Origin of the sequence: Pseudomonas sp. LPB4.O, assembly GCF_038383825.1 — a bacterium.
In the GTDB taxonomy this organism is placed as follows: Bacteria; Pseudomonadota; Gammaproteobacteria; order Pseudomonadales; family Pseudomonadaceae; genus Aquipseudomonas; species Aquipseudomonas putida.
Map to the genome: position 1 here is coordinate 796,357 of NZ_CP151298.1, position 56,680 is coordinate 853,036.

General features: G+C 58.0%; 51 protein-coding genes, 1 tRNA gene and 1 pseudogene (2 of these 53 running past the window's edge). 32 read left to right on the plus strand and 21 right to left on the minus strand.

Annotated features, from left to right (window positions below):
• The 5 genes in view from MRBLPB4O_RS03610 to MRBLPB4O_RS03630 are tightly spaced (at most 39 nt apart) and all read left to right on the plus strand, a layout consistent with a single transcriptional unit that may run on beyond the window.
• Positions 1 to 972: the 3' portion of a monovalent cation:proton antiporter-2 (CPA2) family protein gene (locus MRBLPB4O_RS03610; RefSeq protein WP_341797543.1), read on the plus strand. Its footprint begins 225 nt before the window's first position; the window shows 972 of its 1,197 coding nt (coding positions 226-1,197); its start codon lies beyond the left edge, outside the window; it ends in the stop codon at positions 970 to 972.
• Between the two features lie 39 nt (positions 973 to 1,011).
• Positions 1,012 to 2,109 (plus strand): AI-2E family transporter, encoded by a 1,098-nt coding sequence (locus tag MRBLPB4O_RS03615; RefSeq protein WP_341797544.1) that lies wholly within the window; start codon positions 1,012 to 1,014, stop codon positions 2,107 to 2,109.
• Between the two features lie 3 nt (positions 2,110 to 2,112).
• On the plus strand, positions 2,113 to 3,627 hold the full coding sequence (locus MRBLPB4O_RS03620) for an efflux transporter outer membrane subunit (RefSeq protein ID WP_341797545.1): 1,515 nt from the start codon (positions 2,113 to 2,115) through the stop codon (positions 3,625 to 3,627).
• Positions 3,624 to 4,712, plus strand: coding sequence for an HlyD family secretion protein (locus tag MRBLPB4O_RS03625; RefSeq protein WP_341797546.1), 1,089 nt, complete (start codon positions 3,624 to 3,626; stop codon positions 4,710 to 4,712). The genes MRBLPB4O_RS03620 and MRBLPB4O_RS03625 overlap by 4 nt, the downstream gene beginning before the upstream one ends.
• Positions 4,702 to 5,724 (plus strand): DUF2955 domain-containing protein, encoded by a 1,023-nt coding sequence (locus MRBLPB4O_RS03630; RefSeq protein ID WP_341797547.1) that lies wholly within the window; start codon positions 4,702 to 4,704, stop codon positions 5,722 to 5,724. The genes MRBLPB4O_RS03625 and MRBLPB4O_RS03630 overlap by 11 nt, the downstream gene beginning before the upstream one ends.
• A gap of 27 nt (positions 5,725 to 5,751) precedes the next feature.
• Here the strand turns inward: MRBLPB4O_RS03630 and sulP are convergent, their stop codons facing one another.
• On the minus strand, positions 5,752 to 7,464 hold the full coding sequence (sulP, locus tag MRBLPB4O_RS03635; RefSeq protein WP_341797548.1) for a sulfate permease: 1,713 nt from the start codon (positions 7,462 to 7,464) through the stop codon (positions 5,752 to 5,754).
• 564 nt (positions 7,465 to 8,028) lie between these two features.
• Between sulP and MRBLPB4O_RS03640 the strand changes: the two genes are divergently transcribed.
• The 3 genes and pseudogenes from MRBLPB4O_RS03640 (at position 8,029) to MRBLPB4O_RS03650 (ending at position 12,363) form a co-directional block, all read left to right on the plus strand.
• Positions 8,029 to 11,910, plus strand: a complete 3,882-nt coding sequence (locus tag MRBLPB4O_RS03640) for a hypothetical protein (protein WP_025754675.1) — start codon at positions 8,029 to 8,031, stop codon at positions 11,908 to 11,910.
• A gap of 116 nt (positions 11,911 to 12,026) precedes the next feature.
• Positions 12,027 to 12,158 (plus strand): annotated as a pseudogene (locus MRBLPB4O_RS03645) (integrase); the annotation flags it as partial.
• Positions 12,159 to 12,177: 19 nt separating this feature from the next.
• Positions 12,178 to 12,363 (plus strand): sigma factor-like helix-turn-helix DNA-binding protein, encoded by a 186-nt coding sequence (locus MRBLPB4O_RS03650; protein ID WP_081735853.1) that lies wholly within the window; start codon positions 12,178 to 12,180, stop codon positions 12,361 to 12,363.
• 186 nt (positions 12,364 to 12,549) lie between these two features.
• Here the strand turns inward: MRBLPB4O_RS03650 and MRBLPB4O_RS03655 are convergent, their stop codons facing one another.
• Positions 12,550 to 13,023, minus strand: coding sequence for a DMT family transporter (locus tag MRBLPB4O_RS03655; protein ID WP_025754673.1), 474 nt, complete (start codon positions 13,021 to 13,023; stop codon positions 12,550 to 12,552).
• Positions 13,024 to 13,034: 11 nt separating this feature from the next.
• Positions 13,035 to 14,435 (minus strand): amidohydrolase family protein, encoded by a 1,401-nt coding sequence (locus MRBLPB4O_RS03660; protein ID WP_025754672.1) that lies wholly within the window; start codon positions 14,433 to 14,435, stop codon positions 13,035 to 13,037.
• A 140-nt stretch (positions 14,436 to 14,575) separates the two neighbouring features.
• Between MRBLPB4O_RS03660 and MRBLPB4O_RS03665 the strand changes: the two genes are divergently transcribed.
• A complete protein-coding gene (locus MRBLPB4O_RS03665) occupies positions 14,576 to 15,484 on the plus strand; it encodes a LysR family transcriptional regulator (protein WP_025754671.1) in 909 nt (302 codons plus the stop codon).
• A 628-nt stretch (positions 15,485 to 16,112) separates the two neighbouring features.
• On the opposite strand, the gene MRBLPB4O_RS03670 is transcribed toward MRBLPB4O_RS03665, so the two are convergent.
• Positions 16,113 to 17,018, minus strand: coding sequence for a LysR family transcriptional regulator (locus tag MRBLPB4O_RS03670; protein WP_025754670.1), 906 nt, complete (start codon positions 17,016 to 17,018; stop codon positions 16,113 to 16,115).
• A gap of 114 nt (positions 17,019 to 17,132) precedes the next feature.
• On the opposite strand from MRBLPB4O_RS03670, the gene MRBLPB4O_RS03675 reads away from it, so the two are divergent.
• From MRBLPB4O_RS03675 to MRBLPB4O_RS03750, 16 genes are all read left to right on the plus strand, one after another.
• A complete protein-coding gene (locus tag MRBLPB4O_RS03675) occupies positions 17,133 to 18,746 on the plus strand; it encodes an ATP-dependent acyl-CoA ligase (protein WP_025754669.1) in 1,614 nt (537 codons plus the stop codon).
• A gap of 90 nt (positions 18,747 to 18,836) precedes the next feature.
• Positions 18,837 to 20,201: an MFS transporter gene (locus tag MRBLPB4O_RS03680; RefSeq protein WP_025754668.1), complete on the plus strand. Its 1,365-nt coding sequence runs from the start codon at positions 18,837 to 18,839 to the stop codon at positions 20,199 to 20,201.
• Entirely contained in the window at positions 20,198 to 21,379 is a 1,182-nt protein-coding gene (locus tag MRBLPB4O_RS03685) for a thiolase family protein (protein WP_025754667.1), read from the plus strand. The genes MRBLPB4O_RS03680 and MRBLPB4O_RS03685 overlap by 4 nt, the downstream gene beginning before the upstream one ends.
• Positions 21,367 to 21,681, plus strand: a complete 315-nt coding sequence (locus MRBLPB4O_RS03690; protein ID WP_025754666.1) for a zinc ribbon domain-containing protein — start codon at positions 21,367 to 21,369, stop codon at positions 21,679 to 21,681. The genes MRBLPB4O_RS03685 and MRBLPB4O_RS03690 overlap by 13 nt, the downstream gene beginning before the upstream one ends.
• A 132-nt stretch (positions 21,682 to 21,813) precedes the next feature.
• Complete coding sequence (locus MRBLPB4O_RS03695; protein ID WP_033695628.1) at positions 21,814 to 23,157, plus strand: OprD family outer membrane porin; 1,344 nt, start codon at positions 21,814 to 21,816, stop codon at positions 23,155 to 23,157.
• 91 nt (positions 23,158 to 23,248) lie between these two features.
• Complete coding sequence (locus MRBLPB4O_RS03700) at positions 23,249 to 24,484, plus strand: dienelactone hydrolase family protein (RefSeq protein WP_025754664.1); 1,236 nt, start codon at positions 23,249 to 23,251, stop codon at positions 24,482 to 24,484.
• Complete coding sequence (locus MRBLPB4O_RS03705; RefSeq protein ID WP_025754663.1) at positions 24,481 to 25,200, plus strand: SDR family NAD(P)-dependent oxidoreductase; 720 nt, start codon at positions 24,481 to 24,483, stop codon at positions 25,198 to 25,200. Before MRBLPB4O_RS03700 ends, MRBLPB4O_RS03705 begins: the two co-directional genes overlap by 4 nt.
• Positions 25,201 to 25,548: 348 nt before the next feature.
• The gene (locus tag MRBLPB4O_RS03710) at positions 25,549 to 27,009 is read left to right on the plus strand and encodes a 2-hydroxymuconic semialdehyde dehydrogenase (RefSeq protein ID WP_025754662.1); all 1,461 of its coding nucleotides are present in this window, start codon (positions 25,549 to 25,551) and stop codon (positions 27,007 to 27,009) included.
• Between the two features lie 15 nt (positions 27,010 to 27,024).
• Positions 27,025 to 27,834, plus strand: a complete 810-nt coding sequence (locus MRBLPB4O_RS03715; RefSeq protein ID WP_025754661.1) for a fumarylacetoacetate hydrolase family protein — start codon at positions 27,025 to 27,027, stop codon at positions 27,832 to 27,834.
• Between the two features lie 11 nt (positions 27,835 to 27,845).
• Complete coding sequence (locus tag MRBLPB4O_RS03720) at positions 27,846 to 28,778, plus strand: acetaldehyde dehydrogenase (acetylating) (protein WP_025754660.1); 933 nt, start codon at positions 27,846 to 27,848, stop codon at positions 28,776 to 28,778.
• Complete coding sequence (mhpE, locus tag MRBLPB4O_RS03725; RefSeq protein ID WP_025754659.1) at positions 28,775 to 29,803, plus strand: 4-hydroxy-2-oxovalerate aldolase; 1,029 nt, start codon at positions 28,775 to 28,777, stop codon at positions 29,801 to 29,803. Before MRBLPB4O_RS03720 ends, mhpE begins: the two co-directional genes overlap by 4 nt.
• Positions 29,800 to 30,594, plus strand: a complete 795-nt coding sequence (locus MRBLPB4O_RS03730) for a fumarylacetoacetate hydrolase family protein (RefSeq protein ID WP_025754658.1) — start codon at positions 29,800 to 29,802, stop codon at positions 30,592 to 30,594. Before mhpE ends, MRBLPB4O_RS03730 begins: the two co-directional genes overlap by 4 nt.
• Positions 30,587 to 31,012 carry a RidA family protein gene (locus tag MRBLPB4O_RS03735; RefSeq protein ID WP_025754657.1) on the plus strand — a complete coding sequence of 142 codons (426 nt, stop codon included), beginning with the start codon at positions 30,587 to 30,589 and terminating at the stop codon, positions 31,010 to 31,012. The genes MRBLPB4O_RS03730 and MRBLPB4O_RS03735 overlap by 8 nt, the downstream gene beginning before the upstream one ends.
• 20 nt (positions 31,013 to 31,032) lie before the next feature.
• Positions 31,033 to 31,605, plus strand: a complete 573-nt coding sequence (locus tag MRBLPB4O_RS03740) for a 3-hydroxyanthranilate 3,4-dioxygenase (protein ID WP_025754656.1) — start codon at positions 31,033 to 31,035, stop codon at positions 31,603 to 31,605.
• Positions 31,602 to 32,588 (plus strand): amidohydrolase family protein, encoded by a 987-nt coding sequence (locus tag MRBLPB4O_RS03745; protein ID WP_025754655.1) that lies wholly within the window; start codon positions 31,602 to 31,604, stop codon positions 32,586 to 32,588. Before MRBLPB4O_RS03740 ends, MRBLPB4O_RS03745 begins: the two co-directional genes overlap by 4 nt.
• Positions 32,589 to 32,649: 61 nt before the next feature.
• Positions 32,650 to 33,606, plus strand: a complete 957-nt coding sequence (locus MRBLPB4O_RS03750; RefSeq protein ID WP_025754654.1) for a LysR family transcriptional regulator — start codon at positions 32,650 to 32,652, stop codon at positions 33,604 to 33,606.
• A 108-nt stretch (positions 33,607 to 33,714) separates the two neighbouring features.
• Here MRBLPB4O_RS03750 and MRBLPB4O_RS03755 read toward each other — a convergent pair whose 3' ends face one another.
• Complete coding sequence (locus tag MRBLPB4O_RS03755) at positions 33,715 to 34,314, minus strand: cytochrome b (protein ID WP_025754653.1); 600 nt, start codon at positions 34,312 to 34,314, stop codon at positions 33,715 to 33,717.
• Positions 34,314 to 35,390 carry a catalase family peroxidase gene (locus tag MRBLPB4O_RS03760; protein WP_025754652.1) on the minus strand — a complete coding sequence of 359 codons (1,077 nt, stop codon included), beginning with the start codon at positions 35,388 to 35,390 and terminating at the stop codon, positions 34,314 to 34,316. Before MRBLPB4O_RS03760 ends, MRBLPB4O_RS03755 begins: the two co-directional genes overlap by 1 nt.
• A gap of 80 nt (positions 35,391 to 35,470) precedes the next feature.
• Between MRBLPB4O_RS03760 and MRBLPB4O_RS03765 the strand changes: the two genes are divergently transcribed.
• Positions 35,471 to 35,881, plus strand: coding sequence for a helix-turn-helix domain-containing protein (locus MRBLPB4O_RS03765; protein ID WP_050587800.1), 411 nt, complete (start codon positions 35,471 to 35,473; stop codon positions 35,879 to 35,881).
• A gap of 105 nt (positions 35,882 to 35,986) precedes the next feature.
• Here the strand turns inward: MRBLPB4O_RS03765 and MRBLPB4O_RS03770 are convergent, their stop codons facing one another.
• Positions 35,987 to 36,781 carry a helix-turn-helix transcriptional regulator gene (locus MRBLPB4O_RS03770; RefSeq protein ID WP_027614750.1) on the minus strand — a complete coding sequence of 265 codons (795 nt, stop codon included), beginning with the start codon at positions 36,779 to 36,781 and terminating at the stop codon, positions 35,987 to 35,989.
• An 88-nt stretch (positions 36,782 to 36,869) separates the two neighbouring features.
• On the opposite strand from MRBLPB4O_RS03770, the gene MRBLPB4O_RS03775 reads away from it, so the two are divergent.
• Both MRBLPB4O_RS03775 and MRBLPB4O_RS03780 read left to right on the plus strand, forming a co-directional pair.
• Entirely contained in the window at positions 36,870 to 38,078 is a 1,209-nt protein-coding gene (locus MRBLPB4O_RS03775; protein WP_025755032.1) for an MFS transporter, read from the plus strand.
• Positions 38,079 to 38,367: 289 nt separating this feature from the next.
• On the plus strand, positions 38,368 to 39,153 hold the full coding sequence (locus tag MRBLPB4O_RS03780) for a hypothetical protein (RefSeq protein WP_174244663.1): 786 nt from the start codon (positions 38,368 to 38,370) through the stop codon (positions 39,151 to 39,153).
• 208 nt (positions 39,154 to 39,361) lie between these two features.
• Here MRBLPB4O_RS03780 and MRBLPB4O_RS03785 read toward each other — a convergent pair whose 3' ends face one another.
• Both MRBLPB4O_RS03785 and MRBLPB4O_RS03790 read right to left on the minus strand, forming a co-directional pair.
• Positions 39,362 to 39,751 carry a DUF2384 domain-containing protein gene (locus MRBLPB4O_RS03785; RefSeq protein WP_081735854.1) on the minus strand — a complete coding sequence of 130 codons (390 nt, stop codon included), beginning with the start codon at positions 39,749 to 39,751 and terminating at the stop codon, positions 39,362 to 39,364.
• 432 nt (positions 39,752 to 40,183) lie between these two features.
• Positions 40,184 to 40,471, minus strand: a complete 288-nt coding sequence (locus MRBLPB4O_RS03790) for a helix-turn-helix transcriptional regulator (protein WP_025755034.1) — start codon at positions 40,469 to 40,471, stop codon at positions 40,184 to 40,186.
• An 88-nt stretch (positions 40,472 to 40,559) separates the two neighbouring features.
• Between MRBLPB4O_RS03790 and MRBLPB4O_RS03795 the strand changes: the two genes are divergently transcribed.
• On the plus strand, positions 40,560 to 41,069 hold the full coding sequence (locus MRBLPB4O_RS03795) for a hypothetical protein (RefSeq protein WP_341797549.1): 510 nt from the start codon (positions 40,560 to 40,562) through the stop codon (positions 41,067 to 41,069).
• A 32-nt stretch (positions 41,070 to 41,101) separates the two neighbouring features.
• Here MRBLPB4O_RS03795 and MRBLPB4O_RS03800 read toward each other — a convergent pair whose 3' ends face one another.
• The 12 genes from MRBLPB4O_RS03800 to MRBLPB4O_RS03855 form a co-directional block, all read right to left on the minus strand.
• Complete coding sequence (locus MRBLPB4O_RS03800; protein ID WP_155951177.1) at positions 41,102 to 41,530, minus strand: hypothetical protein; 429 nt, start codon at positions 41,528 to 41,530, stop codon at positions 41,102 to 41,104.
• Positions 41,517 to 43,538 (minus strand): hypothetical protein, encoded by a 2,022-nt coding sequence (locus MRBLPB4O_RS03805; RefSeq protein WP_155951176.1) that lies wholly within the window; start codon positions 43,536 to 43,538, stop codon positions 41,517 to 41,519. The genes MRBLPB4O_RS03800 and MRBLPB4O_RS03805 overlap by 14 nt, the downstream gene beginning before the upstream one ends.
• Entirely contained in the window at positions 43,535 to 45,241 is a 1,707-nt protein-coding gene (locus tag MRBLPB4O_RS03810) for a site-specific integrase (protein WP_155951175.1), read from the minus strand. The genes MRBLPB4O_RS03805 and MRBLPB4O_RS03810 overlap by 4 nt, the downstream gene beginning before the upstream one ends.
• 19 nt (positions 45,242 to 45,260) lie before the next feature.
• Positions 45,261 to 46,520 carry a site-specific integrase gene (locus tag MRBLPB4O_RS03815; protein ID WP_341797550.1) on the minus strand — a complete coding sequence of 420 codons (1,260 nt, stop codon included), beginning with the start codon at positions 46,518 to 46,520 and terminating at the stop codon, positions 45,261 to 45,263.
• A 120-nt stretch (positions 46,521 to 46,640) separates the two neighbouring features.
• Entirely contained in the window at positions 46,641 to 47,741 is a 1,101-nt protein-coding gene (gene ychF / locus MRBLPB4O_RS03820) for a redox-regulated ATPase YchF (RefSeq protein WP_043204081.1), read from the minus strand.
• Between the two features lie 24 nt (positions 47,742 to 47,765).
• A complete protein-coding gene (gene pth / locus MRBLPB4O_RS03825; RefSeq protein WP_016501511.1) occupies positions 47,766 to 48,350 on the minus strand; it encodes an aminoacyl-tRNA hydrolase in 585 nt (194 codons plus the stop codon).
• A gap of 79 nt (positions 48,351 to 48,429) precedes the next feature.
• Complete coding sequence (locus MRBLPB4O_RS03830) at positions 48,430 to 49,023, minus strand: 50S ribosomal protein L25/general stress protein Ctc (RefSeq protein WP_063423720.1); 594 nt, start codon at positions 49,021 to 49,023, stop codon at positions 48,430 to 48,432.
• Positions 49,024 to 49,141: 118 nt separating this feature from the next.
• The gene (locus MRBLPB4O_RS03835) at positions 49,142 to 50,083 is read right to left on the minus strand and encodes a ribose-phosphate pyrophosphokinase (protein ID WP_003247410.1); all 942 of its coding nucleotides are present in this window, start codon (positions 50,081 to 50,083) and stop codon (positions 49,142 to 49,144) included.
• 47 nt (positions 50,084 to 50,130) lie between these two features.
• Positions 50,131 to 50,205: transfer RNA gene (locus tag MRBLPB4O_RS03840), tRNA-Gln, on the minus strand.
• A gap of 20 nt (positions 50,206 to 50,225) precedes the next feature.
• The gene (ispE, locus tag MRBLPB4O_RS03845; protein ID WP_341797551.1) at positions 50,226 to 51,086 is read right to left on the minus strand and encodes a 4-(cytidine 5'-diphospho)-2-C-methyl-D-erythritol kinase; all 861 of its coding nucleotides are present in this window, start codon (positions 51,084 to 51,086) and stop codon (positions 50,226 to 50,228) included.
• A 4-nt stretch (positions 51,087 to 51,090) separates the two neighbouring features.
• Positions 51,091 to 51,708, minus strand: a complete 618-nt coding sequence (gene lolB / locus MRBLPB4O_RS03850) for a lipoprotein insertase outer membrane protein LolB (RefSeq protein WP_341797552.1) — start codon at positions 51,706 to 51,708, stop codon at positions 51,091 to 51,093.
• A 4-nt stretch (positions 51,709 to 51,712) separates the two neighbouring features.
• On the minus strand, positions 51,713 to 53,434 hold the full coding sequence (locus MRBLPB4O_RS03855) for a tetratricopeptide repeat protein (protein WP_341797553.1): 1,722 nt from the start codon (positions 53,432 to 53,434) through the stop codon (positions 51,713 to 51,715).
• A gap of 835 nt (positions 53,435 to 54,269) precedes the next feature.
• On the opposite strand from MRBLPB4O_RS03855, the gene hemA reads away from it, so the two are divergent.
• The 3 genes in view from hemA to prmC are tightly spaced (each overlapping or abutting the next) and all read left to right on the plus strand, a layout consistent with a single transcriptional unit that may run on beyond the window.
• Complete coding sequence (gene hemA / locus MRBLPB4O_RS03860; protein WP_016501506.1) at positions 54,270 to 55,547, plus strand: glutamyl-tRNA reductase; 1,278 nt, start codon at positions 54,270 to 54,272, stop codon at positions 55,545 to 55,547.
• Positions 55,544 to 56,626, plus strand: a complete 1,083-nt coding sequence (gene prfA, locus MRBLPB4O_RS03865) for a peptide chain release factor 1 (protein WP_016501505.1) — start codon at positions 55,544 to 55,546, stop codon at positions 56,624 to 56,626. The genes hemA and prfA overlap by 4 nt, the downstream gene beginning before the upstream one ends.
• Positions 56,626 to 56,680, plus strand: the 5' portion of a protein-coding gene (gene prmC, locus MRBLPB4O_RS03870; RefSeq protein ID WP_341797554.1) for a peptide chain release factor N(5)-glutamine methyltransferase. Its footprint extends 776 nt past the window's final position; only the first 55 of its 831 coding nucleotides appear in the window; the start codon lies at positions 56,626 to 56,628; its stop codon lies beyond the right edge, outside the window. Before prfA ends, prmC begins: the two co-directional genes overlap by 1 nt.

Genomic DNA, 56,680 nt, shown 5'->3' on the forward strand with positions numbered 1-56,680 from the left:
CTGTCGCCCCGGCGGTTGTGGACCATGCGCCGGGCGCTGTTCGGTGTAGGTACCCTGCAAGTGGGGCTGACCGCCGTGGTGCTTGGGCTGCTGGCCTATTGGCTGTTCGACCAGTCCAGGCCGGCCGCCATCGTGCTGGGCGTAGGCCTGGCGCTGTCTTCCACTGCCTTTGGTTTGCAGGTACTGGCCGAGCGCAAGGACCTGGGCAAACCGCACGGCCGCCTGGCTGTGGCCATCCTGCTGTTTCAGGACATCGCCGCCATTCCCTTGATTGCCGTGGTGCCGCTGCTCGGTGGCAATGTCAGCACCGCCGACGAAGGGGCTTGGCCGCTGCTGGCTGTGGCTGTGGGCATTGGTGTGCTGATTATCTTTGGTCGCTATCTGTTGACCCCGGTGTTCAAGTGGACGGTGGGTTCGGGCCTGCCCGAGCTGTCCACCGCCACGGCCTTGCTGGTGGTGCTTGGCACCGCCTGGTTGATGGAACACGTGGGCGTGTCGATGGCGCTAGGGGCATTTCTGGCCGGCGTGCTGATGGCCGAGTCGCCGTTTCGCCACGAGCTGGAAACCCAGATCGAACCGATCAAGGGCTTGCTGCTGGGGCTGTTTTTCGTGGGCGTGGGGATGAGTGCCGACCTGCACCTGCTGTTCGGCATGCCGCTGGCGGTGTTGGGGCTGACGCTACTGCTGGTGAGCATCAAGCTGCCGTTGCTGTATGGCCTGGGGCGCATGGCCGGTGGCCTGAACCCGTCCCAGGCGTTGTGCCTGGGCGTGGTGCTGGCCTCCGGGGGCGAGTTTGCCTTCGTGGTGTTCAAGCTGGCGCGGGACCACCAGGTGTTATCGCCCCAGGTGCATGACTTGCTGGTACTGGCCATCACCCTGTCGATGGCCGTGGTGCCGTTGGTGATGATGGCCTTGGCGCGGCGGCTGCGCGACGTCCCCCCCGCGCAGGCAACCCCGGAAACGGACCCCTGAATCGAAACACACGGCGAACGGAATGTTCGGAGGTGCAGCATGCAACCGGGTATCAAGCTGGACAGCGCGCTGTCGCGTGGCTTGCTCGATGTGTTGATCAAGGCTGGCCTGGTGGCCGCCTTGGTGATATTCGCCTTCCAGGTGTTCCAGCCGTTCCTTGAGCTGATGCTGTGGGGGGTGATCCTGGCGGTTACCTTGTACCCGTTGCATTGCCGCCTCCAGCGCCGTACCGGGTTCAGGCAAGGGTATGCGGCAACGCTGGTCGTGCTGCTGGTACTGCTCGTGCTGCTGGTGCCGATATACCTGGTGGTAATGTCGATCGGCGAATCGGTGGACAGCCTGGTGGCATTGCTCAAGAGCGGTGCCTGGAGCGTGCCTGCACCTGCCGAGTCCGTGCAGGCTTGGCCATTGATCGGGCCAAAGGTATACGCGCTGTGGTTGGCGGCTTCCGAAAACATGGCCAGTGTGCTGAACCAGTGGATGCCCCAGCTCAAGGGCGCCGGGCGCACCCTGTTGGGGGCGGCAGCCAGCGCTGGTGCGGCCTTCCTGCTGTTTATCGGCGCGATCATTGTCTCCGGGGTGATCATGGCCTTTGGTGACCGCGGCCAGGTCGCGGCGCAGCGCATCGCCATGCGGGTATCGGGCGAAGAGCGGGGCAAGCCACTGGCCAGGCTGTGCACCGCGACCATTCGCGCGGTGGCGCAGGGCGTGATCGGCATCGCCTTCATCCAGATGCTGCTGATCGGCGTCGGTTTTGTGGTCAAAGGGGTGCCCGGGGCCGGCATGCTGGCCATCGTCATCCTCATGCTGGGGATTGCCCAGGCACCCGCTACCCTGGTCACGGTGCCGGTGATCATCTACGTGTTCAACGTCGAAGGCTTCACTGTGGCGACCATCATCTTCGCCATCTACACCTTTGTCGCCGGGCTGGCCGACAACGTGCTCAAGCCGCTGCTGCTGGGGCGCGGTGTGGACGTACCCATGCCGGTGGTGCTGATCGGGGCACTGGGCGGCATGGTGGTCAAAGGCATCATCGGCTTGTTCATCGGCCCGGTGATCCTTGGCGTAACTTACGTGTTGTTCTGGCAATGGGTTGCGCTGCAGGTGCCGGAGCAACCGGCACCACCTGCTGCCTGAGCCATGCCCAACCGCCGCTGTGGCCTGGGCCTGCTGATGGTGCTGGCCGGCTGCACCCAGGTCGGCCCGGATTTCGAAAAGCCCCAGGCGCCGTGGCTGGACGGCTGGAGCACGCCATTGCTGGAACAGGCAGGGCGTAGCGCCGCAACACCCGACCTGCGCCAGTGGTGGGCGGTGTTTGCCGACCCGATGCTGGACGCGCTGATTGCCGAGGCCGACGCCAACAACACCAACCTGCGCCTGGCTGGCCTGCGCATCGCTGAAGCCCGCGCCCAGTTGGCCATCGTGCAGACCGGGCGTTATCCACAGCTGCAGCAGCTGAGTGCGCAGAGCCTGTACCTGAAGCAGAACCAGTCCGGCACTGCCACTGCGCGCGACTCGGTGTTCTGGCAATCCAGTGTCGGCTTCGACATTGGCTGGGAAATCGACTTCTGGGGCCGCTTCAGTCGCGCCATCGAAAGCGCCGATGCTCTGTACTTCGCCTCTGAGGCCAACTATGCCGACGCCATGCTGCTGCTGCGTGCCCAAGTGGCCGACACCTACTTTGCCCTGCGTACTGCCGAGGCGCGGCTGGATATCGCGCAAGAGAACGGCAAGCGCCAGGCGCGCAGCCTGGAGATCACCGAACGGTTGTTCCGCCATGGCGAAAATGACGAACTCGACTGGCAGCAAGCGCGTACTCAATATCTGGCAACCCTGGCCACCATCCCCGAATTCGAGAACCAGCTCAACGCCCTGCGTAATGTGTTGTGCACGTTGCTGGGCCGCCCACCCGGGCCGCTGCCGCAGCTGGATGGCGGCCATGGCCAGCTGCCGTTGCCAGACCGCGCCGTGCTGCAGGACGTACCTGCCAGCCTGCTGCAGCGTCGCCCGGATATCCGCGCCGCCGAGCAGGCAGTGGCGGCGCAGTCGGCGTTGGTCGGCGTGGCCGAGGCGGATCTTTATCCACAGCTGAGCCTGCTGGGCAGCATCGGCTGGAGCTTTGTCTCGGCCAGCCACCTGCCCAATACCTTCGACATCGCCGCCGGGCCCAGCCTGATCTGGAACCCGTTCGACTATGGCCGGCGCAAGAACGCTGTGCGCGTAGAAGATGCCCGCTTGCAGCAACTGATCGAGTTGTACCACCTGAGCGTGCGCGAAGCCGCCCGTGAGGCCGACGATGCCGCCAGCGGGCTGGTGCGCTCGCTGCAGAGTGCAACCATTCGCGACCAGGCCTCCCAGGCTGCGCAACGCTCGCTGAACCTGGCCAGCTCGCAGTACCGCGAAGGCTTCGCCGACTTCCAGCGCGTGCTCGACGCCCAGCAACTGCTATTGCAACAACAGGACGGCTACCTGGTCAGCCGCGGTAATGCCGTAAGCAGCCTGGTGACCTTGTACAAGGCCTTGGGCGGTGGCTGGGACACCAGCCGCGCACCAATCGACCCAGCCACGCGTCAGCAGATGCAACAACGTACCGACTGGGGCGACCTGCTCGACCCGCCAGCCCCCACCGCACATGCAGAAGGTGAAAGCCAATGAGCGACGCCACGCCCCCGCCAGCCCCTGATCGCGGCATGCGCTGGGTACTGCTGCTGATCGCCGTGAGCCTGCTCTGGTACCTGCTGGCCGACCGCTTCACGCCTTACACCCAGCAGGCGCGCCTGCAGGCCTACGTGGTGCCGGTGGCCGCCGAGGTGGCAGGGCAGATCAAGCGGGTGGCAGTAGGCAACAACCAGGACGTGCGCCAGGGCGATGTGCTGTTCGAACTCGACCAGCAGCAGTACCGCATTGCCTTAGCCCGCGCCAAAGCAGACCTCGATACGGTGCGCCGGCAGATCGGCGCCAGTACCGCCGGCATCGATTCGGCCCAAGCAGCGCTGGTGGCCGCTCAGGCCAACGAGCGCAAGGCGCGGCAGGATGCCGAGCGGCTCAAGCGCCTGATCGATGAGGACCCAGGCACGGTATCGGTGCGCCGCCTGGAAGGCGCCCAGGCCACCCGCGACCAGGCCATCAGCCAAGTGGCAGCGGCCCGTGCCGAAGTGGAGCGCGCCCGTGAGCAGCAGGGCGGGGCGCAAGATGACAACGCCCAGTTGCGCAGTGCCGCAGCTAACGTGGAAAAGGCTCGCCTGGACCTTGCCCGTACCGTGGTGCGCGCCGACGCCAACGGCCTGATCACCGATTTGCGTACCGACGTTGGCCACTATGTCGGGGCTGGCAGCCCGATGATGACCCTGATCACAATCCATGACGTGTGGATAAGTGCCGACATGACCGAGAACAACCTCGGCCGCCTGCGCCCCGACACCCCGGTGCTGGTAGTGCTTGATGCGCTGCCCGGCACCGTGCTGAAGGGGCGTATCCGCAGCATCGGCTACGGCGTGAGCGTGGGCCAGAGCACCCCGCCGGGCACATTGCCCACCGTGCAGAACAGCCGCGAGTGGCTGCGTTCGGCCCAGCGCTTTCCGATGATTGTCGAGCTGGAGCGTGATCAGCTGCCGGACAAGCGCGGGCTGCGGGTAGGCGGGCAGGCGGAGGTCATGGCGCTGCCCAGCGAAGGTAACCCGCTGAACCTGCTGGGCCGGCTGTTCATGTGGTTGATGAGCTGGTTGTCCTATGCCTATTGAGTTGCGCCGCCTGCGCGCCCTGCGCCTGGCCTGGGGTGTGGCGCTGTGCCTGGCGGTGAGTTTTGGCATTGGCTTGCCGGTGCCGATCCTGGCACCGGTGTTCGCTGTGCTGTTGCTGGCCATGCGCAGCCACCCACTGCCCCTGCGAGCGGCGCCGGCCCTGGCGGTGCTGGTACTGCTCGCCTGTGGCAGCGGGCTGTTGCTGATTCCGCTGTTGCGCCACGCACCGCTGAGCGGGGTGTTGCTGGTGGGCGTAGGTGTTTTCCTCACCTTGCGCTACGCCCTTGAGGGCGGCAACGGCCTGCTGGCCAACTTGCTGGTGGTCGGCCTGACCATGATCGCCGCCGCCGGCACCAGCGACTTCACCTTGGCGCTGTCGGTGGTCGAAGCGCTGGCCAAAGGCATGCTGCTGGCAGTGCTGGGCACGGCGCTGGCGCATATGCTGTTTCCCGAACCTGCTGGTGCATCGGCGCGACCGGTACCACCGCTGCCGGGCAGCGAGCATGTCAGCTGGGTGGCATTGCGCGCCACGCTGATCGTGATGCCTGCGTTTCTGCTGGCGTTGATTGCCCCGGACCAGTACATGCCGCTGATCATGAAGGCGGTAAGCCTGGGGCAGCAGGCCGGGGAAACCCGCGCACGGCATGCCAGCCGAGAGCTGATTGGTTCGACCTTGCTTGCCGGCCTGCTGGCGATACTGATGTGGGGCGCGTTGAGCCTGTTCGTGCACCTGTGGATGTTCTTCCTCTGGGTGCTGCTGTTCGTCCTGTGGCAGGCGCGGCGGCTGTATCAGGCGGTGCCCAACCGGCAGAGCCCGGCGTACTGGGTCAGTTGCCTGACCACCATGCTGATCTTGCTGGGGCAGTCGGTGCAGGACAGTGCGGGTGGGCAGGATGTGTACAAGGCCTTTGCGGTGCGCATGGCCTTGTTTCTGGCGGTCTCGGTGTATGCCAGTGCCATGTTGATCTGGATTGACCGGCTTCGTGCTCGGCGTGCGCTGCTTCGCGGGTGAGTTCGCGAAGCAGCCAGCACAGGGAACCTAGGGCTGCCAATCAACCCCACTTTCTTCCAGATAGGCATCCACAGCGGCACCCACCGTGGGGTGAAAGGCCTTTTCCCCCATATGCTGAAACAACCCGAACCGCCGCATCTTGTCCTTCACCGGGTCTTTCATCTCGGCAAACTGCAATTCCACCCCTCGTGCCTCCAGTGCACGGTCCAGCTCGGCCAGCATATCTGCCGAGGTGATGTCGATACTGGTCACCGGTTCCGCGGCGATTAGCAGCCGCTGCACCGGCGTCGGCGACTCGTCTACAGCCGCCATCACTGTGCTCTGGAACTGCTCGGCATTGGCAAAGAACAGCGGCGCGTCCCAACGCAGCAACACCAGCCCCGGAATGCGTCGTGCCTGTGGATAACGCTGCACATCGTGGTACCCCCGGGTGCCATCCACCCGGCCCAGCACTGCATGGTGTGGCCGCCAGCCGTCCCACAGAAACTCGATCACCGCTATTGCCACCGCAATGCAGATACCGGGAATGGCGCCAAACACCGCCACGCCGACGAAGCAGGTGAACGACAGCCAGAACTCCCACTGCTGCATGCGGAATATACGTTTGAGGTCGGCGAACTCGAACAGCCCCACTGCTGCGGCAATCACCACAGCCGCCAGGGCGCTGTTGGGCAGGTGCTGCATCAGGTTGGGCGCCACCAGCAGCAACAGGGTGACCGCCAGCGCACCGATAATGCCGGTGAGCTGGGTTTGCGAACCGGCAGCTTCGGCCACCGGTGTGCGCGACGAGCTGCTGCTGATGGGGATGCCCTGAAACAGCCCTGAGGCGAGATTGGCTACGCCCAGGCCAAACATTTCCTGGTTCGGGTTGACCGGCATTTTCAGGCGTGCGGCATAGGAACGTGACAGCACACTGGTATCGGCGAACGACACCAGCGCCACCGCGATGCCGCCAAGCAGCACCTCCACCAGGTCGATATCGCTGACCCAGGGCAAGGCAAAGCTGGGCAGCCCTTGCGGCAACTTGCCGAGCACTTTCACGCCTTGCTGGTCGAGCCCCAGCAGGCTCACCGCCAGCGTGGCCAGTACCACGGCAATGAGGATGCCTGGCAGGCGCTTGAATGGCTTGAGCAGCAGGATCAGCGCCAAACTGGCGCCACCGACCATGAAGCTTGGCCAATGACCCTGGCCGGCGAGCAAGGCCTGGATCAGGTTCCAGATATCCCGCAGTGGGCCTTGGCTGTCCACGGACAGGCCGAACAGTTTGGGCAGTTGGCTGATCAACACCGTCAGGGCGATGCCGTTCATGTAGCCATAGCGGATCGGCTTGGACAGCAACTCGGTGATGAAGCCCAGGCGCAGCAGTCCGGCAATCACACAGAACGCCCCGGCGACCAGCGCCATCATGCTGGCGATGGCGATTGCCCGCTGCGGGTCGCTCGCAGCGTACTGCACCACCACCGCCAGGATCGGCGCGGCCAGTGCCGAGTCCGGGCCCAGCACAAGGATGCGGCTAGGGCCGAACAGGGCGTAGGCCAGCAACGGGATGATGGTGGCGTACAGGCCGTAGATACCGGGTACGCCGGACGCTTCGGCGTAGGCGATGCCCACGGGGACCAGCATGGTTGTCAGCACCAGGCCGGCGGCGATGTCCTTGGCTAGCCAGGCGCGTTGATAGTGGAGCAGGGTGACCAGGCCGGGCAGCCAGCGTTGCCAGTCGACGCGAGGTGGTTCGGGCATGGCGCAGGCTCTGGGGGAGGAGGGTGCTCCATCACAGCTTAGATGCTGACATCGGGGGCCGCTTTGCGGCCCATCGCTGACCAAGCAACATCCTGGCCCCGGCTTTTTCTCGGCCGGTGCTGCAAATGCATGGCCCTTAAACACAAAACCCCCGTATCGCTTGGCGATTACGGGGGTTTTGAAGTCTTTCAAGTACCGTGGAGTTCCACGGCACCCATCAGACGTTGTATCCCCACCGTTTACTAATCATCTATGGACATTCTTTTAAGTGCTTGATTTGTATGGTGTTAATTTCAAAATAAAATGTCAATAGGTTTCTAGCGTTTTCATCATTCCTTTTTAAAAAATGTCCATACGTTTGTTACGGCGTACATAAGCGTGTACCTAAAGGATCCTCCCGGCCAGAGGTGAATACCCGTAGGACTCTGGATTTCCCAGTTTGGTTTGCAGCCATGCTAGCCGGATTGAACTATCCCTCAACTATTTCGACTTGCCAGTCCTTGCTGTGTCAAAAGGCCTTTAGGCTATAAGATAAGTCCTCAGTCAGCCTGACGCCCCCCAAAAATGCACACACTATTTCACGTAGATACAGCGGACATAAAAGCCCTTAACGACGAGCAAGCGCGCGCACTGATCGCAAGACTGTGTCGGGCCGAGATTCGCAAGCACGGTGGCTCAGAGTCGGCCGTCACCTGGGGTGGCGATCAAAGAGCAAAAGATGGAGGGGTGGACGTCAGGGTAGAGATAAATCCGCCACTGGATATATCTGGCTATCTACCCAATGACAACACAGCCTTTCAGGTAAAGGCCGAGGTGTTCCCCCCTAGCAAGATACCTGGGGAAATGGCGCCCAAGGGAGTGCTAAGGCAAGCAATACGCGACCTCGCCACGATCGAAGGAAGTTATGTCATCGCCGCGACGCGAGACGACACCTCCGAATCCGCTCTCGATCTGCGACTCAATGCGATGCGATCTTGCTTGTCGGCCAACGGCCTCTGCTCCTCGCCGCATATTGCCTTCTATGACGCGAGAAAGATTGCAGACTGGGTCGAGCAACACCCAGCGATCGTCGCCTGGGTAAAACACCAGTTGGGCAAACCACTGGTGGGTTGGCGCCCATACTCGGGATGGGCCTACCAAGAGACGACCGTCGACTCCGAATATCTGATCGATGATCGAGTCAATGTGTTCACGCCTGACGCAGAGAAGGGCATTAATGTTTCGGCCGCCATTGATCGCCTGCGTATCGACCTGTCGAAGGGGGCAAGCGTACGCATTGTCGGCTTATCTGGCGTCGGTAAAACGAGACTGGTACAGGCGCTCTTCGATCCGCGCGTGAGGGCACATCAGGCTGCGCTTAGTGCTGACGACGTGCTGTACACGGACCTTTCAGATGGACCTTCACCTCAACCATCAGCGATGCTCGAAGCGCTAATTGAAGACGGTAGTCAGTGTGTTCTCGTCGTGGACAACTGCGGAGCTGACACTCATCAGAGGCTCACCGAGCTGCTGAAAAAGTCTGGCAGCAAGATAGGCTTGGTTACTGTTGAGTACGACGTTCGGGACGACTTACCAGACGCCACGAAGTGCTACCGTCTCGAAGGCTCCTCCGATGACGTAATCAAGCAGCTTCTTCAGCGGCGTTATCCAGTCCTATCGTTCAGTGATGTCGATACCATCACCGCATTCTCCGACGGTAACGCTCGCGTCGCGTTTGCGTTGGCAGCGACTGTTACGACGACTGGTGAGCTGGCGCGGTTGCGAGACTCCGACTTGTTCAAGCGCCTGTTTCATCAGAAGAACGCCGAGAATGAAGATCTCCTCAGCTGCGCTGAAGCGGCCAGTATTTTGTACTCGTTCGACGGCGAGGACGATGGCCCTGGCTCAGAACTCAACAAAATTGCCGCTGTTGCTGACGTTTCATTGATCACCCTAAAGCGAAAAGTGGTTGATTTACAGCGAAGAGGTCTCGTACAGGAGCGCGGCAAATGGCGTGCTGTTTTGCCACACGCGATTGCTAATCGACTTGCAGCCCAGGCACTAGAAGCGATACCCAAATCGCAGATCGTGAATGCCTTTGTCGATAACGCGACCGACCGTGTTGCCCGGTCGTTCTCTCGGCGACTTGGTTACCTACATGAAAGCGCAAAAGCCGCCGAGCTCGTACGGGACTGGCTCTCGCCATCCGGGCGCTTGGGCGATCTAACGGCTCTCAATGACATTGGCCATGAGATCTTTCACAACATTGCGCCTGTATCTCCAAAGATTGCTCTAGCGGCAATTGGACGGGCTGCCAATATCCCTAGCTTTCTTTCGGATGAAAACAGGCAACGTGCTCAGTATGCGCAGACGTTGAAAGCCATCGCGTTCGAAGACGAAGACTTCGATATCGCCGCCGATATTCTTGTCCGATTCGCCTTGGCGGAGCCCCAGGAAACTGGGGGGCACGAATCCACTGAAGGAATTCTAACGTCTCTGTTTTTCTGCGTGCTATCCGGAACGAATGCCCCACCCACTCAAAGGGCAAAATTCGTCAGAGAACTACTTGAATCGGGGGACTCCAAACGAGAGCAGTTGGGGCTTTTAGCGCTCGAAGCGGCGCTTGAGACAGGATATTTTTCCTCCGTGAGCAGATTCGATTTTGGAGCCCGAAAGCGCAGCGAGGGATGGGCTCCTGCATCCAGCTCAGATGTTAATGCGTGGTACATGCCATTCATTCGCATAGCACTAGACATTGGTAAGCAGACGTCCGAGCTTTCTGAAAGTTGCAGATCTATTTTGGGACGCCGCTTAAGAGGGCTTTGGGTTGACACGAATCTGAGGCCAGAAGTGTGTGCAGCAATAGAAGAACTGGCTTCAGTCCTGAGCTGGCCTCAGGGTTGGTTTGGGATCAAAAACATTCTCCGCTTTGACTCGGGTCAACTCGATGAGCCGGTTCAAAACGAGCTGCGCGAACTGGAGAAACTTCTCAAGCCGAAGTCTATACCCGACATGATTCGAGCTCGATTTCTAGAATCGAATCAATTCGACCTAGATCTTGATGACGATGATACAGATCAGATCGCTGAAACGACTGGGGAGCGCATCCGCAGATCAAACCAGGTCGTGGAGGAGCTCGGGGAGGCTGCTGCCACCACTGAGGGCCTTCTCTTGGAGTTACTCCCGCAATTGCTCTCAACTAAGTCAGGAGCCAGTGCATTTCCTTTTGGGGTTGGGGTTGGTAAACACATTGCGGACCCGAGCTGGATTTTGGATGCGGCGAAAGAACATATCGCCACTGCCTTGCCCGGAACGATTGGTTTCTCGTTCCTCCGCGGCTTGCTTAGCGGCTGGCATCACGCATCTCCAGCTTCAGCCCAGCAGTTTCTCGACAGCGCGGTGAGTGATGCAATTTGGGTCAAATGGATCATGGACCTGCATTGCAGCATACCGATGAACCAAGCGGCTTACGCTCGAATCCACCAATCAATCAACGCTGGAAGTACTCCTGCCTGGCAATACTCATATCTCGGGATGGGCAGGCAGACCGACTCATTCTCTGTTGCAGAGATTGGCGAGCTGCTTTCTGCGATAGCACTGCTGCCAGATGGTGGTGTCGTGTGTCTCGACGTCCTTGCCATGGTCGTCCACTGCGCGTCAGATCGCGATGAGGGGTATAAAGATTCACTGGCGGCAACCTGCCTCAATCTTCTGGGCACGGTAGAATGGGGAAAGGTTTTTGGAGATCGTGCCAACAGTGGATACCGCCTTAAGAGCATATTGGAATTTTCCTTGAAGCGATTAACTTCTTCCGACGCAGCGCAGGAGGTGCTGGACAGTCTAGTTGCCTTTGCGCGCACGAGAGAATGTAGGTACTTCGACAGGGGCGTCATCAAAGACGCCATCTCACCGTTCCTCAGGCACATGCCGCGACGAGCGCTCGACGCGATCTATGTTCCCGGAGAAGAGGCTTACTACCGTCAGGTGTTGCCGGTAATTGGGCGCCCATACACTGATCGCAAAGAGACAGCCCTCAGCGTAGTCCCAGTGGACATTTTGATCGATTGGTGTAATGCCTCGCCGTCTGATCGTTACGTGTTTGCGGCGCGGAGCTGCAAGCTATTCGATACCCGAAGTCGAGCAAGTGAAGAGCATACCAATATCGACTCTGCGAACGATTCTGAGTTGGTTATTTCGGATGTCGCGCTGGCTGTGCTCGCTAATGCTCCTGATAAGAAGGCTGTAATCGAAGCCTATTTGAAACGATTTACGCCTTCAGGCTGGTCCGGGTCTTTGGCTGCAATCCTGAAGAAACGGATTCCGCTTCTCGATGCTTTGAGTCTCGATAACGAAGAACAGCTGAAGCCAGTATTGGCGACAGCTAGAGCGAGCCTCGAACGAAGAATCGCAGCGGAAGAGCTTCGAGAGGACGTAGAGGAGCGCGAGCGTACTGAGAGCTTCGAATAGGCTAGGCCCACGACTCCATTGGCCGGTAACTGCCCGTCCTAACCGGCAGCTATGGGTCGGTTAGCGCCTCTGGATCGGGCTGATATTCTTGTCCTCCCTCAAATGTAGGACAAGCCATGAACGCTATTAAAACCAGCAGCCATCAGCCTTGGAACAAAGGAAAATTGGTCGGGCAAAAATCTGCGCTCCGACTGAAAGATATCTGGGCCATTCGGGTAAGGCTTCAGATCGCGGAGGAAACTCGTGATTCCCGCGTTGCAACAGGTGATGCAGGTGATCGCCGAATTGCCGCCGCGCTGCCGCGAAGTCTTCATCCTGTGCCGTATCGATGGGCTAGATCACCAGCAGGTTGCCGAGCGCTTAGGCATTTCCAAAAGCACCGTGGTTTCCCAGATGGTCAAGGCTAGGTATCGCACCGTGCTTTCAAGTTTTGTATGGCCGAGTAGGAGCTGAACTGCTCTCAGGTTCCTTGTCCTGTGATAGATCAGCGATGCCTTTGTACGCCTCATCGTGTGGGTGCCGTACATAGCTGGATCTGTAATCGCTCTTATGGGAGTCCTCCCGCGGCAGCCGCTTCGGCTTCAAGCAGCACTCCATCGGTATCTGCGGCTATGAAGCGAGGGGGGTTAACCACGGGATTCAGCTGGATACAAGCCCTGACCACCGGTCACCAAACAGGGCGATTGCCAAGCCTCCGAGCATCACGATTGCCCCGGCCAACTTGAAACCAGACACCGGCCTCTCGACTGCTCCGAGCAGTCCGAAGTGATCGATAACTATGGACGAAATGATCTGCCCGGCGATGGCGAGGCCAAGCAGCGCTGAAAGGCCAATTTTTGGCGCGAGTATTACGTAGCTAAGCAACGCGCCGGCACCTAGCAGGCCACCCAGAAGGCTCCACAAGGGCTGGGCAGGAATAGCCGCGATTGAGGCCACTATCCCGCCACGCATCAACGAAAAGATGCCCAGGCATAGCGCACCGGCAGAAAAAGAAAACAGTGCCGCCGCTACGGAATCTCCACCCACCCCTTTAGCGAGTTGGCCATTCAGCGTGGTCTGCAGGGTGATCCCAAGCCCCGCGCAGATAGCCAGTACGTAGTAGGCTGCATTCATTTAACGCCTCCTTACTTGGCTGACTCAAGCGGCAAGAATGCTTCGGCAAACATATCCGGCTGATAGCCAGCAGCAGCAAACAGATGCTCACGGGACTCGTCGATCGCCGCACGCAGCCTTTCGCTATTCACACCCAGAACCTTTCCGCCCTGCTTGACGATACGCCCGCCGATCATGACAGTGTCGACATTGCTGCGCTCTGCCGCATGTACCACGGTGCCGAAGGCATTGCCTGACGGATAAAGGTTGATGTCCTGCGCGTTGATAAGGATCAGGTCCGCCTGTTTGCCGGGAACTAGGCTGCCGATTTTGTCCTGCAAGCCAGCGCAGGTGGCGCCGTCGACAGTCGCGGCTTTGAGCAGGCCATGGGCGGGCAGGGTCACCACCGGATGATGGTCTTCGCTGCAGCAGCGCTGCTGATGCATGCCCATGACGCGCTGCAGATAAAACGCTACCCGCATCTCCATGAACATGTCGCCGCTGTAGGAAGTTTCGTTATCGACGCTCAACCCAGGGCTGATGCCATGACGCTGAGCCGCCTGCATGGCGAACATTCCATCTTCAATGCCGTAGTGGGCATCTGAACGCGGGCATACGTTGACCCGCACGCCAGCCTCGCGAAGGATCTTCCACCCGGCGTCCGGCAGCGCGGTGCAGTGGTTGAAGATGTTGTCAGAGCGCAGCAGCCCCTCGCGATGCAAGCCTTCCAATTCAGCTGCCATGTCCCCACCAAAAAACTCGGTGATGATCGGTAATCCCAGGCGCCTGGCCTCAGCCCACAGCTCAGGTTCCAGCTGCGCCATCACTGCCAGTGAGAGCAGCGGGTTGTCACCGTTCTTGATGTATTTGTCCTGCAGACGCTCGAGGTTGCCCGGCCAGTGGGCTTTGTCCCACTCACCCGCCACCGGCGCTCCCGAAGCATGTACGGCGCGTATGCCTGCATCGAGCAGCGCCTCTACTGCGGCATCGGAGTGCGCACCGGTGCGGCTGTTATGCGAGTTGTCGACAAGGGTCGTGATACCAGCATCGATGCAGCCCAATGCACTCAGCAGGTTGCCGATATACATGTCCGCCGGACGATAATATTTGGCGAACGAAAAGTGGGTGGCGTTGCAGTAATCCTCCAGGGTTGCGGCGTTCGGATTAATTCGCCGTAGTTGCCCCTCCCAGGAGTGACGGTGGGTATCGACCATGCCCGGCATGGCGATCATGCCGGATGCCTCAATCACAACAGCGTCGCCGGCTTCGAGATTTTCATCGATGGCCGAGATGGTGCTGCCTTCTATGAGGATATCGCCACGCGCCAGATTGCCGATGTCGCCGTCCATGCTCAGCACAGTTGCGCCGCGGATAAGTGTGCGTACGGCCGAAGCGGCTGGAGCCTGCACGATGCTGCGGTTGTATTCATCCACTTCAGTACACCTCTTCAAATTTCGTTGGAAGCAATGTACGCAATGCGATACTGCGGGAAAAAGATGGTAGAACTGTTTTTATTATTCAATTTATGCGAATAATAATGCCTCCTTTTACCGCTCCAAGGCTGTTACCCGTCATGGACCGTATTCAAGCAATGCAGGTTTTCGTCCGTGTGGCTGAGGCAGGAAGCTTTAGCCAGGCGGCGCAGACGCTCTCTCTACCGGCCTCAACGGTGACCAGCAGCGTTAAAAATCTTGAGAAGTACCTGCAGGTGCGCCTGCTGAACAGAACAACGCGGCGGGTTAGCCTGACCCCTGAAGGCGCCCAATATCTGGTGCAATGCAGGGAAATATTGGGACTGATCGAACGCACGGAGACCAGCCTGACGGATTCCGTGAAACGGCCGCAGGGGCGTTTGCGCGTCGATATGCCGGGCGGCATTGCACACTTCATCGTCATTCCAAACCTGCAAGACTTTTACCGGCGCTACCCGGATATTTACCTGATGATAGGCGTCAACGATCGGCAGGTTGACCTGGTTCAGGAGGGCGTCGACTGCGTCATCCGTACAGGCGAGCTGGATGACTCAACGCTCGTTGCGCGACCACTAGGCCGTTTTCGCTGGGTGACCTGTGCATCTGCTGCCTATCTCGAAGAGAACGGTACTCCGCAAACTCCGCGAGATTTGTCTCGTCACCGGGCCATCCATTACTTCTCCGGCCGTGCAAGGCAAGCAGGTGAGATGCGCTTCGCCCGTGGCGCCGAGAAAATCTCAGTCCCGGTCAAGGGCACAGCAGCCGTCAACGAGACTGGGCTCTACATCAAAATGTGCCTTGAAGGCTTTGGGCTCGTGCAACTCGCCGAGAATGTTGTTTCCGAATATCTACGAGAAGGGCGGCTGGTCGAAGTGCTTGCTGACTGGCAGCCTGACCGGGTTCCTGTGCACTTGTTATATCCACATCAGCGCTTTCTATCACCAGCTGTGCAGGCGTTCGCTGACTGGATCGCTGGGCTAGTTCACGACGGCGGTTCGCCTGCTGGCTGATCAGGAGATGAAAGCTTCTCCGGGCTAAAATACCAACCACTATTGGCGTTTATGGGATGGTTGAATGTTGCGCCTGGCTTGGCCCAGCAGTAGTGGACCGCGGCTGCAATTGAAAAGTCGACGCATTCCGCCGCTCCTGAAAGTGAGCCGTGTCGTCAGCTTCATTTGCACGCAAACCGATGAACGTCAGGCCGAGCATTATGCTGGCGCCCGAGCCGAAGCGCAGAAAGGCGGCCCCCAAAATGGCGTAATCTGGCGCGCAAATGATCCTAATGAGGAATTAGCTAGTTGTGCCCGTCCATTTTGGCTCGGAAGCGGCTCATTCTATGAGCGTGCCATGCGGGCGCGTACACGCTTGCCGTGCTGCGCAGACCGCAGCCCGGCCAGAAATACCCGCGGACGTTTCGACACTGGTAAATGACCTATCGGGCGATTTGTGCCCCAGTGAAAAAACGTCGGTACCCGGATGTGTACATATCACTGTGAAGGACGGTCACCGGTGACCTCGGAGGTGGTGGAACTGAATCTGCGCAGATTTTCCTTGAATTGCCTTCTTTGGTTGCGTCACAGCATGCTGCTAGCCCCTTTATGACTTGGCCCCCGTGACTACCCCGGATCTGCAATCGCCTTATCTGCGCAAGGTTTCGAATAGAAATGCCCTGAACCATCGATTGCCGGCATCAGCGTCGTAGGCACCATGCCAATGAACAGTAGACTCGACCCCCGGCATCTCCACTGGCAGCGGGTAAATCACGAAATCATCCGAATGATTCAGCGCATGTGCGACGCCTTCAGGGAGGGTGACCATCCACCCTGTATGCCTGAGTATCTGCGGCACAACTGTAAAGTGGGGTACCCTCAAAGCGATGTGTCGGTTCAGGCCACGTGAGGCTAGGGTGTCCTCGATGGCTACGTGGCTGCTGTCAGTGGAGGTGACACTGACATGGGAGAGGGCAAGAAAATCCTGCACGCTGATTTTCCCGGCCGGAAGTTCGTCACGCTTACGAGTCATGCAGGCGTATTGCTCACGGAACAGGGATTGGTACCGGGTGGTGGTTTTCAGTGTGGGCAGGTTACCAATTGCGAAGTCCAGTTGCCCCATACGCATCCGTTCGACCACCATCGCGACGGGTACCAGCTCTGATGAGAGCTTAATGGCCGGCGCAAGCGTTTGTAGCCGTTCACAAAGCGACGGCAGAAACACCTGTTCGCCGATGTCTGACATACACAAACGGAACTCCCGGTCGCTAGTACCAGGATCGAACGGTTCGGTTTCATTCAGAGCATCGCGTACTGCCAAGAGTGCCCGTCCGATCGGTACAGCAATCCGCTCGGCGGTCTGGGTCGGCATCATGCCTTCCGGCGTGCGTACGAACAGCGCATCGTCAAAAAGCTTGCGAAGTCGACCCAAGGCGTAACTTACAGCAGGTTGAGTAATCGCCAAGCGTCCAGCCGCGAGTGTCAAGCTGCGTTCCTCCATTATGGCCTGAAAAACCCTAAGCAAATTTAGATCGACATCATTCAAGTTGCGCATTTGTATAAATACCGTTTATCAATTGTATAATTGCCATGAATTTGACTTATAGAGTACAGGTTCATAGACTTTGGAACAACAGCGAGGCGATACAACAATCTGAGGCTTTGAGTGATGGACACAGGTTTTTGCAAACAACAAGCAGTTGGCGGGGCATTAACACTTCCGGTGCTGCTGTCGAAACGTATTGAACGCAGCCCCGAAACGGCGCTTTTTTCCGACCGAAGCTGCACTTGGACTGCTGCGCAACTTGTCGACGTGATAGGACGGCGTGCCACAACACTCGCGGAATATGGGATAAAGCGTGGAGATCGGGTTGGATTGATGTGCGCCAACCGCGCCGAGTTCCTTGAGGTGCTGTTGGCATGTGGTTGGCTGGGAGCGGTTGCGGTGCCTATTAATACCGCTTGTCGCGGCATGCAGTTGAATCATGTGCTGGCTAATAGTGGGGCGCGCTTGTTGGTCAGTGAAGAGGTCAATCTGGATGTGCTCGCGGCACTTGATTACTCTGCGCTTGCTGTCGAAGCCCTGTGGGTCGTTTCGCCGCAAGGCGATGTCAACGCGGTTTGGCAGGAGCGGTTAAGGGTGCGGTCGATGCCCCCTCGCAGTGCGTCCATGGCCCCACCTGCAGTGCTCGAGGATGGCGACCCGCTGGTTATCCTTTACACCTCCGGGACTTCCGGGTTGTCCAAGGGCGTGATCTGCCCTCACGCCCAATTCTTTTGGTGGGGGCTGAATACCGGTGGCGACCTACAGGTGCGCCCCGGGGATGTGCTGTATACATGCCTGCCGTTGTTCCATACCAATGCATTGAACGCCTTTTTCCAGGCCTTGCTGCACGACGCACAGCTGGTGGTAGACAAACGTTTTTCCGCTAGCGGCTTCTACCAGGCGCTGGCGGAAACCGGGGCCACAGTGACGTATCTGCTGGGAGCCATGGTGCCTATCCTTCTCAGCCGTCCGCACAATGAGCTCGAGCGCGCGCACAACGTGCGTGTCGCGCTAGCCCCAGGCGTCCCTGAACAGTTCCACGCCCCGTTTATTCAACGCACAGGCATCGGCCTCATCGATGGTTATGGGGCTACCGAAACCAATGCCGTGATTGGAGGGACTCTGGAGAATCAGCGGCCTGGTTTTATGGGCCGATTGGCCAAAGGCTTCAGTGCCCGGGTGGTAGACAGCCAGGATCAGCCGGTAGCGGATGGCGAACCAGGAGAGCTTGTATTGCGCGCTGAGCAGCCCTTCGCTTTCGCCTGCGGCTACTTTGGTATGCCGGAAAAGACTGTCGAAGCCTGGCGCAACCTGTGGTATCACACCGGCGACCGGGTTGTGCGCGATAGCGACGGCTATTTCCGCTTTGTTGACCGCTTGAAGGACACAATCCGTCGCCGTGGAGAGAACATCTCGTCTTTTGAGGTGGAGCAGGTTCTGTCGAGCCACCCCGCGGTGGAGCTCGTGGCGGTATATGCGGTGAAATCTGAACTGGCGGAAGATGAAGTCATGGCATCTATCGTCATCAAGGAGGGGACTAAGCTCGATCCACTGGAGCTGACGCAATATTGTGAGTCACGGTTGGCTTATTTCGCCGTGCCGCGTTACTTAGATTTTGTTATCGAGTTGCCGAAAACCGAAAACGGCAAAGTTCAGAAATATAAATTGAGAGAACTCGGCGTTACCGCCAGTACATGGGACCTAGAGTGCTCCGGCTACAGGCTTAAACGCGCCTAATCATTTAGCTTTGACTGCCGTGCAATAAAAAACGATGCAACAACAATAAAAATAGCGTTCATAAATATTCAGTCATTGACGGAGACGGCCATGACGGGCACGCATTCGCTTGAACTATCAGATAACCAGTCGGAGCACAGTCATGTTTCCGCCGCAGTTGATAACCGAGTACCGATCGACAGCAAGACCTTTCGCAAGATCGTCTTGGCTTCTGTCACTGGCACGGCGTTGGAATGGTACGACTTCTTTCTCTACAGCACAGCGGCGGCGCTCATATTCGGGGAATTGTTTTTCCCCAAGGGCACCGATCCACTGGTGGGTACGATCGCGGCACTGGCCGGGTTTGCGTTGGGTTTTCTCGCGCGGCCTTTCGGTGGGGTGATATTCGGCCATATCGGGGACAAGTACGGTCGCAAAAAAGCCTTGGTATGGACGCTCTCTATCATGGGCGGGGCAACTTTCTTGATCGGATTGTTGCCCACCTACGCTCAAGCGGGCATGTGGGCGCCCGCGTTGCTACTGCTGTTACGTATCTTGCAGGGCATCGCAGCAGGAGGCGAGTGGGGCGGTGGCGTGCTGATGATCAGCGAGTCGGCGCCACCTGAGCGCCGCGGCTTCTACGCTTCGATTAGTCAGATCGGAGTGGGCGGTGGGTTCGTCTTGTCCGCAGCGGTGTTCTATCTAGTCCAGTTGTTGCCGGAGCGGGATTTCCACAGCTGGGGTTGGCGCATTCCGTTCCTTATCTCGATCGTCATATTCGTCCTGGGCGTCTACATTCGCCGGACATTGCCAGAGAGTCAGGATTTCCAGCGAGCTGAGGCAACGGGCAAGACGGCGCATATGCCCGTGCTGGATGTGTTGCGCAGATATCCGCGGGAAGTGCTGATGGCCATGGGGTTGCGAGTGGCTGAAAACGGCGGCTCCTACATCATGCTGGCGTTCGCTCTTGTCTACGGCAAGTTTCTTGGCGTGCCCAATAGTGTGATGCTGGCGGGAGTCACGTTCTCCACGTGCGTGGAGTTGGTGGCCATGCTGTTCTGGGGGCGTTTGTCGGACCGCATAGGTCGCAAGCCAGTATATATGGTGGGTGCCTTAGGGATGGTGCTAATGGCATTCCCATTCTTCTGGTTACTCGAGACACGAGAGCCTGCCTGGATCTGGCTCGCCTTCCTCATTGGCAATGCCATCTGCCACGGGGCCATGATCGGTACGCAGCCTAGTCTTATGGGCGAACTGTTCAGCACTGAGGTCCGCTATTCCGGAATGGCTCTCGGGCACGAAGTCGCCTCGGTATTCTCCGGTGGCCTGACGCCGATGATCGCTACCGCCTTGCTGGCGCATTACCAGGCTAGTTGGCCAGTTTCTCTGATGATGATGGCGCTGGGGCTGATCACAGTCATCTCTCTTTGTTTCACCAAGGAGACCCGCGTGCGGGCCAAAGGAGGGCGGTCATGAACCGGTCAGCAAGCAATGACGCCGTGGCGCTGATCGCCGGGGCCCTGGAAGTACCTTACAACCGGCGCGGCACGGGTGAGTCGACGTCGCAACTGCTCGGCAGGGCGGTGCAGCAATTGCTGCGCCAGGCAGGCGTGGCAGCGCATGAGGTCGACGGCCTGGGCGTGGCATCCTTCACCCACCGGCCGGACAACGCCATCGATCTGGCGTGGCGCCTCGGGCTGACCCTGACCTGGTGCATGGATGACCGCAATGGCGGGGCTAGCGCGATCAATATGCTGCAGCATGCCGTGCGTGCCATCCAGCACGGTGATGCCAACGTGATCGTACTGGTGGCCGGTGATACGTTCACCCCGGAGGATTTCAAGACTCTGGTCGACCATTACAACCGGACCACCGAGGAGTACCTCAAGCCGCTTCAGCACGGCGGGCCCAATGGGGTGTTCGCGATGCTCACCCAGCGTCATGCGCAACGCACCGGCCTTGGCCGCGAAGACTATGCAGAGCTGTGCATTGCCCAGCGAGCCTGGGCGCAGCGCAACCCGCTGGCGGTCTACCGCGAGCCGCTGACCATCGAGCAGTACCTTGAGGCGCCCATGGTGGCCGACCCGCTGTGCCGTTTTGACTGCGTACCGGTAGTCAATGGCGCCAACGCCATCCTGCTGACCCGCGCCGACCTCGCCCGCAACACGGTCAACGTGGCGGTGCGTGCAGTAAAGGCGCTGCACAACGATGACCACCAGGCTGGCGATGGCCTGCAGACGCCGCTGGCAAAGATTGCCGACACGCTGTGGGACCGCGCCAATACCGGGCCTGATGCCATGGACCTGGCGTGCGTGTATGACGACTATCCGGTCATGGCCCTGATCCAGCTCGCCGACCTGGGCTTCGTCCCCGACGACGATTACCGGCGAGCGCTGCGGCGGATAGCCCGTTTCGAACTGCCGGTGAATACCTCGGGCGGGCAGCTCTCGGCCGGCCAGGCGGGCGCGGCGGGGGGTATGCATGGGTTGGTCGAAGCCATTACCCAGCTGCTTGGCGACGCCGGTCAACGCCAGGTCAGCGATGCGCGCCTGGCGGTGGTGACCGGCTATGGCATGGTCCAGTATCGCTACGGCATGTGCGCCAACGCGGTGGTGCTCGAACGGTGGCAAGGGGGTGTGGCATGGCGTTCATGATCCAGCAATGTGTCGGTTGCGGCCAGGCCAGTTTCCCGCCGCGTTACAGCTGCCCGCGCTGCGGTGAGGCGCAGTGGCAGGAAGTCTCTGCCGGGGTCGCCCGGATTGCTCAGGCTACCGTCGTGCGCGCGCGGATCGGGATCGCTGCCGCAGAGCTCCTGCACCTGGCTAGTGTCGAGCTGAGCGATGGGCCAGTGGTAATTGCCCAGACAGCAGAGCCTTTGCCTCCTGGCACCTTGGTAGAGCTCGCCATAGATGAATATCGGCGAATCGTAGCCCACCCGGCCGACCGCGACTTGTAATCAACAACTGTTCGAGCCGACCTCGATCGCCGAAGCGTGCGTCGTCGGCCGACCCCCCAGCTAGTCATTCCCTGACCATGCATGGCCTCAAGGCCTTGCGCGTGGTGCACGTGAGTACCCAGGAGTGTGGTTATGCCTGCAGTGATCGATTACCGACTAGTGTCTGGCTTAGGGCTGGCGCTGGCTTGCCAACAGGCCTTGGCAGATGAACTATGGGCCGATGCTTCAACATATTTTCAGCAGGGAAGCTTGTCCGGTTTAACCCGGAACTTTTATCTCAACCGCGACTTCCGCAACGGTGGTGCCAACCGCCGATCAGGCACCGTCAACGGTTATCGCGCCGAGTGGGCCCAAGGCTTGACTCTGGACTATCTCTCCCCGTTCACGCCTGGTGTTCTCGGCTTGGGATTCGACGCGCATCTGTATGCGGGATTGAAGCTTGACAGTGGTCGTGGCAAGACCGGCACCAACCTGCTTCACGTCAACAACGACGGTGATGTGGCGAATGAGTACAGCGTGGGCGGCGGTGCGCTCAAGCTCAAGTACCGTGAAACGGTGCTCAAGTACGGCTCCATGGAATTGCGCACCTCTCCGGTGTTCCTCACCGATGGTGGCTCCGGGCGCCTGTTGCCGCAAACGGTGACAGCATGGCAGCTCATCAGTCGCGATCTGCAGCCGCTAACCTTCGATGCCGCCCACATCACCGCCGGCAAGGCGCCTTCGGAGAACCGCAACGACAGCACGCTACGTTCCCTGTATGGCGCTACGGAGACGGATACGGTCGATTATCTCAGCCTGAATTATGAGCAGGGCGCAGTCAAAGGCTACCTCAGCACTCAACGTGCCGAAGATCTTTGGCGCCAGGATTACCTGGGGTTTCGCTACTTGCCTGCCCTCGTCGAGGGGCTGACCCCAACCTTGAATGTCAGCATGTACCGAACGGTCGACATCGGTGCCGCCCATGGCGGGCCCATCGACAACTCAACCTGGTCCTTTGCTCCGGGCGTCAAGTTCGGTGCCCACTCCCTCATGCTTGCATACCAGAAGGTGCAGGGCGACACGCCCTTCGATTATATGGCGTTCCGAGACGGGCAAACCACCGTGGCACAGCTGGCTAACAATGTGCAGCTCAGTGATTTCAACGCGCCCAACGATCGGTCCTGGCAGGTTCGTTACGACTATGACTTCAGTGCGCGTGGCGTGCCTGGCCTGAGGTTCATGATTCGCTACATGCAGGGACAGGGTGGCAAAGGCTCCGATATCGAACCGGACAGTTCCTACTATCCCCTCGGCTTTCGAGATGGGGGGCGCCACTGGGAACGCAATATCGAGATGCAATATGTCGTGCAAGACGGGCCGGCAAAAAACCTCAGCTTGAGAGCGCGGTACGGCGTGCACCGCGGTAATTCGGCTGAGCCACGCGGTGACATGGATGAGATTCGCCTGATCACCGAATTCCCTTTCAAGCTGCTGTAGATGGCGCCGTTGGCAATGCTTCATCAAAGCTGCTTCGCCAAGAATTCATGTAGAGCAATGTCTGTCCGCTTACCGTAGAAGGAGTAATGAGATGAGCAAATACATCGATATTCAGGCACGAGACCAGGCTGGAAGTTTCAAGGGATATCTGGCGCTGCCGCCTGAAGGCAAGGGGCCAGGCATCGTGTTGGGCCAAGAAATATTTGGCGTGAACGCCAACATGCGCGAGGTGGCGCAGATGTATGCCGAGGAAGGTTATGTGGTTCTGGTGCCCGACTTGTTCTGGCGTCTACAGCCGGGTATCGACCTGGGCTACACCCCCGCAGATTTCGATAAGGCTTTGAGCCTCTACACCGCACTGGACCTGGACAAGGCCGTAGACGACATCGCCGCCGCCTTCGACACGCTGCGGGATCTGGCCGAGGTCACCGAGCCCGCCCTGGGCTTCGTGGGCTATTGCCTGGGAGGCAAACTGGCCTACCTCACCGCCACCCGTACTGATGTCGCGGTTGCGGTGGGCTACTACGGCATGGGTATTGAGCAATACCTGGATGAAGCCGATGGCCTGAGCGGTGGGCTGGTGCTGCATCACGGCGAACTGGACGGGCTGTGTGACGCCACGACCCGTGCGCGTATCGCCGAGGTGCTGCGTGGCCGCCCAGGCGTAGAGCTGTATACCTACGAGGGTGCTGACCATGCCTTTGCCCGCCTGGGCAGCGATCACTTTCACAAACCCTCGGCCCTCATGGCTCATGGGCGCACCATTGGCGCATTGAAGAAGTACATCGGGCCGGCCTACAACCTTTCAGACCTGTGGGACGAGCACATCCACCATGAGTTCGTTACCCGAGACGTGCCGGCCACCCTGAAGACCATGGTCGCCGAGCCTTACGTGAACCACATTCCGACGCTGACCGGCGGGGTGGGCAGCAAGCAACTCGGACGCTTCTATCAGCATCACTTTGTCCACGCCAACCCCGAGGACACCAAGATGATTCCGGTTTCTCGCACGGTCGGCGCCTACCAGGTCGTCGATGAATTCATCATGTCTTTCACCCACACCTGCGAAATGGACTACATGCTGCCTGGGATAGCACCTACCGGCAAATACGTGGAAGTACCCATGGTGGCGGTGGTCAACTTCCGCGGCAACAAGCTATACCACGAGCATATCTACTGGGACCAGGCCTCTGTGCTGGTACAGATCGGCCTGCTCGATCCAGAAGGGCTTCCGGTGGCGGGCATCGAAACGGCCAAGAAATTGCTCGATGAATCGCTGCCTTCGAACACGCTGATGGCCCGCTGGGCCAAAAGTGAGCACCTGTGAGCGCTATCACGACTGTGGGCAAGGAGGTCCTGATCACCGGCGCCAACGGAGGGTTGGGCCTTGCCTTGATCGAAGCGTTTTTGGCTGCGGGGGCAAGTCGTGTCTACGCCGCTTGCCGTAACCCTGAGCGTCTGCTGTTCGATCATCCGCAGGTGGAGGCGGTGGATCTGGACGTCACCGACCAGCAGCAAGTCGCGCAGGTGGCGAGCAGGGTACGGGTCGATATCCTGGTGAACAATGCTGGCCTCAATAGGCAGCAGCGGTTGCTGGGCACCGAGGACCCCGAAGCCGCTGCCCAGGAAATGGCCGTCAACTACTTCGCCACGCTCGCGATGATGCGTGCCTTTGCGCCGACGCTTGTCGAGCGCACTGGCGCTATCGTCAACGTGCTGTCGATTCTGGCGCGGGTGGCGTTGCCAGCCATGGGGTCGTTGTGTGCGTCCAAGGCGGCCGCGTTGCGCCTGACCGAGGCCGCTCGGGCCGAGCTGGCCGGCCAGGTGCAGGTGATGGCGGTGCTCCCCGGTGCGATCGATACCGCGATGAGCCGTGACGTTGCGGGTGCCAAGGCCAGTCCTCGGGACGTGGCCGATGCGATCGTAGCGGGGTTGGCCAGCGGTGCCACGGAGGTCTATCCCGACCCCATGGCACTGGACGTTGCGCACAAGCTCGCCGCCAACCGGGCAAGTACGCAGGCCTACTTCGCCCGGCACCTTTAAATGGGCCGCAGCGGGAGTGCTGCTCAAGTGTGCAGCACCACCGCAAGCGATGCTGCACGCTCGGGCTGACTGCAACGCGCTGGCCTGCTGGCTGAGATGAAAAGTCGCGGCGGCTTGAGCATTACCTGCAAGCTTACAAGCAAAACCCGAAGTTGTTTGGGTGGCGCAATTAAGTTGCGGGCATCGTTAACATGAAAGTTGCAGTGAATTACTAAAGCGCATTCACATACATAGCTTTGCCTGAAATTCATGTATTCCGAGTTCTGATACCCGAAGACGATATTTCTATTATTAATTTATATATGACGTCCCTAAACTCATTGAAAACATCCTGCTCAGGAGGGCGCTGTGTCCAAACATTTGCTACGTCACTATATCGCTGGGACTTTCGTCGAGAGCAGCCGCAGGTTCGACAACATCTCTCCTGTCAATGGGAGCCTATTGGGCCAGGTATGTGAGGCTGGTGAAGATGAAGTGAATGCTGCCGTCGAAGCGGCGGCAGGCGCTCAATTGGGGCCGTGGGCTGGATTCAGTACTGCCCAGCGGGCTGATCTGCTAGAGCGGATCGCCGATGGCATCGAGCGTCGATTTGAAGACTTCGTGGCTGCCGAAGTCGCTGATACTGGTCGGCCCGTGCATCAGGCGCGCAGCCTGGATGTTGCACGGGGCGTGCAGAACTTCCGTACCTTCGCTGATTTAGTGCGACACGGCGGTAGCGAGCTTTTTGAAATGCGCACCGGCGATGGTACGGATGTGTTCAGTTATACCGTGCGTAAGCCGCACGGCGTGGTGGCCATCATCTCGCCGTGGAACCTACCGCTGTTGCTGCTTACCTGGAAAGTCGCGCCAGCGTTGGCCTGTGGTAATTCTGTGGTTGTCAAACCATCGGAAGATACGCCTTCCAGTGCCACGCTTTTGGCCGAGGTCATGCACGAGGCCGGTGTGCCCGCCGGTGTATTCAATCTTGTGCATGGCTTTGGCCCTGATTCTGCCGGTGAGTTTCTTACTCGCCACCCTGGCGTCAATGCCATCACCTTTACCGGTGAGTCGCGCACCGGCTCGACCATCATGCGCGCTGCTGCCGAGGGCGTACGTGAGGTGTCTTTCGAACTGGGTGGCAAGAATGCCGCAGTCGTTTTTGCAGATTGCGATTTTGATGCGGCAGTTGCCGGTGTGCTGCGTTCCAGTTTCACCAATTCTGGCCAGGTCTGCCTATGCACGGAGCGGGTCTACGTCGAGCGGTCGATCTACGAGCGCTTTGTCGCGGCGCTCAAAGCAGGCGCCGAGAAGCTGAAGATCGGCTATCCCGACGAAGACGGCGTGAACATGGGGTCGCTGATTTCCCATAAACACCGCGACAAGGTGTTGGGCTACTTCCAGTTGGCTGTGACAGAGGGCGCGACAGTGGTCAGTGGCGGCGGTGTGCCGACATTTGGCGACGAGCGCGACCAGGGCGCTTTTATCCAGCCGACTATCTGGACCGGCCTTGCCGATGACGCTCGCTGCATTCGCGAAGAAGTGTTCGGTCCGGTCTGTCATATCGCGCCCTTCGATAGCGACGAGGAAGTGCTGCAACGCGTCAATGATTCGGCCTACGGCCTGGCTGCTTCTCTGTGGACTCGCGATCTGAAGCGGGCCCACCGTCTCTCTCGACGTATCCATGTCGGCATGGTGTGGGTCAATACCTGGTTCCTGCGCGATCTGCGTACGCCTTTTGGTGGCGCACGCTTGTCTGGGCTTGGCCGCGAAGGAGGGCGCCACTCGCTGGATTTCTATTCCGAGCTCACCACCATTTGTGTCAATCCGTAAGGACAGGAGAACTCCATGCATCCAGCAATCGCTGAAGCAGCAGCGTGTCTGCGCCGGGCTCGTGAACAGGGCAGGCCCTGTGCGCCAGTACGCGATCTCATCGAGCGTGCGGCTGCCGAGCAAGATGAACCCGCGCTAAAGCAGGCCTACGCCGTGCAACAGTACAACAACGCCGCCGACATTGCCGCAGGCTGGAACCCGGTAGGTCACAAGATCGGTTTGACCTCCAGTGTTGTCCAGCGCCAGTTGGGGGTTGACCAACCGGACTTTGGTCGGCTGTTTGCCCAGATGGCCCGAGGTGACGGCCAGCTTATCAGCTGGAGTGAATGCCAGCAGCCCAAGGTAGAAGCAGAGATCGCCCTGGTTCTGGAGCGCGATCTGTGCAATGAGCGCCACACCCTGGCCGACATTATCCGTGCCACTGCTTTCGCCCTGCCGGCCATCGAAATCGTCGGCAGTCGAATCGCCAACTGGGACATCAGTTTGCTCGACACGGTCGCCGACAATGCTTCGTCCGGGCTGTTTGTCCTGGGCAGTCAGCCGGTATCCCTGGGGCAATTGGACCTGGTCAATTGTGGCATGCGCCTGACTTTACGCGGCGAGCCGGTATCGGTCGGAGCCGGCGCAGCCTGCCTGGAAAACCCACTGAATGCGGCGGTGTGGCTGGCCAATACCATGGTCCGTCTCGGCGAGCCATTGCGTGCCGGTGACGTGGTGTTGACCGGTGCCTTGGGACCTATGGTGTCGGTGAGCCCGGGCGATGTGTTTACCGCTGAGATCCAGGGCTTGGGCCGCGTCACTGCGTCCTTTGCTCAAGCCGAGTAAGGGGGCCCTAAATGAGCCAGAAACGCAAAGTAGCCATCATCGGTTCCGGCAACATCGGCACCGACCTGATGATCAAGATCCTGCGCAACGCCAAGCACCTAGAGATGGCAGCGATGGTCGGCATCGACCCGGCCTCCGACGGCCTGGCCCGCGCCGCCCGCCTGGGCGTGACCACCACCCACGAAGGCGTGCAGGGCCTGACCCGCCTGCCGGTGTTCAGGGACATCGATTTCGTCTTCGACGCCACTAGCGCTGGTGCCCATGTGAAGAACGACGCCGTCCTGCGCCAGCACAAGGCCGACCTGCGCATCATCGACCTGACCCCGGCGGCCATCGGCCCGTACTGCGTGCCGGTGGTAAACCTCGAGCAGCACCTGCAGGCGACCAACGTCAACATGGTCACCTGCGGTGGCCAGGCGACCATCCCAATGGTCGCAGCGGTATCGCGGGTGGCCAAGGTGCACTACGCCGAGATCGTTGCCTCGATTGCCAGCAAGTCCGCCGGCCCCGGCACCCGCGCCAATATCGACGAGTTCACCGAGACCACCAGCAAGGCCATCGAAGTGATAGGCGGCGCGACCAAGGGCAAGGCGATCATCATCATGAACCCCGCGGAACCGCCGCTGATGATGCGCGACACGGTGTACGTGCTGAGCGAAGCCGCCGACCAACAGCGAATTGCGGCGAGCATCGAGGAAATGGCCGCCGCAGTGCAGGCCTACGTGCCGGGCTACCGCCTCAAACAGCAGGTGCAGTTCGAACCCGTGTGCGGCCTGAGGTTGCCTGGGCAGGGCACCTTCACCGGTCTCAAGACCTCGGTGTTCCTTGAGGTGGAAGGCGCCGCCCATTACCTGCCGGCTTACGCCGGCAATCTCGACATTATGACCTCCGCCGCGCTGGCCACCGCCGAGCGCATGGCACAAGCAATGGGGGCGTCGGTATGAACGGCAAGAAGCTCTATATCAGTGACGTAACCCTGCGGGACGGCATGCACGCCATCCGTCACCAGTACTCGCTGGATGACGTGCGTGCCATCGCCACGGCGCTGGATCGCGCCAAGGTCGACTCCATCGAAGTCGCCCATGGCGATGGCCTGCAGGGTTCCAGCTTCAACTACGGTTTCGGTGCCCACACCGACCTCGAATGGATCGAAGCAGCGGCCGACGCGGTCAACCACGCCAAGATCGCCACGCTGCTGTTGCCAGGGATTGGCACCCTCCATGACCTGAAGAGCGCCTATAACGCCGGTGCTCGCATTGTTCGCGTGGCCACCCACTGCACCGAGGCAGATGTTTCGCGCCAGCACATCGAATATGCCCGTGAACTGGGCATGGACACCGTTGGCTTCCTGATGATGAGCCATATGCACACACCTGAAGGGCTCGCGCAGCAGGCCAAATTAATGGAGAGCTACGGCGCCACCTGCATCTATGTGGTGGATTCGGGCGGGGCGATGAACATGGACGACATCCGTGCGCGCTTCCGTGCGGTCAAGGCTGTGCTCGACCCAGCGACGTCGACCGGTATCCATGCCCACCACAACCTCAGTCTGGGCGTGGCCAACTCCATCGCCGCCGTGGAGGAGGGCTGCGACCGCATCGACGCCAGCCTCGCCGGCATGGGCGCCGGCGCCGGCAACGCACCGCTGGAAGTGTTCATCGCCGCTGCCGACAAGCTTGGCTGGCAGCACGGTACCGACCTGTACGCGCTGATGGATGCCGCCGACGACCTGGTGCGCCCGCTACAGGACCGCCCGGTACGGGTGGACCGTGAAACGCTGGCCCTGGGTTACGCCGGGGTCTATTCGAGCTTCCTGCGCCACGCCGAAGTGGCCGCTGCCCGCTATGGCATCAAGGCCGTGGACATCCTCGTCGAGCTGGGCAAGCGGCGGATGGTCGGTGGCCAGGAAGACATGATCGTTGACGTCGCACTCGACCTATTGAAGCCATCGCTGGAGAAGCGTGCATGAATACCGATATTGCTCGTATCGCCGAAGCCCTTGACCGAGCGGCGCGAAGCGCCGAACCACTGGCACAGTTCAGTGGCAGCACCGCCTTTTCCCTGGATGACGCCTACCGGATCCAGCGCGCCTCCATGCAGCGTCGTTATGCCGATGGTGAGCACAGCATCGGCATCAAGCTGGGCTTCACCAGCCGCGCGAAGATGGTGCAAATGGGGGTGGATAGCCTGATCTGGGGGTGGCTCAGCAACACCATGGTGGAAGAGGACGGCGGCCTGATCGACTTGGCGCGCTACATTCATCCGCGAGTCGAGCCGGAGGTCTGCTTTTTAACGCGCCGTGCGATTGATCGCCCGCTGACCCTGCTGGAAGTGGGCAATTATGTCGAGGCCGTGGCGCCGGCGCTGGAGATCATCGATTCACGCTACCAGGCGTTCAAGTTCAGCCTGGAGGATGTGGTGGCGGACAACTGCTCCTCGGCCGGCCTCACCATTGGCCCTTGGTCGAGCAACTTCTCTGGGCTGGACAACGCCGGCGTAGTGATGCGCCTGGATGGGCGTGTGGCTCAGGCCGGCTCCACGGCTGCAATCCTCGGCAATCCGCTGCGCAGCCTGGTGCACGCCTCACGCCTGCTGCACGCCGCCGAACTCGAATTGCCCGCGGGTAGCCTGGTGATGGCAGGCGCCGCCTGCGCTGCGGTGGCGTTGTACCCAGGCGTGCATGTCAGTGTCGATGTCCATGGCGTTGGGCAGAGCAGCTTCAGCGTCCGCGGTGACCACGGAGGCGTCAGCCATGAGTGACCTCAACGCCACTGTCGTTGCTGGCAAGGCCACACCGCGTGGGCGCTTTCCGCATATCAAGCGTGCGGGTGACTTCCTGTTCGTATCCGGTACCAGCTCACGGCGCCCGGACAACAGTTTTGTCGGCGTAGAGGTGGATGCCATGGGCACCACCCAGCTAGACATTCGGGCGCAGACCCGCGCAGTGATCGAGAACATGCGCGACATCCTCGCCTCTGCAGGTGCAAGCCTTGCAGACGTGGTGGAGATCAGCAGCTTCCTCGTCGATATGAACGACTTCGGCGGATACAACGACGTCTACGCCGAATACTTTGACGAAAGCGGCCCGACCCGCACCACCGTAGCCGTACACCAATTGCCACACCCCCATCTACGTATCGAGATCAAGGCCATAGCGTACGCGCCGCGTCGTCGCTGAACCGTAGGGAGAAAACAACCATGGACAAGCATCACTTCAGCGCCCCTTTCAACTTCAACCGCTGGATCGACGAGCACGCGCACCTTCTCAAGCCGCCGGTGAACAATCAGCAGATATGGCAGGACAGCGATTACATGGTCACCGTGGTGGGTGGGCCTAATCAGCGCACCGACTTCCATGACGATCCGGTGGAGGAGTTTTTCTACCAGTTCAAGGGCAATGCCTACTTGAACGTCTGGGACCGAGGTCGCTACGAGCGCGTCGACCTTAAGGAAGGCGACATCTACCTGATGGCCCCCCACGTTATCCATTCGCCGCAGCGTCCTGAGCCCGGCAGTCTGTGTCTGGTGGTGGAGCATCGCCGCCCGGAAGGGCAGTCCGACGCCTTGCAGTGGTCCTGTGCGCACTGCGGCACCGTGGTCCGGCGCTATGAGTTGAGGCTCAAGAGCATCGTTGCCGATCTTCCACCGGTATACGACCAGTTCTATACCACCACCGATGATGAGCGTCGTTGCCCTGGTTGCGGCGAAATCCACCCAGGCCGCGATTGGCAGACCTGGCACAAGACGCTGCGTGAGGTCCACGGCTTATGAAAATCGATATCCATTCGCACTTTTTTCCCCGCATTACTCAAGCCGAGGCCGCCCGCCTGAGTCCTCAGCGTGGCCCTTGGCTGCATACCGAGGGGCGTCAGGGGCAGATCATGCTGGGAGATAAACCGTTCCGTCCGGTACATGATGTGCTGTGGGATCCGCAGCGCCGCATCGAACACCTGGATGAGCAGGGCTTGGACGTGCAAGTGATGTGCGCAACGCCGGTGATGTTCGGCTACGACCAACCTATCGCGCAGGCGCTGCCGTGGGCACAGATGATGAACGATCGGGCCCTGGAGATGACGGCCCTGATACCCGATCGCCTCAAGGTGCTGGCCCAGGTACCCCTGCAAGATATCGAGGCGGCCTGCCTTGAGGCCAGCCGGGCAAAGGCCTGTGGCCATGTCGGCGTGCAAATCGGCAATCACGTGGGCCACCACGATCTGGACGAAGCGGGCCTGATCACCTTCCTGCACCACTGTGCGGTGGAAAATATCCCGTTGCTGGTGCACCCGTGGGACATGATGGGCGGCGAGCGCATGAAGAAATGGATGTTGCCTTGGCTGGTCGCGATGCCGGCGGAAACACAGCTGGGTATCCTGTCGCTGATCCTGTCTGGCGCTTTCGAACGCTTGCCGGCGTCCCTGCGCATCTGTTTCGCCCATGGCGGCGGCGGCTTCGCCTTCCTCCTGGGACGGGTAGATAACGCCTGGCGCCATAGAGATATTGTCCGAGAGGATTGCCCGGAACTGCCGTCTAGCTATGTCAAACGTTTCTTCGTCGACTCGGCGGTCTTCGACCCTCGTGCGCTGCGTTTGCTGGTGGACGTGATGGGGGCAGACCGCGTCATGCTCGGCTCCGACTCTCCCTTCCCGCTAGGCGAACAGGCAATTGGCGCTGGTGTACTGGAGCATCCGCAGTTGAGCAAGCAGGACAAGTCGCGTATCTGCGCCGAGAACGCCCGGGGATTCTTCGGCATCTGATTGGCCATCGCGAACGAGCGGCAACCTGATCGGAAAAAAGTCGTGGTTGCCGAGGAGCGTCATGAAATCAAGCGTACTCACGGTTTCGCGCAAGCTGAAGTTCTACCAACTGGTGGTATTTGACCAGGTCGTGCAGAGCGGCTCACTACTACGTGCCGCTCAGATATTGAACATGACTCAACCTGCCGTCACCAAAGTTATCCATGAGATAGAGTCGTACTTCACCGCGCCGTTGCTGGTACGTAGCAATCGCGGCGTGCGCCTGACGGAGCTGGGCGAGGTAGTGCTGCGCAGAGCCCGTGCAATGCTGGCAGAGCTTAGGGCGCTAACTGATGAAGTGCAGGCTCATCACGAGGGGGGGGCAGGCCATGTGGTTGTAGGCACGCTAATTTCAGCTTCGGCATCGTTGTTGCCGCTCGCGCTACGGCTGCTCAAGGAGCGCGCCCCGCAGGTGCTGGTGTCGGTGCGGATCGGGCAATTCGATCAACTCTTCCCCGCCTTGATAGTGGGTGAGGTGGACCTGGTGATCGGGAGGATCCCTGACGACTGGCGGGGGCGGGAGGAGAGCCGGACGTTGGGCGTTGACTCGCTTTACGTGGAGTCTTTGTCGATCGTTGCCGGAAGCCGACACCCGCTACACGATCAGGCCGTGTCGAGCTTGGCCGATTTGCAGGCCTATCCGTGGATTTTGCCGCCACCCGGCTCGTCACTACGTCGTACCGTCAATGGGCTTTTTGCCGAGGCTGATTTACCGCTGCCAGCCAATGTAATCGAGTCGCTGTCGGTGCTTACCAACGTAGCGTTGATGCAGGACCAGAAGACTGTGGGTTTGCTGCCGATGGAGACGGCTCGGCAATTGTCTGGTCAGGGCGGGATTCGAAGCTTCACCTTCGGCACGCCCTTACGTTTCGGCGGGATCGGCTGTTTTTATCCCCATAACCGTGACCCCGGGCCTGCCGCCAAGCTTTTTAGGGAATGCACCCGACTTGCCTGCGAGCGGCATGTCATCAGCGACTGACAGTCGCCCCCCGGTAGAACCAGTGATGGTTATTCCGCCAAAAGGCGAGAGCGGCCAGTCAGGGCTGACCGCTATCGGTTCAACGCCCGCGCGGGATATTCAAACGCATCAAGACGTGGGCCGCGAGCCGGATCCAGCTTTAGCTCGTTCGTCGCTGGCGCCTCGGGCCATGCTGGAGAAAACACCGTCTCTTAGTACCCAGGCATGCATCAATGCGGCGCCCAGATGTCCCAGGATGATCGCGAACAGCAGCCACGCCAGAGCGCCATGTGCCAGCCGAAGCCATGCGTAGAGCACCGGATTTTCCGGAACCAGCGCAGGCAAGCTCCAGTCGCCCAGAAGGATGACGGGCCAGTTGCCTGCCGAACGCACCGCCCAGCCGAGCACTGGCAACCCCACCATCAATAGGTAGAGCAAGCCGTGCAACAGGTGGGCGGCTACGGCTTGCCAGCGGGGAATACTTGCGGGCAGTGCCGGCACAGGCCGGCAGAAGCGATTGGCCAGGCGCACCAGTGCGAGGCAAAGGATGGCGATGCCCAACGGCTGATGCACGTCGATCAACACGGGACGGAGGGCTAATGAGCTCATCATGGCTACCCCGATGAACAGCATGGCCATGATGGCGATCGCCATTGCCCAGTGCAGTAGCCTGGCGGTCAGGTTGAAGTGCCGGGGACTGCGCGTACGGGTAGTTGGTACGTCTTGCATCACTTGTGCTCCTGCTGGCCAATGGCGTCGGTTGCCCTGCCGAACGCGATTTCGCGCAGACGTGCATTGTAAGAGTGCGAGTAAATACCCGCGCGCGCTGCTAGCACAGGATCGTTCGACAGCGCGATACCGGATGGCACCAAGGTGGGGTCGAAGTTGATATCGCGACAGCCCCCTTCGCGCTGATCGCGAACGCTGGTCACTTCCAGCGTGCCGGCGACCACTTGCTGTCGCTCGGCGGGCCAGGGTTGTGACGGATCATCGACCGGATCTCCCGCCTGCGCCAATTGCAGTACCAGATCCCAGCGAACGGGCGCTTGTGCCACCCGCTTCTTGATATCGTCGAACAGGAAATCACGGCTGGATCGCGCCCGCTCTTCTGGGGAGAGGCCATGGAAGGGAGCGTGGGGCCGCATGAACCAGCGCACGGGCTGGCGTGTGCCATCTGCCGCAAGCAGGATAAATGCGTTGATGACGTTGTACTGGGCCTGCGCAAAGCTGCTCGGCCAAGGCGCAGTCGCCTTGTACTCCACCGCCTTGCGAGCCTCCGGGTACTTTTCGAAGAACGCCGCGACTCGCGTGGGGTCAGGCTGTCCGGTGGTCGGGTCGGGCTCGAATGCGTGCCTTTGTGCCAGGAACCCCTCGGCATCACGCGTAGGGAAGTAGGGGGCATTGTTCAGCTTCATCCGCCATTGAGATCTGTCGTCTGCACTCAACAACAAGGCCATGCTCACGGTGGCGGTAGAGGCGTCCGGCGCATGGGGGTCGGCGGACCCGATCGAGAAACGTCCGATTGCCGGGACTTCATCCTGGGCGAACACTCGAGCGGTCGAGAGCGACGCCGCTGCATTGCTGCTGCGAAAAACTCCTGCGAAACAGATGCCCTTACCATGCGCTCGACGATAGCCCGGTTCGAAGTGCTGCAGCGAGTCACCGAGAAACGTTCGAGTGGTCGTTCGGCCCCCGACCAGCCCGGCGGCCCAGGCGAATGACAGTGCCAGTGCGCCGACGATGGCTGTGATGGCCAGCACGGGCATCCAGCGTTTGTTGAATGTGGGACGTTGCAAAGCGCTCACCCTGACCTTGACCGATGATCCGCACGCACTATAAGTTCGCTACCCCACCCTAAGGAAGTACGCACCTTTTGGTTAGTAGCATGACTGACTCTCGCTTAGACACCGGCAACCCCCAGCGCTCATCCGCGCTTGACGAGCACACGCTGACCGCCAAGCTCAGGCGCGGCGACCTATTCACGGGCAAATGCAAGGCCAGGGAAGTGCTGTCTCACGTTACGAGTCTGTGGGGAATGCTATGCCTGATTGCGTTAATTGACGGCACGCTGCGTTACAGTGAGCTGCGTCGCAAAGTGAACGGCGTCAGCGAAAAGATGTTGTCGCAGACCCTTCAGCGGCTGGAAAGCGATGGTTTCGTGCGCCGGACTTCATATCCCGTTGTCCCTCCGTGGGTCGAATATGATCTGACCCCTTTTGGTCAGGAAGCCGCCGCGCATGTTGCGGCACTCGGCGACTGGTTGGAGATGAATCTTCATAAAGTCCCTAAAGCCTAGCGGGGTCTTGACGACTCATAGCTTCCATTACCTGATTTAAACAACGGCCACTGTGTAAACACTAGTTTTTGATAGCTTCGGCCCCTCGGATTCGCCAGCAGAGTGTTAGCGCAAAGAAGAGAAGTACTGGGTAGGTGACTTACCTAAGGCTTTCTTGAACATCGTAATGAAGGCATTAACGGAGTCATATCCAAGAATGCCCGCCACACGTTGCACGGATACCCCCTCTGCCAAATGGCTGAGTGCGATCATCAAATGCAGCTGCTGGCGCCACCGCCCGAAGCTGAGCCCGGTCTTGCTTTCAATTAGCCTGGCCAGCGTTCGTTCACTAGTCGCAAGCCGAGTGGCCCATTCGCGCAGGGTGGTGCGGTCGCCGGGAGTAGCAAAGAGCGTATCCGCGATGTGTTTGATCTTCGGATGGTCTGATATTGGCAAGTGCAGCTCTGTCACCGACGCATCGGAAAGCTGCTCGAGTAGGACTGCAACCAACCGCGCGGCCTTGCCCTCTGAAAGACAAGAGCGGTCTTGCTCAACAAGGTGCAGGATCAACTCCCGGACAAGCGGCGTAATAGCAAGTGTACAGCATCCATCAGGCATGACAGCTGCGCTGGGCTCGACGAACAGAAAGCAGGTACTGGCATTCGCGGTTACACGACAACTGTGCGGCGTGCCGCCGGGGATCCATACCGCGTGCTGGGGGGGCACAAGCCAGATTGCGTTCTGCACCTCACAGCTCACCGCCCCCCGCAAAGACAAGATCAGTTGGCCTTTACGATGATCATGTGTGCCGGTGCCGGAATGATTAGGTTCCGGCACAACCTTGAGTGCAATCGCTGCCTGGAAAAAAAGGTCTGAATCGAAATCTTCTGGTGAGGAAATGACATTTTTTGAGAATGGCATGATTTAGGTATCATGTGGCTTGATATCTATATTTTATAACTCTCAAGCTCTCTACAGTTGCCTTTTTTTCAGAGGACTGCTTGAGAATATGTCAGATCCAAAAAACAAGTGGCAGGCCACCATGCTCGTCGCGGGCATCCTGCTTATTGCCGTTAATCTGCGCGCTCCCTTCACGGGCATCGCGCCCATTCTGCCGCTAATCCAGAATCATTTTGGCTTGAGTGCATCAGCACTGGGCCTGCTCACTTCACTGCCACTCCTTACTTTTGCGGGGTTCTCCCCGCTCAGCGCTGCGGTCGCCCGAAGGTCCGGTACTGAGCGCACCCTTTTCGGTGCTCTGTTGGTGATTTCAGTGGGCATCCTGCTCCGCTCCGCAGGTAGCGCGTGGGCGTTGTACGCTGGTTCGATACTGATAGGCACCGGAATCGCCCTTGGCAATGTGCTTCTTCCCAGCCTGATTAAACGCGATTTCTCATCGAAAATGGCGTCTATGATCGGCGCTTACTCCATCACGATGGGCGCAGCAGGTGCTGTTGCGTCAGCCGCTATCGTTCCTCTGACCCAATCATGGGGATGGTCGATAGCCCTGAGTTTGGTGGTGGCAGCCCCGCTGTTGGCGATGTTGGTGTGGCTACCGCAGTTGAAAGTTAAAGAACACATGAGCCTGCCCAGCCCGAACCAAGCGGCATCTGTGGCTGTATGGCGTTCGACGCTTGCCTGGCAGGTCACCCTGTTCATGGGGCTCAACGCGATGCCTTTTTATGTCACAGTGAGCTGGCTTCCTACTATTCTGATGAACCATGGGATATCCCCCGAACAAGCAGGAGCAATACACGGCACGCTTCAACTGACTACAGCGATTCCCGGCTTGATCCTGGCGGCCACGCTTCGCCGTCTCACAGACCAAAGACTGGCGGCCGCTACCGTCAGTCTGCTAACAGCCTTATCACTTATCGGACTTATTTATGCGCCAGGCCACGCTATGTGGTGGGCCGCATTCCTAGGCTTTGGCTCTGGCGCCAGCATGATGCTCGGCCTGACGTTCATCGGTTTGCGCACAAAGAACTCCGTTGACGCGGCTGCACTTTCAGGAATGGCGCAATGTGTGGGCTATTTGATGGCAGCGGCAGGCCCGATATTGCTGGGGCATCTGCATGACTTAACCGGTGGTTGGACTGCACCGCTGCTGACCACCGCCGCCATCTCTATCGCAGGTGCATTCACCGGCATTTTGGCAGGACGCAACGTCCAACTCGAACCCTCTTATCGCTGCGCAGAATTTACTGGTTCTGAGTGAGGGGAGGCAGTGCTTGTCGGATCGGCTTGCGGCTGAGTTGACGTCCCGAAGCCCGCTGCCATCCGATCGACAGCATTGGTAGCTTACGCGAATGTCGGCTGTGGGTCGTTAGCGGCCAATCGTCAATTACTTATTTCGCTCCTCCGTCAATAAGCGACAGGTGTTATCGAATTAAATCGACTGGTCACGTCGAGCGCAAACGGCTGGTCAGCATGCATGATAGTTACTAGTCAGTGCAGGAGGATTTCCACCTATTTGCTGAGGTTGGGCCGCAAAGCAGAGGCTCTAAGTGGCCCCTTCTTCACGAAAATCACATCAGCTAAAAAGCAAAGAACGAGCAGCCCTCCGCACCCCATCGGCTGACCCACAACTCATCGGTATTAATGCGATCCATTTATGTGTAAAACTATGCTGGTGGACCCTGCTGTATGAGTACACCTTCACCGAGGCAACCGACATGCCCCTTACTAACCAAGAGCAAGCTGATTTTTCACGGTTATTAACACGAACTGCAGAGAATGCTGCGATGTATGCAGCTCTTACCAGGTCTGAGGAGATGAGTAATATTGGTGGCGAGACAGGTTACTGTGCTGAGCCTGGGTACCGCCTGATCCGCGTTGACCATCGGCTTGATCCGACCAGTGACAATGAATTCGAGATCGCCCTCGTGGACGACGCTCAATTATGCGTGGCCTATTACATGAGAATAACTCTGTCGCATATTCCCCAATTGAGTTTCAGACTTGTTGCGCGGCATGACTTGTGGAGATCGGCGGGAAGTCGCCACGCTTTAGTGCTTCGCGATATTTCGCGAAAGGTGCTATTCAGTTACGTCATCCGCGATTACGATCTCCTATTAACGGAGGAAAAGTACACACGGGGTGGCAAATTTTATTGGTTCAAGCAGGTGTCTTTGGCGATAGAGCTAGGCCTTTCAGTTCACGCATACGATCCATCAACGCAGACGCTTAGGGCCATTCCAACTCAGCGCATGCTCAGAACAGTGCAAGATCATGCCTGGTCGGGCGCATACTCAGTGTCTTTGCTAGCGATTATATCAAATAGGGGTAGATGAAGAGTTAAGAAGGCTTGGTTTTTTATCACTCGATACCCGAGTTGCTCGCTTATGATTCTCGCTGTAAAGTTCAGCAGTGATCGTTACATGGCCCTCACTATAGATGAGAAAATTCCAAGTATTAAATTTAGACCACTAGGTTCGAGGGGCGCTCGGAAAGGCTCTTGATCGAGTATGCCTGCCGAGCTTGAATATATGTCGCTGCAGGTCATAGAGGCAAGCGCAGTTGATTAATTCGCTTATAAGTTTCATGGAGAGAGTTAAAATCACCTCGAGACATTATTTCAAGAGGCGATCGACCTTCAAAAAATGGGTTGTTATTTTTTAGACCCGGAAATGCGACGACGTTCTCTGGATTGCTAAAAACAGCCCGAAGCGCAGTATGGATGTTTAGTATTAAACTAATACGTTGTTGTTGGTCAGTGTTCAGCATGAATTTGTCCTTTTTCCCTGATGTAGCGAGCTCATATGCAGCGGGTGAAATTCTAAGAATCTGGCACGCCTGGCTAGGTGATGCATTCCAGCTATCAATGATCCGAAGCGCTACCTTCAAGCCAACTGTTGAAAACGCTGGGCTAAGGCTTTCTACATCTGACATATGGATTTTCCCTACTCTGATAAATAAATGTACACACTGCTACCGAAAGTATGGGTAGGTTTTCACAGCTTTGAAAGCTCTAGCGTTACAGTCCTCCGACCCGGGCCGAATGGCTGGTCCGGGTCAGAACCATCGCGTCGCTTTCACAGGATCCATGACCTACCTTTATTCGAAAATTGCTGGACCTGTGAGGCACTAGCCTAGGCTACGCTATACGTCGACCTCTGGACAGCGATCGGATGTGTCGAACGTTTAGGGCATAGGTTCACCCAGGATCTGCTGAGTTAAAGGATGTTCCAGGTCGGCTCGCCAGGGTCGAAATAGTTCCACGATGGAACTCTGCAGGAAACCTGAGTTAGGGATATTTAGCTAGCCAATGGCCATCGGAGTCCTACGGTAACTGAATTTCTAAAGGGTGGGTCGGGCAAAATTTCACTGGTTAAGCCTAGTAACCCCTAAATCCCGTCTCACCTTGGAAAAGAGCGCTTCCACATCGGATTCGTTATCCGCTAACAGAAATATTTCTGTCAGTAAGCTCAGCGGGTGCACATCCATTGTGGAAGCTAGCTCAACCAGCTTCTCTAGGGTGGGGCTCTTCAAGCCTCTCTCTAATGTGCTTATGTAGGTTCGACTGCTCACGTCACTGAAATCTTCCTGGGTGAGGCCCCGACCTGTCCTGACCCTACGTAGCGTTTGACCGATAGCTAGCTTGAGCTCCATTTGCGTTTCAGATCCACAAAAGGAATTATCAAGCCTGTTTGAATACTATAGCGCTACAATCTATAGTGTTCATTTTTGAGGAGGTCCTATGACGAGATTGCTAGTAACGCTGGAAACGTTGGCTGAAGCCATTGATTTATCGAGAGAGTCAACGATTCTGATTGCCTGTCTCATCAATCTTCACAGCATCGACGAGGTAATCGAAATACAGGCATTCAAAAACGGTCAAGCCGTACTTGACCTGCTTAACAGGCTGGACCGCCCGAACGCCGACCTGGTAGTAGTAGGGCTTCATATAGCTCTTCCGCCCTGTTTATTTGATGAAGGAAAATGGCATGTTAAACCAATATTGGACTTCATGAGGGTCGTTGTACGAGAGGAAGGGTATCTAAAAGATGTCTACGCCTATAGAACTCCTTCGGGCAGGATTTTCGCAGATGGGGAAGAACTACTTAAAGAAAAAATAACTAGTATGCGAAGCATCTATCAAGCATCTAATGCAAATGCTCAAGGTGATAAAGAGCTAGAGGATTATCAGGTTGCAACGGCAGGGTTTTTGACAAGGTTCATTGCCGAAATATATGGATCTAAACATTAGCTTTTGTAGATGTTTGTGAGTATATCATCTATCTATTTTTTTGTATTTGGCTGGGAAGGTACAAATTGATGTAGCTTCTCTTTCAGGTTTGTGAGTTCATCGCTCAATTCAATAATTAATTCTTGCGCCGTAACAAGTTGACAATGAGCATGATCCCGCTGAAGAGTGAGCGCTTCAATTTTCGACTTTAGCCGCGAGATTATATTTCTTTTTTTCTCTGCGAGCTTGCGCTTTGATATCGCCTGATTAGTTTGAATGTCGACGTACGCTTGGATTTCTCGCACTAAGGATGGATAACGGCTTTTTCGCAGTGCACTGGGATCACAGCCGGCCTCCTTCGCGACATTATTTTGAGAAACCAACGCTGAAGGTTTTAACACATTGGGTCTTCCCAGCTTTAGACGGTTAAAAGCTTCTCTAAAGCGTTCCTCTGCAGTAGTATTTAGATTATTTGAGGGCATTTAAAATATACTCCAAGCCAAGAGCTTCGCTTACAAGGGATTGGTGGCGAGGTTGATCTGAAGGGATTTTATCAGCTTCTAATTTTAAATATTCTAGCTGTTGGGAAAGTTTGTGGATTTTTTCGCGGTCATAAAGTGCATCCGGGCAAGGTCCATTTCCATCGCTGCCGGCGCAGCGCGAAATCGATTCGATTCCTCCATATTCGCAAACCCCTCGATGGGTGCAAGCTCCAGCGAGAGTCTCTCGGAAAAAGATTGTTCCTCGCTCTGCCGCTTTCGTTAGCTGCTTTATATCCTTGGAGCCGATCAAATTTATTAAAGTAATATCTTTATTGTCCTTTCCAAGTGGAGATATGAATCGATCACCCATCGCCGTTTCGATACGAAGAGCCATGGTTTCATACATTGTTTTGACTACAAGCGAAGAGGTTTCTTCGTTGAGTAATAGCTTGGTGTAGCCTCGGCCATAGTACAGTGGCATCAAACGTGAGACATGTTTCATCAGGAACTGTAATGTGGAATCAGAGATAACGCCACTTGCAAACATATTGACCGCGCCAGTACGCCGTAATTGATGCCAGGTGAAGGGCCAAATATTGCCTACGACGAATTTTGAGCTATTTTTTAAATTTGGCGTGAGTTTTAAAGCTACTGTATGGTCTTCAGATGTGATAAGCATTTGACATTTGTCAAATAATTTACTGTATCGCCGAGTTAGCGCAGCGCCACATTGTAACCTTACACGAGAAGCAGATATTCCCGACTTCTTTGTAGACCACGGAATTTGGGTGGCGGTAAATAAATACGGATTCTTTCTGTCATGCTGGCTAGCAGTCGTGTTGCACAGCATGCGAAGCTTACAGATGGACTTCAAAGCTCTAACTGCTTTTTCAACGTTTGGGGTTGTGATCCACCGCGCGTCTGAGTCTTGGTCAGTCTTGGTCGTAGATCCAACTATTGTTAAGATGCGACCTAGGTAACCATCTTCTTCCCAGAGCAAGCATTCATAGCGAAGCGAACCAACCTCATCAATACGCTGCAGTGTAAAACTAGCGATATATCCTGCACACACTGTCTGAACCAGACCCATGTAAGAGGTTAGATGTAATATTGACATACCAGATTGCCGGATCTCTACCCATTTCTCTAATAAAGAATCTATTCTGAATTTTTCAGCGGTTTTGCCGAAATGTCCATGAAAATCGCTTCCATTTTCTAAGTTGGTGCCAGGTTTTTTTCTTCTGTTAAATGGCCCAGCACTTTGCTTTCGTCTATTTCCTGCAAGAGCATTTGTGTTTTTTTGGTATGATCGTAGGCAGTGTTCAAAGCAATTCTCTATATCGTCTAAGTTCGCTAAATAATCCTCAATGCAAGCGCTGAACCGAAGAACAATGTAGGTCCAAATCCGTGCTGGAATGTAGGCTGTCTGCTGATGATCTTCATATCTGTCTAGTTGAGATAATCTTTGGATTCCTTTGCTGTCGATCAGAATGAAGCCTAGATATTGTGAAGCGTCTAGCAGGCGATGAAGTTCAAGTATCAGTTTAGACCGACTGCTCGGAGTGATTTGTTGAGCGATTTTATCTATCAAGTTTGGGAAGTTTGATAGGTTGCTCGCAGTAATATTGTTAATGCTACATGTCGTGATTATTTGTTTTAAAATGAAGAAAATTGAACGAAACCCATTTGCACTGTTGCAAGATTTTATGCCCCAAATGCGCCAGGTGCAGATTAGCCTCAAAATATCTGCATTTGCCCTATCTATTAAAGTTTCATTTTTCTTAAGGTTATTAGGGTTGTCACTAAAACTAATGCTGAAAGTTTTTCCTGCCCAAGGTGAAAGATTCCAAACCGAATCTGCCCAATATGAAAAAACTTTCCCCTCTCTGTCTTCGCTCACCACCCAGTCTGATGGAGGCGGCCAGTGGGGAGGTCGGTAGGATTTTCTTGAATCGTCTAACCAATCATTATGATGACGTAGTCCGAAAATATTTAAAGATGAAATCATGGCTGACCCTCCATCGCATGGATGAGCATTCTCCAATCTGGATGATAATTCCCTTCTTCCACTCGAGCCAAAGCTTCACCTAACCACTGACTTCTTTCATTGCTCGACTCGCCAAACCATTTAAGCTTATCTGAAATCCTTACAATCACAATTTTCGCTGGGTGTGTTATTTCGTTATTGCTAGGCGGCACCCATTTTGATAGCTCAATTATTTTTAAGTGTCGGAAACTTGTGAGCGCCCAAAGATAATCCATTCGGTCTATATCACGGTGATGGGCGCACCAAAAGCAGCCTGACGGGCGTAGACAATCTGGCTTTAATGTTGCTACATCTGAGTCAACGCGTGCAGGTACGCCGTTGCAATGTCCTGGGGCTACCGCGACTTTTTTCAATATGGTTGGATCAAAGCTATTCCAGAAACTAACAATCTCAGTGATAGCTTGTTGTTGATTAGGTTTCTCATAAACGCGCAGTAATGTCTCCTTAGTATGTTGCCCCATCTCTGCAGTTACACTAGGGTTTCCTGTGCGCCGTAATAACCAATTCACTCGAGTGTGCCTTAAGGTCTGCGGGGGGATAAACTTAAGTCCAATTGATTTACAGACGGTGCGTATAGTGAATTGAGGCTTTGTTTGGAAGTTTCGACCGTGTTTGCGTACTAGAGGGAACAGCTCTTTGCGCTCAGGGAAAAGAGTTTTGCGCCACGCTAAATATCGCTCGAAATGAGGCTTGTATTCAGAGTAAATGTCGAATAAAACTTCACCTCCCCGGCGAGCTTTCCTGTCACGAATTTGGTAGCCGTCCAAATGGCTTGAGTAATAAAAGTTTTTAAGTTGTAACTTATGAGCTTGCGATAAATTCATTCCGGTTTGGCTAATGAAGATAAGAAGTTCAGCCTCTATCCTTCTGTTTAATAATGGGTGGCGGGTTTTCTGAGTCGATTCACTTTGCCAGGCTTGGAGATTACGGATTGATTTATTTCGTGCTTTTAACGCAATTTTATCCAGTTTGGCTGGGTCTAATGATAAATAATAAGTTGCTTCTTTAGGGTGTGGGTAGCCAGACCATTCTAAGAGTTTTCCTCCACGTCGCAGCGGTATGCTGATAGGCAGATTGCCCTTCAGTACGATGTCTGCACTTAAAGCGTCGCAAATATCTTGAAGGAAGAAACCAAACTCGAATGTATTCTCTAAACTCTGTTTTTCTGACGCAGCACTGGTGGCTTTCGGCCTAAGGGATGGCATCCGTAATCGCGTTATAGAAATCAGTGGTGTGGTTCTTTCCAGGACGCTATCAAGTATATAGGCGGCGGCAGATACATTGCAGTATGCTGACCTTTGGCTAATGGATTTAGCAATTTGCCAACGGTATAGTACAAAGTCAGACCAAGCGAGAAACTCGCTTTGAAGATTCTCTAAGGATAGTATTCTTGCTTCTTCATCAGCCCATTGAAAAAGTTTCCTTATTTGAGTGATTGCCGACTCGGCCGTCCATTTACTTCCGCCACCCACCAGTCGATCGTTAATTGCTTGGTGTATTTTGGTAACGAGGCTAAGCCTTTGCTTCACTGGTTGTCCTAACTTGCCGCTTGAAATTAGCGTCTGAACTTCTCTAGCAGGTGCGCCAGCACCGCCGATGTACAAAAGGGCTGTGAGGTCCCAGGGAGTTTCTCTCTCACCAAATGCTACGGTCGGAAAGTTCAAGCTTGGGGTAACCGTATTACTAAGTGATGAACTCCTTCCATTTTCTTTCATGCAATCCGCTGAATGCTTCATGGAATGCTTTGGCAGCCTCTTGTTTACCTTTCGTAGACTCAATAAATTTTACATATCTAAAAGTAGTAGACTCGTGTTTGTGAAACATTGCGTTTCTTACGAATTCAATCGCGGCTCCTGTGGGCGCGACCTTGAGTGCAAGCTTCATTAACCATGTTCCGTAAGTTGCTCGGGTTTGATGAAACTTAAATTTTGACATAAATTTTAGCCCATGCTTTACTCCCTTTCGCCTCAGTGATGACATCAAAACTCCCATAGCTGTTTTGCTGTAGCCATTGCCCCGGCTAGTCAAGAAAATAAGCGACCGAACATTAGGCGAAGCTCTAGATTCGCGCTTCAGGCGTCTTATCGAATAAGCATATGCCTTCAAAGCCTCAAATAGCGCTTTCGGTATCAGTAGCTCTCCTGATACATTGAACTTTGTAGCTACTCCGGTTCCAGGGCCGATTCGTACTAAGTAGATGTTTTCGATATATGCATCCGGGCGTGCCTGTTCGAGACATTCAATTGTAAGGCTTGAAACTGTGCCAAGGCGTGCTCCGGTAAAGAATCCCAATGAGAGCATCAAATGCATTTCTTCGGTTTCTACCGCAAGTGTTAACTCCAGTAACTCGGTCATATTTGAATCACTGAGGGGTAGGAGACCATCTTCAAGCCGAACAACTGGTGCTACTCGATTAGGGATCGCTAAATCGGTAGACATTCTCTGCAAGGCTCTGGGAAATCCCGCAGTGTCGAAATATCGCACAGTAATGATGCGGTCGCGCCAAATGTTGCGAGACTCTACGAAGCGCTGATCTGATGCGTATTTGTAGAATTGGATAACAGCGGTGATTCGGGAGCGCGCTGTGCTAGGGGCCAGGTCGCCACCTTCTATTTTGTCTATCAGGTAACCTCGAAAACGAACTGTAGCACGCTCAGACAGCTTTATAGGAAAATGACGCCAATCTAGCAATTGATCTTCGAGGAAGTTTGCATACGCGTGTAGGTGTTTAACCAAGCTGAGAACAGTTGCAACGCTAGCATGATCGTTATAAATCTTTTCAAGAACCCACAGGTTAACTTCGCGCCAGCTTTCACCGGTGGTCCAAAAGATTTGAGGAAGGGATGGGATTGGGCTGCGTATGACATCAGGCACCCATGAGAGCTTGTCATGGGTAATACATGCATGAGTGGGGATAAAATTCACAGACTCGAGAAAAGCCATGCGCCCCCCAGCTAGGGAGTGGGGAGTAAGGCGGATGCACATCCATCACACCTTACTCCAGTTGATCAGTCACTATGTCCATAGCATGGCACAGGTGGGGTGACTGTCAATGACCGCAAACTATACGTTGAAGCGGAAGTGCATCACGTCGCCGTCTTTGACGATGTAATCCTTGCCTTCCAGGCGCCATTTACCGGCTTCCTTGGCACCGCTTTCACCCTTGAACTGGATGAAGTCGTCATAGGCCACCACTTCAGCGCGGATGAAGCCTTTTTCGAAGTCGGTGTGGATAACCCCGGCTGCTTGCGGTGCGGTGGCACCGATGCGAACGGTCCAGGCACGCACTTCCTGCACGCCGGCAGTGAAGTAGGTTTGCAGGTTCAGCAGCTCGTAACCGGCGCGGATCACGCGGTTCAGGCCAGGCTCTTCCAGGCCCAGGGCCTCGAGGAACATGTCCTTCTCTTCACCGTCGTCCAGCTCGGCGATTTCTGCTTCGATCTTGTTGCACACCGGCACCACTACCGCGCCTTCTTCCTCGGCGATGGCCTTGACCACGTCCAGGTGCGGGTTGTTGTCGAAGCCGTCTTCGGCGACGTTGGCGATGTACATCACCGGCTTGCTGGTCAGCAGGTGGAAGCCACGGATGACGGCTTTTTCGTCGTCAGCCATGTTCTTCATCAGGCTGCGCGCAGGCTTGCCTTCGGTGAAGTGCGGGATCAGCTTTTCCAGAATGGCCTTTTGCGCCAAGGCTTCCTTGTCGCCGCCTTTGGCGTTGCGGGTAACCTTCTGCAGTTGCTTCTCGCAGCTATCGAGGTCGGCGAAGATCAGTTCGAGGTCGATGATCTCGATGTCACGCTTGGGGTCGACGCTGTTGGAAACGTGAATCACGTTCTCGTCTTCGAAGCAGCGCACCACGTGGGCAATGGCGTCGGTCTCGCGGATGTTGGCGAGGAACTTGTTACCCAGGCCTTCGCCTTTCGAGGCACCGGCAACCAGGCCGGCGATGTCGACGAATTCCATGGTGGTCGGCAGGATGCGGTTTGGCTTGACGATTTCAGCCAGCGCAGCCAGACGAGCGTCGGGCATCGGCACGATGCCGCTGTTTGGCTCGATGGTGCAGAAAGGGAAGTTCTCCGCCGCGATGCCAGACTTGGTCAGGGCGTTGAACAGGGTGGACTTGCCGACGTTGGGCAGGCCGACGATGCCGCAATTGAAACCCATGGGTATTCCCCTCTCTAAAGGAAATCAGGCCTTCTGGCTGTGCAGTTCGCGCATCGCCTTGGCAAAGTCGCCGGCAAGCACGTCCGGCAGCACGCCGAGGGCAAAATCGATGCTGGCGTCGAGCTTCTCCTGCTCGGCGCGCGGCGCGCGGCCCAGGACGAAGTTGGAGACCAGTTTGGCGTCGCCCGGGTGGCCAATGCCAAGCCGCAGGCGGTGGAAGTCGTTCTGGTTGCCGAGCTGCGCGATGATGTCGCGCAGGCCGTTGTGCCCACCATGGCCGCCGCCGCGCTTGAGCTTGGCAACGCCCGGAGGCAGGTCGAGTTCGTCGTGTGCCACCAGGATTGCTTCCGGCTTGATGCGGAAGAAATTGGCCAAGGCCGCTACGGACTGGCCGCTGCGGTTCATGTAGGTGGTGGGGATCAACAAACGAACGTCGTTGCCCTGATGGCTGAATTTAGCCGTCAGGCCGAAATACTTTTTGTCAGCGGTAAGCGAAATACGCTGGGCGCTGGCAATGCGTTCAACGAAAAGAGCCCCTGCGTTATGCCGGGTCTGTTCGTATTCGGGGCCGGGATTACCCAGGCCAACGATCAACTGGATGGCGGTCACGTCAGGGGCTCTTCCTTGGAGTTGGTGGGTTACAGTGCGCGCGGCACTGTAACCCGATCAACGCCGGCGTGCGAGTGGATTACTCGGCAGCGCCTTCTGCTTCTGGAGCAACGCGTGGAGCGTGAACGTTGGCAACAGCTTTGTCATCACCGTGGGCCAGAGCTACGAACTCTACGCCTTTCGGAGCTTTCAGGTCCGACAGGTGGATGATGGTGCCGACTTCGGCGTTGGCCAGGTCAACTTCGATGAACTCAGGCAGGTCTTTGGCTTCGCAGGAAACTTCGATCTCGGCAACAACGTGGGAGATCTCGCCGCCTTTCTTGGCCGGTGCTTCTTCGTTGATGAAGTGCACTGGAACAACAGCGGTCAGTTTCTGGCCAGCAACAACGCGAACGAAGTCGGCGTGCATGATGAACTGCTTGGCTGGGTGGCGCTGCATGGCCTTGATGATGACGTTCTGCTTGACACCGTCAACATTCAGCTCGATAACGTGGCTGAAAGCAGCTTCGTTTTCGAACAGCTTGGTGATTTCCTTGGCCACGATGGTCAGGGATTGAGCTTCTTTATCACCACCGTAGACAACGGCCGGGATGCTCAGCGCATGACGCAGGCGGCGGCTCGCACCTTTCCCCAGGTCAGTACGCGCTTGGGCGTTCAGAATAAAATCAGTCATTTTGTTTCTCCAAAATAGCCCCCCGAAGGCGTTTGCGACCAGCGCCAACGGGGATGGCAAAAAAGCCCCGCCCCAACACATGTTGGGGCGGGGCGCTTCACATCAACACGCGTTCCGCTTAGCGGAACATCGCGCTGATCGATTCTTCGTTGCTGATGCGGCGGACCGCTTCAGCCACAACCGGTGCGATATCCAGCTGGCGGATACGGTCACAGGCTTGAGCAGCGGCGGACAGCGGAACGGTGTTGGTCACCACCAGCTCGTCCAGTACCGACTTCTCGATGTTCTCGATCGCGCGGCCCGACAGAACAGGGTGCGTGCAGTAGGCGTAAACCTTGGCAGCGCCGTGCTCTTTCAGGGCTTTGGCCGCGTGGCACAGGGTGCCGGCGGTGTCGACCATGTCGTCTACCAGGATGCAGGTGCGCCCTTCGACGTCGCCGATGATGTGCATAACCTCGGAGTGGTTAGCCTTCTCGCGGCGTTTGTCGATGATACCCAAGTCGACGCCCAGGGACTTGGCAACGGCACGTGCGCGCACGACACCACCAATGTCCGGGGAGACGATCATCAGGTTCTCGAAACGCTGGTCTTCGATGTCATCGACAAGTACGGGCGAGCCGTAGATGTTGTCGACGGGGATATCGAAGAAGCCTTGGATCTGGTCAGCGTGCAGGTCGACGGTGAGTACACGGTCGATACCTACGACAGTGAGCATGTCAGCGACAACTTTGGCGCTGATGGCTACACGTGCCGAACGCGGACGGCGGTCCTGGCGGGCATATCCGAAGTAAGGAATCACGGCGGTGATTCGGGATGCTGAGGAGCGGCGGAAGGCGTCGGCCATCACTACCAGTTCCATCAGGTTATCGTTGGTCGGGGCACAAGTCGGCTGAATAATGAAAACGTCTTTACCGCGAACATTTTCATTGATCTCAGTGCTGATCTCGCCGTCGGAGAATTTACCGACAGAGACGTCACCGAGAGGGATATGCAGCTGACGTACGACACGCCGAGCCAGATCGGGGTTAGCGTTCCCCGTAAAGACCATCATCTTGGACACGCGCAGTACCTGAAGGCTGAGGGTATACCTGGATGAGTATAGGAAAATGGCAGGGGCGGCTGGATTCGAACCAACGCATGGCAGGATCAAAACCTGCTGCCTTACCGCTTGGCGACGCCCCTGTATCTGTTGCTGCGAACGCTTATGCGCTCGACTTCTTGACCAGACTTTGCAGCTTGCGATGCAACATCGAAATATTGCTTCCTTTCGCCACAAACCCTGTTTGGGTCGCTGAAAGAAGGGCCAGAACTTTATCAGCTTCGGCTTTGTTTGGGAAGGCCCCAAACACACAACTTCCAGTGCCGGTTAGTCGAGCCTCAGTGAATTTACCCAGTGAATTCAACGCATTGCGAACTTCTGGATAACTCTGCTCTACCACCGGTTGGCAGTCATTTCGACTGTTTCCCTCGGGAACGGGGCGCATATTAAGGGGGAGGGAATCACGTGTCAACTGTGGATGTGAAAAAATTTCTACTGTGCTGACAGACACTTGCGGCACCAGCACGACATACCAGGGCTCGTGCGGGTTGACCGGGGTCAGTTGCTCGCCCACGCCCTGGGCGAACGCCGCATGGCCGCGTACGAATACCGGTACGTCGGCGCCCAGGCTCAGGCCCAATGCGGCCAGGCGGTCTTCGTCCCAGTCCAGTTGCCACAGGTGGGCGAGGGCCAGCAGGGTGGTAGCGGCGTCCGAACTGCCGCCGCCGATGCCGCCACCCATGGGCAGTACCTTGGTCAGCCAGATGTCGGCGCCCAGTGGGCTGCCGGACTGTTCCTGCAACTTGCGGGCGGCACGCACGATCAGGTTGCTGTCGTGCGGCACGGCCTCGATCTCGGTGTGCAGGCGGATCACGCCATCGTCACGAACGGCGAAACTCAGTTCGTCGCCATGGTCGAGAAACTGGAACACGGTTTCCAGCTCGTGATAACCATCCGCGCGACGGCCGATGATATGCAGCCACAGGTTGAGCTTGGCCGGGGCGGGCAGGGTGATTTTCTGCATGTGATCAGTGCCCCAGCTGGCGTGGCTGCCAGTCCTTGACCACCAGGGTCACGTCCAGGTCCTTGCCGTGCAGTTTCAGGCGCTCGGGCAACCAGTAGCCATTCTGCTCGGTGTAGCTCAGGTACTGTACCTGCCAGCCATCCTGCTCGAGGCTGGCCAGGCGGCTGTCGCCGTCCAGGGTCAGCTTGCTCTTGCTGTCGGGAGAGGGCAGGCCGCGGACCCACCAGACCAGGTGCGACACGGGCAACTGCCAGCCAAGCTGCTCTTCCAGCAGGGCTTCCGGGCTGGTGGCCTCGAAGCGGCCTTGGTTGGCCACTTCCAGCACCACGCCGCCGGGTCGGCCGGTCAGGCGTGCGGCACCACGGCCGAGCGGCCCAGCCAGGCGAATGTCGTAATAGTCCTGGCGCTGCAGCCAGAACAGCGTGCCGCTGCCGGAGTCGCGCGGGGCACGGATCCCGACCTTGCCGTTGATCTGCCAGCCATCAAGGCTGCTCAGCTGCTCTTTATGGGCCCGCCACTGTTGTGGGTCGCCGTGACCTTGCAGGGCTTCGCGGCTACCGAAGCCGGCACAGCCGGCCAGCAGGGCGATCAGGGTGAAGGTGATGCAATGGCGCAAAAACATGGCGTTAAAGGGTCTCGGATCCGGTCAGGCGCAGGAGGGTCTTGCGCAGGATGGGGCTGTCGGCCTGGGCTTCGAAGCCCTTGGCCCATACCTGGCGGGCTTCGCGGCGCTTGCCGTTGGCCCACAGCACTTCGCCCAGGTGGGCGGCCACTTCGTGGTCGGGGAAGTTGGCAAAGGCTTGGCGCAGGTAGGTTTCAGCCTCGTCGAGGTTGCCCAGGCGGTAGTTGACCCAGCCCAGGCTGTCGAGTACCGCCGGGTCGTCCGGGGTCAGCTGGTGGGCCTTGTCGATCAGCGCCTTGGCTTCGGCGTAGCGCGTGGTGCGGTCGGCCAGGGTGTAGCCCAGGGCGTTCAACGCCATGGCGTTTTCCGGTTCGCGGGCGATGATGGCGCGCAGGTCTTTTTCCAGCTGCACCATGTCGTCGCGTTTTTCGGCCAGCATGGCGCGGGTGTACAGCAGGTTGAGGTCGTCGGGGTAGCGCTGGATGGCTTGTTGCAATACCTGGCTGGCCTGGGCGTCCTTGCTGTTGTTGCTGTAGCTTTCCGATTCGATCAGGAACAGCTGGATGGCATAGTCCGGCTGGGCTTCGCGGGCCTCGGCGAGCAGGCGCGAGGCCTCGGTGCCGCGGCCGTTGGCAATCAGGATGTCTGCCTGGCGCAGCTGCGCCGGGAGGTAGTCGGGGCCAGGGCCGACCAGGGCGTATTCGCGCAGGGCGCCAGCGGGGTCGTGGCGTTCCTCGCGGATGCGGCCCAGGTTCAGGTGCGCGGCGTCGACGTTGCTGTCACGCTCGACCAGTTCCTGCAGGTAGCCTTCGGCTTCATCCCAGTCTTTGTTCTCCAGGCACACCAGGGCCAGGGAATAGCGCAGTTCGTCATCGTCCGGGTATTGCTGGACCAGGCTGAGGAACTCGCCCTTGGCATCAGCGATGCGGTCCTGCTCGACCAGGGTGCGGGCGTAGGTCAGGCGCAGGCGCTTGTCATCCGGGTTGTCGCGAATTGCACCGCGCAGCAGGGGCAGTGCCTCGGAGCCGCGGTCCAGGGCTTGCAACAGGCGGGCGCGCAGCAAGATCGGGGCAATTTCGCCGTTGTGCGCCGGGTGGGATTCGAGCAGTTCCAGCGCCTCTTCGGCCTTGCCGTCCTGGTTCAGCAACAGGGCCTTGCCGAACACCAGCTGGCCGTTGTCCGGGTATTTCACCAGCAGGCGCTCGAAGCTTTGCAGCAGGCCGTCGCGGGTGCTCTGGTCGGTTTCGGCGGCGGACAGGGCGAGGAAGTCGAAGTGGGTGTCGCCCTGGCCCTGCAGCACCTTTTCCATGTAGGCCATGGAGTCGTCATAGCGGCCGGCGCGGGCCAGCTGGATGGCGGCGGCGCGCTGGGCGTCGAGGTTCTGCGGGTCGTTGCGGGCCCAGACCAGTGCGTTGTCCAGTGACGGCTCGTCGGCGCCGAGGTATTCAGCGATGCGATAGGCGCGTTCGGAAACCGCGGGGTCCTGGGTTTTTGCTGCCTGGTCGGTGTAGTTGGCCAGGGCAATGTCGAAGCGGTTGCGCTGGCCGGCCAGCTCCGCGACCAGCAGGCTATACAGCGTGTCCTGCTTGAACGAGCCATACACCACGGGCTTCTGGGCCTCGCCCTTGCCGGCTTCGGCGACGGGAGGCTCGGCCTTTTGCGGGGCCAGGCTCTGGCAGCCCTGGAGCAGGGCGAAGGCAAGCAGCAATGCGTATGGTTTGTTCATAGAAGGCTTTAGGAGGACTCACCGGCGGTCGGAGCATGATGACACAAGCGCGGGGGCAAAACCCACCTGCGAAGGTATGAAGCATATGCTTAGCACATGCAGACCGCGCAGCGCGCGCAGGGTTCGCCCCAGGCTTGCCACAATGCCCAGGGCTCCGGCTCTTGCTCTTGCTTCTAAGCGCGCGATAGCTCAGGCGACGCGGATTGCGACTTCAGGAGGCGGAGCGCAGGGCTTGCGGAGGGAGGTGACGGGCATGGATGCCCGTCAAGCGCTGAGCCCCAGGATGGGGCCTGCAGCGCGGTCCTCCCGGGAGCAAGCCCGGAGCGAGGGTTAAGGCCCACATCGCACGAAGCGAAAAGCGTATCTGTCTGTTTTGGTTCAGCGAACAGTCCGTTTGCGATGGCGACGCTGACTCACCTTTTCGCCCTTACGGCGAGTCACTTTTTGCCAAACGCGGCAAAAAGTAACCAAAAAACGCTGCGCTCCGATCCTCCGGCCCCTGCGCTACGCTCCGGGGTTCCCTCACTCCGGCCTTGCTCCCGGGAGGACCGCGCTGCAGGCCCCATCCTGGGGCCCAGCGCTTGACGGGCATCCATGCCCGTCACCTCCCTTCGCAAGGCCTGCGTTCGGCCTCCTGAAGTCGCGAAGATCAAAAGCCAGATCAAAGGCAGATCAAAGGCAGATCAAAAGCGGGAGTGAAACCTGAAATCAACGCTCATGCTGGCCCGGGAGCGGCGATAGCCGCAGCGCTATCAGCGCAATAGCGAACGGTGGTTGTTCTAAAACCTGCGAAAGAGGACAATTATCGGCTTCCCGTCACAACCAGCGACCTTGCATGGCCTTTCTTGCACTTGGTATCAACCATAAGACTGCCTCGGTAGACGTACGCGAGCGCGTGGCGTTTACCCCAGAGCAGCTGGTAGACGCCCTGCAGCAGCTCTGCCGACTGACCTCCAGCCGCGAGGCGGCGATCCTGTCGACCTGCAACCGCAGCGAGCTCTATATAGAGCAGGATCACCTGTCCGCCGACGCCGTGCTGCAATGGCTGGCCGACTATCACCGCCTCAGCCTGGACGAGCTGCGCGCCAGCGCCTACGTGCATGAAGAGCACGATGCGGTAAAGCACATGATGCGCGTAGCTTCGGGCCTGGACTCGCTGGTGCTTGGCGAGCCGCAGATCCTCGGCCAGATGAAGTCCGCCTACGCCGTGGCACGCGAGGCCGGCACCGTCGGCCCGCTGCTCGGGCGCCTGTTCCAGGCCACCTTCAGCGCTGCCAAGCAGGTGCGTACCGACACCGCCATCGGTGAAAACCCGGTATCGGTGGCGTTTGCCGCCGTCAGCCTGGCCAAGCAGATCTTCAGCGACCTGGGCCGTAGCCAGGCCTTGTTGATCGGTGCCGGCGAAACCATCACCCTGGTCGCCCGCCACCTGCATGAGCAAGGCGTGCGGCGTATCGTCGTGGCCAACCGCACCCTGGAGCGGGCCAGTATCCTGGCCGAGCAGTTCGGCGCGCATGCCGTATTGCTGGCCGACATCCCCCAGGAACTGGCCAACAGCGACATCGTCATCAGCTCCACCGCCAGCCAACTGCCAATCCTGGGCAAGGGCGCGGTCGAGAGTGCGCTGAAACAGCGCCGGCACAAGCCGATCTTCATGGTCGACATCGCCGTACCGCGCGACATCGAACCTGAAGTCGGCGAGTTGGACGACGTCTACCTGTACACTGTCGATGACTTGCACGACGTGGTGGCGGAAAACCTCAAGAGCCGCCAGGGCGCCGCCCAGGCTGCCGAAGAGCTGGTATCGGTGGGCGCCGAAGATTTCATGGTGCGCTTGCGCGAACTGGCTGCGGTGGACGTGCTCAAGGCCTATCGCCAGCAAAGCGAGCGTCTGCGCGACGAAGAACTGCAAAAGGCCCAGCGCCTGCTGGCCAACGGCGGCAACCCCGAGGACGTGCTGGCCCAACTGGCCCGGGGGCTGACCAACAAACTTCTGCATGCGCCCAGCGTGCAGTTGAAAAAGCTCTCGGCCGAGGGCCGCCTTGATGCGCTGGCCATGGCCCAGGAACTCTTTGCCCTCAACGAGGGCTCCACGGACAAATCCCCGCAATGAAAGCGTCGCTGCTGAACAAACTGGATATCCTCCAGGACCGCTTCGAAGAGCTCACCGCACTGCTCGGTGATGCCGAGGTCATTTCCGACCAGACGCGCTTTCGCGCGTATTCCCGTGAATACGCCGAGGTCGAGCCGGTCTACGCTGCTTATAAAGAGTGGTGCAAAGTCCAGGGCGACCTTGAAGGTGCCCAGGCGCTGCTCAAGGACAGCGACCCGGACCTGCGTGAAATGGCCGTGGAAGAAGTGCGTGAAGCCAAGGAGCAGCTGCTGACGCTGGAGGCGAAGCTGCAACGCATGCTGCTGCCCAAAGACCCCAACGACGGCCGCAACGTGTTCCTCGAAATCCGCGCTGGCACCGGTGGCGACGAGGCGGCGATCTTCTCCGGCGACCTGTTCCGCATGTATTCGCGCTACGCCGAAAAACGCGGCTGGCGCCTGGAGATCCTGTCCGAGAACGAAGGCGAGCACGGCGGCTACAAGGAAATCATCGCCCGTGTCGAGGGTGAGAACGTCTACGGCAAGCTCAAGTTCGAGTCCGGCGCGCACCGCGTCCAGCGCGTGCCCGAAACCGAATCCCAAGGCCGCGTGCACACCTCCGCGTGCACGGTGGCGGTGCTGCCCGAGCCGGACGAACAAGCAGCCATCGAAATCAACCCGGCCGACCTGCGCGTGGACACCTACCGTGCATCTGGCGCGGGTGGCCAGCACGTCAACAAGACCGACTCGGCGATCCGTATCACCCACTTGCCCACCGGCATCGTGGTCGAATGCCAGGAAGAGCGTTCGCAGCACAAGAACCGCGCCCGTGCCATGTCCTGGCTGTCGGCCAAGCTCAACGACATGCAGACCAGCGCAGCACAGAATGCCATTGCCAGCGAGCGCAAGCTGCTGGTGGGCTCCGGTGACCGTTCCGAGCGCATCCGCACCTACAATTATCCACAGGGCCGGGTGACCGATCACCGTATCAACCTGACCTTGTACTCGCTGGACGACATCCTCAGCGGAGGCGTGGACGCAGTGATCGAACCGCTGCTGGCCGAATACCAGGCCGATCAACTGGCTGCCCTGGGGGACTGATGACCATCATCGCCAGCTTGCTGCGCAACGCGCAGCTGCCCGAATCGCCCACCG

What these genes read in the sequence shown, in the direction of transcription:
- MRBLPB4O_RS03775 (WP_025755032.1), top strand. Translation starts at nt 36,870, where the DNA reads ATGTCAGATCCAAAAAACAAGTGGCAGGCCACCATGCTCGTCGCGGGC.
- ychF (WP_043204081.1), bottom strand. Translation starts at nt 47,741, where the DNA reads ATGGGTTTCAATTGCGGCATCGTCGGCCTGCCCAACGTCGGCAAGTCC.
- MRBLPB4O_RS03640 (WP_025754675.1), top strand. Translation starts at nt 8,029, where the DNA reads ATGCACACACTATTTCACGTAGATACAGCGGACATAAAAGCCCTTAAC.
- MRBLPB4O_RS03695 (WP_033695628.1), top strand. Translation starts at nt 21,814, where the DNA reads ATGCCTGCAGTGATCGATTACCGACTAGTGTCTGGCTTAGGGCTGGCG.
- MRBLPB4O_RS03740 (WP_025754656.1), top strand. Translation starts at nt 31,033, where the DNA reads ATGGACAAGCATCACTTCAGCGCCCCTTTCAACTTCAACCGCTGGATC.
- MRBLPB4O_RS03625 (WP_341797546.1), top strand. Translation starts at nt 3,624, where the DNA reads ATGAGCGACGCCACGCCCCCGCCAGCCCCTGATCGCGGCATGCGCTGG.
- MRBLPB4O_RS03675 (WP_025754669.1), top strand. Translation starts at nt 17,133, where the DNA reads ATGGACACAGGTTTTTGCAAACAACAAGCAGTTGGCGGGGCATTAACA.
- MRBLPB4O_RS03615 (WP_341797544.1), top strand. Translation starts at nt 1,012, where the DNA reads ATGCAACCGGGTATCAAGCTGGACAGCGCGCTGTCGCGTGGCTTGCTC.
- MRBLPB4O_RS03790 (WP_025755034.1), bottom strand. Translation starts at nt 40,471, where the DNA reads ATGGAGCTCAAGCTAGCTATCGGTCAAACGCTACGTAGGGTCAGGACA.
- MRBLPB4O_RS03665 (WP_025754671.1), top strand. Translation starts at nt 14,576, where the DNA reads ATGGACCGTATTCAAGCAATGCAGGTTTTCGTCCGTGTGGCTGAGGCA.
- ispE (WP_341797551.1), bottom strand. Translation starts at nt 51,086, where the DNA reads ATGCAGAAAATCACCCTGCCCGCCCCGGCCAAGCTCAACCTGTGGCTG.
- mhpE (WP_025754659.1), top strand. Translation starts at nt 28,775, where the DNA reads ATGAACGGCAAGAAGCTCTATATCAGTGACGTAACCCTGCGGGACGGC.
- MRBLPB4O_RS03620 (WP_341797545.1), top strand. Translation starts at nt 2,113, where the DNA reads ATGCCCAACCGCCGCTGTGGCCTGGGCCTGCTGATGGTGCTGGCCGGC.
- prfA (WP_016501505.1), top strand. Translation starts at nt 55,544, where the DNA reads ATGAAAGCGTCGCTGCTGAACAAACTGGATATCCTCCAGGACCGCTTC.
- MRBLPB4O_RS03745 (WP_025754655.1), top strand. Translation starts at nt 31,602, where the DNA reads ATGAAAATCGATATCCATTCGCACTTTTTTCCCCGCATTACTCAAGCC.
- MRBLPB4O_RS03755 (WP_025754653.1), bottom strand. Translation starts at nt 34,314, where the DNA reads ATGCAAGACGTACCAACTACCCGTACGCGCAGTCCCCGGCACTTCAAC.
- MRBLPB4O_RS03770 (WP_027614750.1), bottom strand. Translation starts at nt 36,781, where the DNA reads ATGCCATTCTCAAAAAATGTCATTTCCTCACCAGAAGATTTCGATTCA.
- MRBLPB4O_RS03670 (WP_025754670.1), bottom strand. Translation starts at nt 17,018, where the DNA reads ATGCGCAACTTGAATGATGTCGATCTAAATTTGCTTAGGGTTTTTCAG.
- lolB (WP_341797552.1), bottom strand. Translation starts at nt 51,708, where the DNA reads ATGTTTTTGCGCCATTGCATCACCTTCACCCTGATCGCCCTGCTGGCC.
- MRBLPB4O_RS03830 (WP_063423720.1), bottom strand. Translation starts at nt 49,023, where the DNA reads ATGACTGATTTTATTCTGAACGCCCAAGCGCGTACTGACCTGGGGAAA.
- MRBLPB4O_RS03815 (WP_341797550.1), bottom strand. Translation starts at nt 46,520, where the DNA reads ATGGCTTTTCTCGAGTCTGTGAATTTTATCCCCACTCATGCATGTATT.
- MRBLPB4O_RS03715 (WP_025754661.1), top strand. Translation starts at nt 27,025, where the DNA reads ATGCATCCAGCAATCGCTGAAGCAGCAGCGTGTCTGCGCCGGGCTCGT.
- MRBLPB4O_RS03685 (WP_025754667.1), top strand. Translation starts at nt 20,198, where the DNA reads ATGAACCGGTCAGCAAGCAATGACGCCGTGGCGCTGATCGCCGGGGCC.
- MRBLPB4O_RS03800 (WP_155951177.1), bottom strand. Translation starts at nt 41,530, where the DNA reads ATGCCCTCAAATAATCTAAATACTACTGCAGAGGAACGCTTTAGAGAA.
- MRBLPB4O_RS03650 (WP_081735853.1), top strand. Translation starts at nt 12,178, where the DNA reads ATGCAGGTGATCGCCGAATTGCCGCCGCGCTGCCGCGAAGTCTTCATC.
- MRBLPB4O_RS03730 (WP_025754658.1), top strand. Translation starts at nt 29,800, where the DNA reads ATGAATACCGATATTGCTCGTATCGCCGAAGCCCTTGACCGAGCGGCG.
- MRBLPB4O_RS03805 (WP_155951176.1), bottom strand. Translation starts at nt 43,538, where the DNA reads ATGATTTCATCTTTAAATATTTTCGGACTACGTCATCATAATGATTGG.
- MRBLPB4O_RS03785 (WP_081735854.1), bottom strand. Translation starts at nt 39,751, where the DNA reads ATGTCAGATGTAGAAAGCCTTAGCCCAGCGTTTTCAACAGTTGGCTTG.
- MRBLPB4O_RS03750 (WP_025754654.1), top strand. Translation starts at nt 32,650, where the DNA reads ATGAAATCAAGCGTACTCACGGTTTCGCGCAAGCTGAAGTTCTACCAA.
- MRBLPB4O_RS03700 (WP_025754664.1), top strand. Translation starts at nt 23,249, where the DNA reads ATGAGCAAATACATCGATATTCAGGCACGAGACCAGGCTGGAAGTTTC.
- MRBLPB4O_RS03795 (WP_341797549.1), top strand. Translation starts at nt 40,560, where the DNA reads ATGACGAGATTGCTAGTAACGCTGGAAACGTTGGCTGAAGCCATTGAT.
- MRBLPB4O_RS03720 (WP_025754660.1), top strand. Translation starts at nt 27,846, where the DNA reads ATGAGCCAGAAACGCAAAGTAGCCATCATCGGTTCCGGCAACATCGGC.
- MRBLPB4O_RS03655 (WP_025754673.1), bottom strand. Translation starts at nt 13,023, where the DNA reads ATGAATGCAGCCTACTACGTACTGGCTATCTGCGCGGGGCTTGGGATC.
- hemA (WP_016501506.1), top strand. Translation starts at nt 54,270, where the DNA reads ATGGCCTTTCTTGCACTTGGTATCAACCATAAGACTGCCTCGGTAGAC.
- MRBLPB4O_RS03735 (WP_025754657.1), top strand. Translation starts at nt 30,587, where the DNA reads ATGAGTGACCTCAACGCCACTGTCGTTGCTGGCAAGGCCACACCGCGT.
- MRBLPB4O_RS03630 (WP_341797547.1), top strand. Translation starts at nt 4,702, where the DNA reads ATGCCTATTGAGTTGCGCCGCCTGCGCGCCCTGCGCCTGGCCTGGGGT.
- MRBLPB4O_RS03690 (WP_025754666.1), top strand. Translation starts at nt 21,367, where the DNA reads ATGGCGTTCATGATCCAGCAATGTGTCGGTTGCGGCCAGGCCAGTTTC.
- MRBLPB4O_RS03765 (WP_050587800.1), top strand. Translation starts at nt 35,471, where the DNA reads ATGACTGACTCTCGCTTAGACACCGGCAACCCCCAGCGCTCATCCGCG.
- MRBLPB4O_RS03680 (WP_025754668.1), top strand. Translation starts at nt 18,837, where the DNA reads ATGACGGGCACGCATTCGCTTGAACTATCAGATAACCAGTCGGAGCAC.
- sulP (WP_341797548.1), bottom strand. Translation starts at nt 7,464, where the DNA reads ATGCCCGAACCACCTCGCGTCGACTGGCAACGCTGGCTGCCCGGCCTG.
- MRBLPB4O_RS03855 (WP_341797553.1), bottom strand. Translation starts at nt 53,434, where the DNA reads ATGAACAAACCATACGCATTGCTGCTTGCCTTCGCCCTGCTCCAGGGC.